This window comes from Halomonas sp. LC1 (genome assembly GCF_030247125.1).
In the GTDB taxonomy this organism is placed as follows: Bacteria; Pseudomonadota; Gammaproteobacteria; order Pseudomonadales; family Halomonadaceae; genus Vreelandella.
The window spans coordinates 452810-508719 of sequence record NZ_JASSPG010000001.1 but is presented as its reverse complement, the minus strand read 5'-3'; the positions used below and the strand labels follow the sequence as shown (position 1 = coordinate 508719).

The following is a 55910-nucleotide window of genomic DNA, read 5'->3' as shown; positions in this document are numbered from 1 at the left end:
GCGCTTGAGCAGGCGCTGTTAAGAATCGACCGTGTATTAGTGAAAGCGACCTTTTGGCAGCAACATGCCACTACGGTACTGAACGAACGGCAAATTAAGGTGCTGAACCGTTTGTTGGATACCGCAGGCGAAGAGTTTGCACAGGGTATTAATGCCCGCAAGTACCAGTCGCTTGCCAAGGTAAGTAAAGCCACCGCCACGCGGGATTTGGCAGAACTGGTGGAGAAAGGCTGTCTTTCTAAGCTACCTGGCGGCGGGCGCAGCACACGTTACTCCGTGGAGGTGGGGTAGGGTTACCTGTTGAGAACGATAGGTTCCAAGGCGTTAGTCAGAAACTCTATCGCAGTTGTCGTGGTACAACGGCGCATCGGTGCCTAGCGCTAGGTGCTCGGTGGCGCTGTTGTAGTAGAAGTGGCCATGCTCAACGTTGGCAAGGTGATAATCCCCGCAAACCCCATAACCCTTGTTGACGCGTTTTAAATGCGAGATGTCGGCCTGTGTCTGGCTACCGAGGCGTTCCGATATGCTTGTGGCGATGTGCGCATCACGCTGGGCCTCGGAGTAGGCTTGGCCGCCGAATATCAGGCCCGCCACGATGAAAATGGCGACAACGGGAATCCATAGGTTATGCATAGCGTGCCCAGTGAGTAGGTATGGTGTGCATGATGCCAGTAGGCAAAGTAGTTAGCAGGATAATAACGGGCAGCTGGTTTAGCTGCACTGATGGGTGTGGGCTGCGTGCGTTGCTGTTGAATGCCTCTTGCAGATTGAATAAGCTGCCTGCCGCTAAAAAGCCCTATTCAACCCTCCGCATCATCCCGAATCGCTATAAAAATGGCGCTTACGTGCCGCCCACGGCTCCGGGGTAACTTTATGGATGAACGCAAATGACGCTTGAGCATTTGGTGGCGAATTATGGCAGCTTCGGCTTATTCGTGGGGGCGAGCCTGGAGGGCGAGGGCATCGCGATGCTGGGCGGCATCATGTCTCATCAGCACCTGATCGGCGTTTGGCCTGCTATCATCGCCCTGGCATTGGGTTCTTTCGTGGCGGATCAAGTGTTCTTCCTGCTTGGGCATGGGGGGCGCAATAGCGCTATCGTTCGTTCGGTGCAGGGTAGCGCAGCGGGTGGGCGTGTAGTGACCACGTTCAACGCCCACCCGGACGTTTTCGCGTTCTCCTTACGCTTCCTTTATGGGCTACGCATGGCCGGTGCGGTGACGATTGGCACAACCGATTATCCTTGGCCACGATTTATCCTGCTCAATGCTATTTCGGCGTTGCTCTGGTCGGCCGCCTGGGTCACGCTCGGTTATCTGTTTGGTCAGGCCCTTGCGCCCCTTTTTGAGCGACTAAGCGGCCTTTCCCATTTTGTTTGGGCGGGTGTTGCCGCTACCCTTTGCATCGCGGTAGTGGCCGTGATGGCTACCAGGCGGAGACGAGCTCAGCGCTTAACGATGCGCGATTGAGCTTGATGCCTCCGGCAGAAGCGGCATTACCTTTACGTTTGTGCTTCAGCACGCGCTAGGCAGGTGAGCAACACTAGAGTCAGCGCTGCCATTCCACCTGTATAGACGATCAGCTTCCAAGCTGTGCTGCCATGTCGTTGAAGTCTTGCAGCACGCCACGCAGGGCGCAGCCTGGAATGCTCCAGCGCGTTGCGAAACGTTCGGCAAAGCGCGCCGTGACGATCATAACCAGGGCCACCGTCGCAAAGGCAACGCTTAGAAGGCTACTCACGCTCAGAGGGAGGCTCAGCGTGCTTGCCTTCTACTGGACTTTGCTAACCCTCACCTGCATGCACGTTTCTACGATATCTTGATGAGATTCTTTTATTTGCGTTGGGATAACTCATGAAAATCGACCTCTACCAAGTAGATGCTTTCGCCTCAAAACCCTTTGAGGGCAACCCTGCCGCCGTGTGCCCGCTAGAGGCGTGGTTGGATGATGCGCTTCTGCAGGCCATTGCAGCGGAGAATAACCTGTCCGAAACCGCTTTTTTCGTACCCACGGAAGCGGGCTACCACTTGCGATGGTTTACGCCTTCGGTGGAGGTGGATCTGTGCGGCCACGCCACCTTAGCGGCGGCCTGGGTGGTGTTCCATGCCTTGGGCGTGGTGGCCGAGGCGGTGGCCTTTGAAACCAGAAGCGGTGTACTGACCGTTCGCCGCGAAGGCGATGCGCTGGTGATGGACTTCCCCGCGAAAACGCTCGCACCGCTAGACATGCACGCGGAAGTCGCTGCTGCCCTGGGCGGTATCGAAATCGAGGAGCTGCTGATCTCGGATGACATTGTGGTGGTAGTCGAGGAGGCGAGTGTGATTGAGCGCCTTGTGCCAGATATGCAGCGGCTTAAACAGTTACCAGGGCGAGGTGTGGCCGTTACCGCGAAAGGCGATGACGTGGATTTTGTGTCTCGCTGGTTTGGCCCCAAGGTCGGCGTGGAAGAAGACCCCGTCACCGGCTCGGCGCATACGTCGCTTGCACCTTACTGGGCCGCGCGTTTGGGTAAGCAAGCACTTACTGCCCGCCAGGGTGGCGCACGCCAAGGCGCGCTGAGCTGCGTGGTAGAAGGCGAGCGCGTGATGATTAAAGGCCGCGTTGCGCCTTATCTAATGGGGCAAATCACGCTTCCTGAAAATGCTTCCTTAAGGTAGCACCCCCGCACTCTATAGCGCGCTCCCTCTAAGGCCGCTCTTTGAAGTGACGCAGTGAGGGTAGAGCATGAAGGGAGAGAAACGACACTGCCCTTGGCGTAAAAGAGTCCGCCCGCTCCAGTTATCGTGTGCTTTACTGTCTGCAATGCTTATTCACGGAGGAAGCACCCATGGCCATTGGCGGTTTAATAGGATTACTGGACGACGTTGCCGCATTGGCGAAGTTGACCGCAGCATCACTGGACGATGTGAGCGCTGCCGCTGGTCGTGCGACGGCGAAGGCGGCTGGGGTGGTGGTGGATGATGCGGCGGTGACGCCGCAATATTTGCACGGGGTAGTGGCAGAGCGTGAGCTGGCGATTGTAAAGCAGATCGCGCTGGGTTCTATCCGCAACAAGCTGATGTTTATCTTACCGGCGGCGCTGCTGCTGAACCATTTTCTGCCCGGGCTACTGCCGATCATCCTGATGATAGGCGGCACCTACTTGGCGTTTGAGGGCGCGGAGAAGGTGTGGCATAAGCTCTCTGGCCAGCATGACGATGACAAGCCCGCAGTCGAAAAAGGGCCGGAAGCCGAGAAGAAAATTGTGAGTGGTGCCATCCGCACCGATCTAATTCTGTCTGCTGAAATTATGGTGATTGCGCTGGCGACGGTGTCTCATCAGGTGTTCTGGTCACAGCTAGCCAGCTTGGTCGTGGTCGCGTTTGTGATCACTGTTTTGGTGTATGGCGTGGTGGCGCTGCTGGTCAGGATGGACGATGTGGGCCTGAAACTCGCCCAGCGGGATCATTCGGGCGTACAAGCCCTGGGCCGTGGCTTGGTCACGGCTATGCCCAAGGTTCTGGCGACCATCTCGGTGGTGGGCACCATCGCCATGCTTTGGGTGGGTGGGCATATCTTGATGGTGAATCTGGGAGCCGAGGGAACGGGCTGGTTCAGCGCGCCCTATGAGTGGGTACATCATATTGAGCTAGGCATTCGCGAGGCCACCGGGGCCTTGGGCGGCACGCTGAGCTGGAGTTTCAATACGCTGTGTTCAGCGGTGATTGGCTTCTTGGTCGGCTCGGTGGTGATGGGGGTGTTGCGCTTCGTTCCTGCTAAGCGGGCGCATTCTAAATAGCGGCGCGGTACCATACCCGCTTACTAACGCCAGCCCCAAGAGGCTGGCGTTTCACTACCTGCTGAGGCTTTTGCCATGACACGCGTCGCTATCTTCGTGGATACCCAGAACGTCTATTACACCGTGCGCGAGGCCTACGGCAAACACTTCGATTATCGCCGTTTCTGGGCCAAGGCAACGGCCAACCGGGAGGTGGTGGCCGCCCGCTGCTATGCCATCGATAAGGGCGACGCCAAGCAGCGTGAGTTCCAGAATATCCTCCGCTCGATTGGTTTCGAGGTCCGGCTCAAGCCCTTCATCCAGCGTGCGGATGGCTCCGCCAAAGGCGACTGGGACGTGGGCATCACCCTCGATGCCATCGAATACGCCGAGAAAGCGGATGTGGTAGTGCTGGTCTCCGGCGATGGCGACTTCGATCTGTTAGCCCAGAAAATTCGCGAGGTGCACGGCAAACGCGTCGAGGTGTACGGCGTACCTCAGCTCACCGCTGCTTCGCTCATCAACGCCGCGAGCGAGTTCATTCCTATCGAGCGTGATCTGCTGCTGGGGTAAATGAGCAGCGAAAGAGGTTTGAGCCGAATATAAAGGCTATTCAGCTCAACAAGTGAGCCGAATAGCGAGGCCTTACGCCTCTTCGATGCCATCCACCAAGAAGACGCGGTAATCAGCACCCTGGAAGCGGTGCTTGCGGGCTTCTTGGTAGGCGGGGCTTTGGTACCAGGCGCGGGCGGCGGCCATGTCGGGGAAGCGTAGAATCACGGCACCCTCCATCGCGCTGCCTTCCAGCACTTCAAAATCGCCGTAAAACGCCAGCGGTTGCGGGTCGTGGCCTTCGCGGGCGGCTTTGGCTTTTTCGCTGTAGCGCTGCATTTCTTCGCTGTCGTGGGTGTGTTCACGGGTCAGAACGATATAAGCGGGCATTCCTTTCTCCTACGCAATATGAAAAGTCGCTAAAGCATACCACCACCTAACGGCGCTGCCCCATGAAGCGTGGCTATGGGATCAATCGATTTGGGTGGGGTTGTCGGCTTCGATCATGGCGTTGTCTTCTACCACGCGTTCGAGCTGTCGGTGCTCCAGGGCGGCAAGGGCGATGCGGTAGCAGTCGTCGATATGGCTGTTGCCCATGTACTTCATGGCGGTAAAGCTGATGCCGCCTGCCACGGCGCTGCCGATGAGCGGCACGAATTTGGAGGCACCTTTCGCCGCCACCCGCACGCCCATTTTACTTAGTAGCGAGATGATCAGGTTCTGGGTGATGTATTTGCCCGCCATTTTGCTGCCGGTGTTGGAGATGGCGGTCATCACGAACAGCTTGCTGTCGGTATCCAGGCCGTCGATTTGCTCCGGCGTCAGCCCAAACTGGCTGTTAATTTTGGGGATGATGCGCATCAAAATCGCGACGTCCGAGCCGATATCCAGCCCCGGCACCGGGATGATGGCGGTGCCCGCAGAAAGGCCGGCGCTTTTGGTCACCATCGTTTGGCACGCTTTTTTGATAGCGTCGAGTTCTTCCTTTGTTTCAATCATGTGTAGCTCCTATTGACGATGGCACCTCATCACCCTAGCCGAGGCTTGGCTGAAAGGCGAGCGACAACCACACTAACGGTGTGGCAGGTGCCAGGCCATAGAAAAGGGCGGCTGTTAGCCGCCCAGGAGGGAAGAGTCGAAGGGCTTTAGAAGCGTTAGAACGTTTGCCAATCCAGCTCGAGCGCTTCGGCTTCCCGCTTTGCTTTGCGCGCGGGAGTTGTCGCCGGCGCGTAGCTGGCCGGTGGGGCTAGAGGCTCCTGACGAGCTGGCGCGTAGGTTGCCACAGTGAACTGGGAGGTAATCTCGGCGAGCTGTTTGGCTTGGTCTTCCAGCGAGGCGGCGGCGGTGCTGGACTCTTCCACCAGCGCGGCGTTTTGCTGAGTGACGGAGTCGATTTGCGAGATGGCGATATTCACCTGATCGATCCCCCGGCTCTGCTCTTCCGAGGCTTGGGTAATTTCTGCCATCAGCGCGGATACCTTACTGACGTTATCGGCCAGTTCGCGAATGGTCGTGCCGCTTTTCTGGGCTTGGCCCGAGCACTCAACGGTTTTAGTGCGGCTTATTTCCAGCATCGAGCGGATTTGGCTCGCCGACTGGGAGCTGCGGCTGGCGAGCTGGCGCACTTCATTGGCGACTACGGCGAAGCCTCGGCCTTGTTCACCTGCTCGTGCCGCTTCTACCGAGGCGTTGAGTGCCAGCAAATTGGTTTGGAAGGCAATGCCGTCAATGATGCCGACGATCTCGCCCATTTTCGTGGCGTTCTCTTCCAGCTCGCGCATCATCGCCAGCATCTGCTCACTCTCCTCGGCGGAGGTGTGGGCGGTTTTGGCCGCGCTTGAGGTGATTTTGTTGGCCTCGGCGGCGTTGTCGGCGTTCATTTTGACCGTGGCGGTCAGCTCATCCAGGCTGGCAGCGGTTTCTTGCAGGGCGGAAGCCTGCTCTTCCGTACGCGATGATAAATCCTGCGTGCCGATGGAAATTTCATTCGTGCCGGTAAATAAGTTGTCGCTGTTTAATTTTAAACTTTGCACGATACTGGTGAGTTGCGACTGCATCTCATGTAACCCGGACAGCAGCACGCCGATTTCATTACGGCCTAAACGCTGAATGTCTTGTGTTAAGTCGCCACTGGCAATCGCTGTTAAATGTGTGACGGTATGATTGATGGGGTTAATGATGGCTTTCACGATGACGAGGCGAGCCAATACCACCATGAGTAAAGCAAAGCTCATGATAAATAGGGTGGCCAATAACGTGAGTTGGCTGTTCTTTTTATCTTCGGTCAATATGTCTTTCGTTCTTGCTTCCGTTAATTGCACGAAGTTACGCACCGTGCCTTGAAACTCTCTTCTTAATTCTATGACCGGTAGCCAAGCGTCTTGTGCAGCTCCTAGAGTGGCCGCTTGAAGTACGCGGTTGAGTGTGTCGGTATAACGTTGATAGATCTGATTGATCTCGGCGGCAAGCGCTTCCCGCTCGCTCTCGGGCGGTGAGGCGATGGTATTGAACTCGACTAAGCGCTGCTCGGCGGAGGATAAATACGTCTCTGCTTCTAGCTTCCAGCGGTTCAATTCACTCGTTGTTTCATTCTCTTGCCATGCTTTGAGGTATTCCCGAGTGCTGGCATTGGCTTGGGTCAGGTTCGCTTCGGAGCGGTTGATGGCGTTCATCTGACGCACTCCCACGTCTGCGATTTCATGCAGGGAGCGGGTGCCATTTTTATTGATGACGATGCTCAACGCAGAGAGCAGTAGCATGAATAACACCAGCGTGCCCATGGCGATAGTCAGCGTTTTTTTGATCGAAAGATTATGGATGAGACGGCTCATGTGGCGTATTCCCTTAGCTTTTCATGTGGTCTTGAGAGGAAGTAAGCGTTTTTATTGTTAATGACGGGGCGATTGTAATCACGAAAACAGAGCGTGTGTGGGTTGGATTGTGAAACAATGTCAACACCACGATAAAAAGCTGATATGGATCAATTTTCAGATAGACGTGAAAGCGCTATGGATATTTCTTTTAATATTTTTAATAGTTGTTAAATTGATTGTTTGATGTGTATCGATGTGTATTGAAGGTTGAAAGATAGCGACTTCATTTATACGCGTTTACTAATAAGTAAGTATAACTACTGAGAGTGACTCATAGCGAGGTGAAAAGAGGAGTGCGTGTGAATTGCTCACTAAAGCGAGGCGGGATGTAGAGGGGTAGACGAGAAAGAGGACCGCACGTGGCGGCATGAATAGCGGGCAACTCAGGGTTTTTGGGTAGCCCGCTGGCATTAGCGCTTAGCGGCGGCGTCACGGCAACCATGCTCATGGCAGGTGGGGTGGTGCTCGTAGAGCGTTTGGATGATTTGGCAATCGGCGGCCTTGCCGCCTCGGCACTGGTGAACCACGTGGCGCAGCTCGTCCGCGAGCGCTTGCAGTTTGGCAATACGCGCTTCCAGATGGGTTAAATGGCGGCTGGCGATGTCATCGGCGGCGCTGCAGTCGGTGTCAGGGTGGTCAGACAGCGTCAACAGCTCCTGAATGCTGTGTAGGTCTAACCCTAGGTGGCGGCCATGGCGTATAAAGCTGATGCGCTCGACGGCCGCCTGATCGTAGTAACGATAGCCCTGCTCACCGCGTGATGGGGGCGGCAGCAAGCCAAGCTTCTCATAGTGGCGGATGCTCTCCGGTGAACAGCCGGTGCGGGTAGCCACTTCTCCAATGCGATAGGCGTGTGTCATCGGCTTGACCCTGTAACGATTACAGGGTTTAGGCTAATCCTTATTCCCACCGTGGACAAGCAGGTGACGAGATGACGCTGATAACCGAGCTGCTACACATTGCTTTGACGGCAGCCCCCTGGTTGTTGCTGGGGCTGGTGATTGCCGGGCTGATCAAAGCCTGGCTACCCGAAACATTGCTGCAGCGCTGGATGGGTGGGCGTGGCCTGGGCAGCATTGTGCGGGCGGCGGTGATTGGGATGCCGCTGCCGCTGTGCTCCTGCGGGGCGATTCCCACCGCCATTGCCCTGCACAGGGGCGGTGCGGGACGCGGGCCGACCACGTCGTTTTTGATCAGCACCCCAGGCGTGGGCGTGGACTCGATTCTGCTCACCAGCGTGCTGCTTGGGCCGCTCATGGCGGTGGTGCGCGTTGTTGGGGCGCTGGTGACGGCCATTGTGACGGGCTTGCTAGTGGGCTTTACCCGCGACTCAGAGGCCGTTGCACCTGTCGCCAAGAGCGGCTGCTGCTCGTCGCATGGCTGCCATGACCACCACGCCGAAACCGGCGAACCTAGCGGTTTGAAAGCGGGGCTGCGTTATGCGTTTAGCGATCTGTTGGATGATATCAGCGCGTGGATGTTTGCCGGGCTGCTGCTGGCGGGCGTGCTGGTCACGCTGGTACCGCCGGATACCCTGGCACGGTTTTCGGGTGGCCTGTTGGCGCTGATGTTGATGGCGGTGGTGGGCATACCGCTCTACATCTGTGCGGCCGCCGCCACGCCGGTGGCGGCAGGGCTACTGTTAGCCGGTATCTCGCCAGGAATGGCGCTGGTGTTCCTGTTGGCGGGGCCGATTACCAGCCTCGCCACGCTGGCCATTTTGCGCCGCGAGCTGGGTAATGCGGCGCTCGCCGTGTACCTCGCCAGCGTGCTGATCGTTACCGTGCTGGTGGGGTGGTCGTTTGATACGGCCGTCAGGATGGCCGGCTGGAACCCGGTGGAGCAGGCGAGCCAAGTACAAGAGCTGCTGCCCCACTGGTTGGAGTGGCTGGCCTTGGCGGTGCTGGCGCTGGTGGCTATCCGACCGCTGCGCCGCCGTTTACTGGGCTTTTAACCGGGAGTGAGCCGCTGTTCGTGGCTTAGCGGGTGTCTTTGTAAATACGCCCGCCTTTCATGATCATCCGCAGATTCTGTTCGGGGTCGTGCAGAAAATCGAGGCTACGGCTAGGGTCACCATCCACCAGCAGTAAGTCGGCCCAGGCACCGGGTTCGATCTTGCCGAGCGTGCCGGGGTAGGGGTTGCGCGGGCCGGAGAGGGCTAGCAGCTCGCCGTTACGCCCAGTGGCCATGGCGAGCACCGTGAGCGGGTCGTAGAAGCGGGTGAGTTTGGCCAGTTGGCGCAGCTGGTTAGGCGTGTTTTGTGGGCTGAACAGAATGTCGGTGCCCCAGGCCGTGTGGATGTCGAAGCGCTGGGCGAGTTCGTAGGCGCGCACGGTGCCTTCGGCCACTTGCCGCTGTGATTCGCGACGGGCGGCGTCGGGGTACACGTTGGCGTCTTCGTCCTGCAAGAACGGCTGTAGGCTCCACCACGCCCCTTCGCCTGCCATCATGCGGGCGGTCTCTTCATCGGCGAGCTGGCCGTGTTCGATGGATTTGACGCCTGCCCGCAGTGAGCGCTGTATGCCTTTTGGGGTGTACACATGCACCATGACGTAGGTGCCCCAGTCGTCGGCAGCCTCTACGGCGGCGCGCAGTTCGCGTTCGGTAAACTGGGTGCTGTCGAGTGGATCGTATAGCGAGGCCACGCCGCCACCGGCCATCAGCTTGATTTGTGAGGCGCCGAGCATGAGCTGCTCACGGGTGCGTCGCAGGACTTCATCCTCCCCATCGGCAATCGCCGCGACCCCTTGGCGCTCCTGCTCGCTGAGCGGGGAATTCGAGCCCCGTGGAATCTCATGGCGCATACGGAAATCGCCGTGCCCGGAGGTTTGGGAAATCATCGCCCCGGCGGGGAAAATACGCGGCCCATCGACGATGCCTTCGTTAATGGCGCGCTGTAGCGCAAACGACGGCCCGCCCACGTCTCGCACCGACGTCACGCCGCGCATGAGCGTGCGCTTGGCTTCCTGGGCCGCCACCAGATGGATGTAGCCCACATCAGCCGTCATGGCGGTGGTTTGGGTAATCGCTGCCAGCGTGGTGTGCCAGTGGGCGTCGATGAGTCCGGGCATGAGGACGCGGCCACCGCAGTCGATCACCTGCGCCCCGTCGGCTGCGGCATCGGCGGGCAGCAACGCTTGAATGCGCCCCTCGTCGATACGTACCGACACACCGCTCTGCACCGCACTGCCGCTGCCATCAAACAGTTGTAGGTTGGTCAGCAGCAGCGGGCCGCTGGCGTGACGCGGCTGCGCACTCACCACGGTGGGCACGTTGAGCCCGGCAAACATCGCCATGACCGCTGCCGTGCCACCCAGCATTTGGCGGCGCGTGAGGTCGGCCATCACTCGCTCGTGAAACTGCTGCAGCATAGGTGAACCACAGCAGCAGGCGCCAGGCCCATGAGAGGCGTGCCCATGAGGCAGCGGCGTGTGTAGATACGGGGCGTGAAACGTCTTGGCAGCGGGCATCAGCGTTCTCTCATCGGCGAGGGGCGATCACGCTTAATAAACTATAGTGAGTGCCCTTAAGCAAGCTTAAGCTAGGCACGCAGTGAGCAGGAGAAAGCGGAGAGGGTAAGCGGATGGCAGGCCACCCGCTGTGGTTTTACGCGTCGTTGGGCGTGACGCGCCAAATGGCGTTGGTGAGATCGTCGGCAATGATCAGCGCGCCGTCGGGGTCGATGGAGACACCTACCGGGCGGCCCCGGGCGCGACCATCATCGGTGAGAAAGCCCGAAACAAAATCGATGGGGTCGCCGCTGGGCTGTCCGTCGCTGAACGGTACGAAGACCACTTTGTAGCCCACCGGGTCGGCGCGGTTCCAACTGCCGTGTTCGCCGATAAACACACCTTCAGCGAATTCATCGCCCATTTCGGGGATAGAAAAGGCGAGACCTAGCGGTGCCACATGCGAACCCAGGCTGTAATCGGGGGCAATCGCCGACTCTACTTTTTCAGGGTTCTGTGGGCGAACGCGGGGGTCGATATTCTGGCCCCAATAGCTATACGGCCAGCCGTAAAAGCCGCCTTCCTGAACCGTCGTGAGGTAGTCGGGTACGAGGTCGGGGCCTAACTCGTCACGCTCGTTGACGACCGTCCAAAGCTGGTCGGTGCCGGGTTGAATCGTCATCGCCGTGGGATTGCGAAGACCCGTGGCATAGGGGCGGTGCATGCCGGTATCAGGGTCGATCTGCCAGATTTCCGCGCGATTGACCTCCGCTTCCATCCCTCGCTCGGTGATGTTGCTGTTGGAGCCAATGCCCACATACAGAAACTCCCCATCGGCACTGGCGGTCATCGCTTTGGTCCAGTGGTGGTTGATCTCGGCGGGGAGTTGGGTAAGCACCTCGGGTGGCCCGCTGGCTTGGGTTTGTCCCTCTTCGTACTCAAAACGCACCAGGGCATCTTGATTGGCGACATACAGGGCGTCATCGATCAGCGCGAGCCCGTAGGGAGCGTTGAGGTTTTCCGCAAAGGTGGTTTGCTCTTCATAGCGGCCGTCGCCATCGGCATCGCGCAACAGTGTCAGCCGGTTACCGCTCTGCACCGAGGTGGTCCCCTGGGATTTGATCAGCCCGGCAATGACATCCTTTGGCTTGAGAGAGGGGGCATTACCACCGCTGCCTTCCGCCACCAAGATATCGCCATTGGGCAGTACCAGGGTTTGGCGGGGGATTTGTAGATCGGTGGCAATCGCGGTGATCGTGTAGCCCTCGGGCACGCTGGGCAGGGCATCGCCCCATTCGGCGGGCTCGGGCACGCTCATGTTGGGCAGCAGGCCGCGAGAAGGCTCGGGCAGCGTCGGGTTAGGCCCGTAGCGGGTGACCTCTTGGGCGCTGGCGCTACCCGCTGCCAGCAGCAAAAAGAGGGGCGCGGCGTAATAATGCGGGCGACGTAGAGCGCGCTTCATGGCTTACCTCCGTGGCCAAAACGGGAAAACCCCACCCAAACGGCGGTGCCTGCAAAAATGGTGACCACCAGGGAGAGCGCAAAACCAATCGGCATCATGCCCCAGGCGTCCCGCGCGTGGATAAGGGCGTTCACAAAGCCGAGTATCCACGTGAGCAGCAGGAGCGCTGGATAGATCAGTAGCATGAGTCTGCGAGGCTTGGCGCGAAAGAAGCTGATCAGTGAGCTGATCAGCGCTAGCCCGGCAAATACTAGCCCGCCAGCGTTGAGCCAGGAGGCAAAAGTCGCCCACTGAATTTGATAGCTATTGGCGTAAGCGTAGTCGCTGAGCGTGGCGCCTAAAAAAAGCGGTAGGCACCCCACTAAAAACACCGAGTGAAAGAGGGGCAGCCCACGTTGGTAGGTATGCGTATGGGTGGCTGTCACGGCATGCTCCTTATGCTGATCTAGCGAATGGCCATGCTTGGCGAATGCGATGAAATGCGAGGCGTTCGGCCAAGCAACGACCTCCTGTGTTGCGTAACCAGTGTAGGTCAGTAGCCGAGTTTTACCCAAAGCGAAGCAAGCGGCGCTTAGCGTTCTCACGGGCCGTGGGCATACTGCGCGGGCAGCCGTTCGGCTAAAAAATCCATAAACAGCCGGGTACGCTGGGAAAGCGTGGCTTGGCGGTAGTAAACCGCGTTAATCGGCTGCGTGACGAGTTCGGTGTGGTCGGGCAGCACGTCGACCAGGGTGCCGTGCTGCCGGGGCGCGCGGGTCATGAAGTCCGCCAAACACACGATCCCTTCCCCCTTCAGAGCAAGTTCTAGCAGCGTGCTGCCGCTGGAGGCGGCCAGGGTGGGCGTGATATGTAAGCGCTTACCATCCGCGCAGGTCAGCGGCCAGTGGTTCAAGTGGTCGAGCTGGCTAAAACCGAGCAGGCTATGGCGGCAAAGCTCTTCTACCTGTTGAGGCGTGCCGTGACGGGCCAGATAGGCGGGGCTGGCCAGTACCCGCAGCGCGCTGTGGCCAAGGGGACGGGCGTGAAGCGAGGAGTCCTCCAGTGTGCCAATGCGAATGGCCAAGTCGACTCGCTGCTCCAGCAAATCCACGAAGCGGTCGTGGGTATCCAGCTCTAGGGTAATGCCAGGGTAGCGGGCGCGAAATTCACCGATCACGGGCACGACCACATGCTGCATGAAGCTGGGCGCAGCGTTGACTCGCAGCCTGCCTTGAGGCTGGTCATGACGATCAAGAAGGGCCTCTTCGGCCTCTTCCACGGCGGCGAGGATGCGTCGGCAGTGGGCGAGAAAGGTGTCCCCTTCTTCGGTCAGTTCCAAACGTCGGGTCGTGCGGCGCAGCAGCGTCGTGCCGAGCTTCTGCTCCAGGCGGTTCAGCGCGCGGCTGACGCCTGACACGGTGATACCCAACCGTTCGGCGGCAGCGGTAATCGAGCCGCCATCCACTACCGTGACAAACGCCTGCTGCTCTTCCAGGGTGCTTTTCATCGTTCGTAAGCGCCTCGATGATGAATCTATTATTGATTTTAGCGCAAAAGTCTCTTGCCGGACGTTTGGTTTTTCTCTGCGCCTTTGCGCTGCACAATACTCGCCAATCAATGCCCTGCTTACCTTGTGTTAGCGGGGTGGTCACGATACCTAGTGAGGTCGAAACAATGAAGATACTGTTGATCAATGGCGGTAAAGCGTTTGCCCACTCTGGTGGAGAACTCAACAATACCCTGCATGCCGTGGCGGTGGATACGCTGAAAGAGCTGGGCCACGAGGTGCGCGAAACGGTCATCGAGCAGGGCTACGAGGTGGCTGCGGAAGTCGAAAATTACCTGTGGGCAGACAGCATCGTGTATCAAATGCCCGGCTGGTGGATGGGCACGCCCTGGACCGTCAAGCGCTACATCGATGAAGTCTTCACCGAAGGTCACGGGTCGCTCTACGCCAGCGATGGCCGCTCTCGCCAGGACCCGTCCAAACAGTACGGTAGCGGCGGCCTGCTGCAAGGCCGCCACTACATGCTGTCGCTGACCTGGAACGCGCCGATTGAAGCGTTCGACGAGCCAGGTAACTTCTTCGAAGGCCGTGGCGTGGATGGCGTGTATTTCCCGTTCCACAAGTCTCAGGAGTTCATTGGTCTCAAGGCCCAGCCGACCTTCATTGCCAACGACGTGATCAAGGCGCCAGACGTAGAGCGTGACAAAGCCGCGTATCGCGCCCACCTGCGCCGTGTGTTTGGTTAAGCCGCTGCGCTGCTAAAGCATTCCACACGCATCAAAACAGACGCCCACCGACAACGGTGGGCGTTTTTTTGTGCCACGTGTAGCGCTCTCTGCTCAGGCTTTGCGCGGTGAATGAGCCGGTAAGCGCAGGCAGAAGGAGGCGCCCCCTGCGGCTAGGTTCGTCACCTGAATATCCCCGCCCTGGAGGGTCATGATTCGCCGGGCAATCGCCAGCCCCAGCCCGGCGTGCCCGGTACTGCCAGACACATCGCCGCGATAGAAAGGCTCGAAAATATGCGGTAGGTCCTTGGGAGGGATGCCGGGGCCGTTGTCTTGTACATGCACCTCGGGCTGGCCGTCGGTGTGGCCTACGATGACCTTGATGTTGCCTCCCGCTGGGCTGTAGGCAATGGCGTTGCTGATCAGGTTATCCAGTACCCGTTCAGTCATGGCGAGGTCGGCATACGTGGTGGGTAACGCGGGGTCGCCGCTGAGGGTGAGCGTGAGCGCGCGCTCTTGGGCTGCTTGGCTGTGCTTTTGCACCACATCGTTGACCAATTCGGCCAGAGGGAAGGGCTCGGGCATCGGCGGTTAGCTCGCGCTCTTTGGTTTTTTCAAGCGAGGCGGACGCCATAGCATCCACTCGCCGAAACAGCGCTTTTACCCGGGCGGAAAGCTCCGCCACGCTGAACGGCTTCGTGAGGTAGTCATCCGCTCCCATTTCCAACCCCAGCACTCTGTCCAGCTCGGTGCTTTTGGCGGTCAGCATCAAGACGGGCACATAGCCGGGGGAGGAGCGGATGTCGCGACAGACCGATAGCCCATCCAAGCCGGGCAGCATTAGATCGAGAATCACCAGGTCGATACCGCCTTCGCGAAAACGCATGAGCCCTGTATCTCCCCGGTCATAAAGAACAGGCGTCATACCCAGCTCGGCCACGTGCATACGAACCAGCTCGCCGATACCTGGGTTGTCCTCGATGATCAGAACGTTTCGCGTCATAGCTTCCTGGCTCTCGAAAGGGGCGTTACTCTTTCATGCTGTCGGTGGTGTCCATGTGATCGTTCTCCATGCTCATGTCGTCATCCATGGCCATACTGTTTTCAGACATGCCTTCATCCATCATGACGTGCTCTTCCATATCGCTGTTCATGGAGTCACCCATTGAGTCGTCCATGGAGTGGCCCATGTCATCGGATTGCATATTGTCTTGCATCATGCCGCCATCGTTTTTCATCTCTTCTGCATGGCTGACCGTTGCCATCAGGCTGAATAGGCATAATGCTGCCAGAGTGGTGAGCTTGTTCATGTGCGTAACTCTCCGAGAGAAGGCCTGCCGGGTTGGTAGGCTCACTGTTAGTCTCGGCGCTACGCGTCACGGGAACATCACGGGGTGTTAAAGAGTTTATCTCGCAAGGTTAACGAATGTATAACGCAGCGCTGCGAATACCGATAGATACCGCGACTGTTCATAAAACGGTTCATAAAATCGACTTATAAAAAACTGTGCATAAGGAACCTCCGTGACCACGAACCGCCGTGAACTCGTCTCGCTGGTTGAGCAAGGAATGATCTCACCTGAGCAGGTGCCACAGGCCATTGGCATTGTAGGCCTGCATCCTACGCCCCGCGCCTGGGCGGCACTGCTCGATAGGCTAATGCTGTGGCTCGGTGCCTTAGCACTGGCCTTTGCGGTGCTGTTTTTCGTGGCGTACCACTGGGTGGCGATAGGGCACTGGCTGCGCTTTGGCTTGGTGCAGGCGGTGTTATTGGTAGCGGTGGGCGTGGCGGTTTGGCGACCTGCGAATGTTTGGGTTAGCCGGGTAGCGCTCACGGCTGCCTTTGTGCTGCTGGGCGTTCTGCTGGCGCTTGTTGGGCAGGTGTATCAAACCGGTGCAGACTCGTGGCAGCTCTTTTTCGCTTGGGCCCTCTTGGGGCTGCCGTGGGTATGGGCGGCGCGTTTTAGCCCGCTCTGGCTGGTATGGCTGGGCGTGGGGAATCTGGCGATTTGGCTGCATGCCAGCGTATGGGGCTGGGGCGTGAATGGCCGCTTTCTCGCCGGGGAGTCGGGCTTATGGGGGCTTTGGGTAGCCAACGTGGCGGCGCAAGCGGTGTGGGAGTGGGGCGCACAACGGCGAGCGTGGCCAGGGCGCTGGGCAATACGCGTGCTGGCGCTGGGCAGTGGCCTACCGATCACACTGCTGATGATGAGCTGGGTGGCTGGGTTCACCTTTGGCGTCACGCCAAGCGCGTTGCTTTACCCCGTTTGGTTGGCTGCGCTGTATGGCGTTTACCGGTGGTGGCGGTTGGATCTGTTGATGCTGGCCGGTGGCTGCGTATCGGTTATCGCCGTGCTGACGCTTTGTATGGCTCGGATGGTGATGTGGGAGGAAGGCGATCCAGGCGGACTGCTGATCGTTGCCGTGACGGTATTTGCCCTGGGAGCGGCAGCCGTAGCGTGGCTAAAACGCCTACAGCGTGAGGCTATCCAATGAGCCAACAATATTCACCGTTGAAGCAAGCACTCGCGCAAGCGGGAGTGGTTCTGAATGAGCGGGCCACTGCCACGCATTCTATGCCCTGGTTCGTGCGCGGCGTTCAAGCGCTTTCCGGCTGGCTGGCCGCGCTGTTTTTGTTGGGGTTTATCGCCACCGGCGTGGTGTGGGTACTAGAAAGCCCGCTTGCTGCCTTACTGGTCGGCGGATTGATGGTACTAGGCGCGTATGCGCTGCTGCGACGCTCATCCGATAGCGATGTCATGGAACATATGGCGCTGGCGTGTAGCTTGGTGGGGCAGCTGTTGATCGCGTGGCCGCTAGCGGATGCGCTTAGCTTTTCTGTGGGCTTGGGCTGGGCACTGGTGATCATGCAAATGGCCTTTGCATGGGGGATGCCAAGTCGCCTTCACCGCTTTGTGGCCGTCGTGTTGGCGTGCCTTGCTTTGGAGTTTTCGCTTGCCGCCAGTGGGTTGACGCAGGTGGCGAGTGGCTTTGTGGTATTAGCGCTGGTGGGGCTGTGGTTGAACGAGTTTCGCTGGCCGGAGCGCCTGAGTGACATGCATGCCTGGGGCATGGGCCTGTTAGTGGGCGTGCTTATGCTGCAAGGCGTTGCCCATGCAGGGCAGGCGCTGTGGCTAGGCAACTTTACGGAGCTGGACGCCCTTTCCCCGATGCTCAGCCGAAGCATCAGCACGGCATTGGCAGGCGTAGCGCTGTTATGGGTAGCACATACGGCGCTGAGCCGCCACTCGCCTTCAAGCAGTGTGATGTGGGCGGTGTATAGCGCTGCCTTGCTGGTGGCGGTGCTCTCTTATTTTGCGCCTGGGCTGAGTAGCGGCATCGCGGTGCTACTACTGGGCGTTGCGATTAGCCATCGGGTGTTAATGGCCAGCGGTATACTCCTGCTGCTGGCGGCGGTCAGCGCCTACTACTACTGGTTAGATATCTCGCTACTTCACAAGGCAGCGTTGCTGTGTGTGCTGGGCTTCGCGCTGTTAGCGCTGCGTTGGGGGTTGCAGCGCTGGCGCTTAGCGACAACAAAAAGAGGTGAACACCATGGCCGCTAGCGTTAGGCGTTTTCGATGGGTGGTCCTGCTGACCACGCTGGCGATGTTGGTCGTGGTCAACAGCGCCATTTGGCAGAAGGAGCGTCATATCGCGCAAGGGGAGGTGGTTTACCTGGAACTGGCCCCGGTCGATCCCCGTTCCCTAATGCAGGGCGACTATATGGCGCTCAACTTTGCCCTGGCGAACCGCCTGCAAAGCGAGCTGTATCAGCGCGGTGAGACCCCTTCAGCCTCAATGAATGGTGACGTGGTCGTCCGTGTCGATAGCGCTCGAGTGGCTTACTTCCAGCGAATAGACGATGGCACACCGCTAGAAGCGGATGAGCGGCGCTTACAGTTTCGCCTGCGCCATGGGCGGGTGCGTTTTGCCACCAACGCCTTCTTCTTTCAGGAGGGCCATGCCGAGCGCTATGAGACGGCCCATTACGGCGAGTTTCGCGTCAATAAAGAGGGCGAGTTGTTGCTCACCGCGCTGTATGACGACACCTTCCAGCGTTTGGGAGAAGATTGACCGCGCTTCGGGCAGTCCGGGGCCGTTTCAGCTATACCCTTACTACGTGCACCACCGTATTTGACTCGTATTACGTGAACGTCGATGGGAGACTGGTGATGAGTTGGATGCCTGATATCGAGCCGAACTGCCCCTCCGCTGGCCGTTTGGAAGACATCGAAACGCTGATTGTGCCTCGCGCTCGCGACATTGGCGGTTTTGCAGTGCGCCGAGCGTTGCCTGCTCCGAAACGGCAAATGGTGGGGCCGTTCATCTTTTTCGACCAGATGGGCCCGGCCGAATTCCTCCGTGAAGAGGGCATCGACGTGCGGCCGCACCCACACATTGGGTTAGCAACGGTCACCTACCTTTACCAAGGGGAGTTCCAGCACCGCGATAGCTTGGGAACGAACCAGATGATTTATCCTGGCGCGGTGAATTGGATGGTCGCGGGTAATGGCGTCACCCACTCTGAGCGGACCAGCCCCACCACCCGCGAACGCGACCACTCGCTGTTTGGCATTCAAACCTGGGTGGCACTGCCCGAGGCGTATGAGGACAAGCCCGCCAGCTTTGCCCACCACGGTGAAGAGACGCTGCCGCTGCTCAGTGGTGAAGGGAAAAACGTACGCCTGATTCTGGGCACGGCCTGGGGCGAGCGCTCTCCCGTAGAGACCTTCTCCGATATGTTCTACGCCGACGCGGTGCTTGCCCCAGGCGCGAAATTGCCACTGCCGGATCATCACGAAGACCGCGGGCTTTATGTGACCTCCGGCGCAATTCTCGTGGCCGGTGAGACGTTCGAGGCTGGGCGTATGATGGTGTTTCGGCCGGGCGATGCGATGACCGTGGTGGCAGGGGAGCAGGGGGCACGTTTGATGCTGCTGGGAGGGGAAACCCTCAATGGCCCGCGCTATATCTCGTGGAATTTCGTCGCCTCCTCGCGTGAAAAACTGGACGCCGCCAAGCAAGCGTGGATCGAGGGCGACTTCGAACACGGGCGTTTTAAGCTTCCTCCGGACGATGACCGCGAGTTCATTCCCTTTCCTGGTCAGCCATCGCGTTAGCCTTCGTGCTTGCCGGATGGGGGAACGTGGTCTGTACTTTGTCCAACCATCGACATGGATCGCCCACTGATGACAGTGGGCACGCGGCGCAAGCCGTTGGTGGATGGACGTATTGGCTCACTTTCACTAAATAAGGCAAGTATGAAAAATCAAAGCTCATGGCCCGTCTGGTGTGTGCTGGCCGTCACGCTACTTTTTTCCAGCGTGGGGATGGCGCAAACGCAAGGCGATGAGAGCGACGACTCGCGTTGGTTCACCATGGATGCGATCAACACCGGGTTGGATGACGTACCCGACGATGCAAAGCGCATGTCGCCTCGGGAGACCATCCGCAGCTTCTTGAATTTCACCGAAGAGGAAAATTACGCCGATGCGGCGCATTTGTTGAACCTGGCGGATATCGACCCCAGCGAGCAGGCCACGCGGGGGACCGAGTTGGCCAAACAGCTTGCCGAGATCTTGCGCCGTGGCGAGTGGCTGAATGCCTCCAACCTGCCGGGCCGCCAGGATGCCGCCATCGAGGACCCTTCTGGCCAGAATCCACTAGCGGGCCAACCCCGACGCAATATCGAGTTAGCCGCGCTGCAGGTGGAAGGCCAAGCCTACGATGTGCGGCTGGGGCGCTATCGCGTGGGGGAAGAGGACCCCATCTGGCTGATCATGCCAGAGAGCGTGTCATCGATTCCGACACTGTACGAAGAGTACGGCCCTTCCATGCTCGAGAGCTACATTCCTGAACGTTTCAAAGCGTCGTTTGGCGTGCTGAAAATTTGGGAGTGGCTGGCTATCCCCGTTTTTCTGATCACCATTGGCGTCGTCGGCATCGCGACCTATTACTTGATGGGGCTGATCGCCCGTATTCTGCCCTCCGGTATATCGACGATATTCGCCGACCAGATCGGCGTGCCGGTGGCGCTCATCGCGATGTCGCTGGTCACTCAAATGCTGCTCGATTACGTGGTGTCGTTTTCAGCGGTGGCCACCACGACGTTCAGGGTGTTGCTAATTGCGATCATGGCCTGGGGCGCAGGCACCATTGCGCTGAGGCTGGTCGATACCATCATGCTGCGCATGACCCGCCGCTTGGTGGGGGAGATCGACGACACCAAACCCAAAGACAAGCGCCGGCTGCTAACCTCGCTCTACGCCCTGCGTCGAGTGATTATCTTGATCACCGTCGTCTCGGTGTCGGTCTATGTGCTTGGGCAAATCCAGCTGTTTGAATCTCTAGGGCTTTCCATTCTGGCCTCGGCCAGTGTGTTGGCCGTGCTGGTCGGTATCGCGGGTCAGGCGGTGCTGGGCAATATTCTGTCGTCGTTCCAACTCTCACTGGCCAAGCCCATCCGCATTGGCGATTTAGTGATCTTCGAAGGGCAGTGGTGCTATGTGGAGGGGATTTTCTACACCTTCATCCGCCTACGCTCCTGGGATGAGCGGCGGTTGATCGTGCCGGTCACGTACTTCACCTCCAAGCCGTTCGAAAACCTCTCGGTGAAAAGCACCAAGATGTATCGCTTCCTGGAGCTAACCCTGCACCTGAGTGCCGATATCTCCCAGGTACGCGAGAAGTTTTTAGAGTTTGCCAAAGAAGAGGATAGCGTGATAGAGCACCATAAGCTGCTCTGTTACGTCACCGGCCAAACCGCACACGCACAAACGGTCACCTGCTACTTAATGACGTCCGACCCCATGGCAGGCTGGACCGCTGAGATGAACGTGCGTGAAAAGTTAATGGCCTATATCCGCGACGAACACCCGGAATGGTGGCCACGCGATGTGGTGGTGATTAGCCATCATGATATTGCGCGTGGGGAGAGTCAGAGCAAACGCTCCGCATCGAGCGCTAACGAGGGTGTTAGCAGTGGTTCTGAAAAGAGTCCTGGGAATAGCACTGAGAATAACCAAAGTGAGGGTGGCGAAGCGCCTGCAGCCGACTAAAAAACGCTGGCGATAAATGTGATTTAGCAACTTTTTCGCTACAATTGATGTGAATTCATCATCGAGAGGTGCTGCATGCCTGCGCTTGCTCAATCTAGGTCGACGCCTGATCAGGTACTCGCGAAAGCGGTGCTACGTGCTGCTGAGCAATTGGGGTTATCGCAATCAGCGTTAGCTGACGTGCTAGGGGTACACCGCACCACCATTACGCAGCTAAAGAAAAATTTGAAGCTTGACCCAAACTCTAAACAAGGCGAGCTGGCGCTACTGCTGATTCGTTTAGCGCGAGCGCTGTTCGCCTTGACGGGAGGAGATCAAGTATGGATTCAGCACTTTATGCGCACGCCCAACCGTGCCACGGGGGGCGTGCCTGCTGAACAAGTCACACGGCTAGAGGGGCTGTTCGCAGTCCTTAGATTCGTTGATGGGATGCGGGGCAAGGTGTGAGCATTTGGGAACGCTGTGATGGCACAAGCCATATCGTGCCTATTTCCGGCACGCTGTATCGGTTGGTTGAGAGCCAGGAGCAAGTCGCGACCCTAAGCTACGTCGATACGTTAGAAGAGCAGGAAATATTGGAAGCACTGCTCGAAACGGCCAAGCCTCCCTATCCCAAGCAGGAGCGCGACCTTCACTACCTGTTAAAAACGCCTTTTCGATATCCGCCCCTCAAATGGGGGTCACGGTTTGGCCGTGTCCATGAGCCTAGCATCTTCTACGGTGGGCAAACGATACCGACGACTCTCGCTGAGTCTGCCTACTATCGTTGGGTGTTTTGGTACTCAATGGAAGGCACGCCAGCGGCGGACTCCCTACGTTCAGAGCACACGCTATTTTCGGTGGGCTACGCCGTTACGAAGGGAGTAACACTGAACTCAGAAGTTTTTGCCAATCATCAAGCAGTGTTAAGGCATCCCGTGGAGTATGCCCCTTGCCAACAAGTAGGCAGCGCCATGCGAGCCGCAGGAGTAGAAGCGTTCGAATATGCGTCAGCTAGAGACCCTGCTGGCGGCAGCTGTGTAGGTTTGTTCACACCCAGCGCGCTCACCCAACAGCAGCCTGCCGATATGCAGTCGTGGTTTTGTGTTACGACTGCCGATCAAGTCTCTTTCAAGCGCAAAGATGCCGCTGGGGTAACGACCTTTGAACTGAGTGAGTTTCTCTATCGAGGCGGTTTGCCGTTTCCGGCGTAAAGGGTATTGCCCGTCTTGTTTATCCAGGTAAAGCATTAGCTTGGCCAGTGCCATGATCCTGCCTGATAGGCCAAAGGCCTTGCTGACAGGATGGCGGATTGCGGTAAGTTGTCGATGTGTGCCCTTGGCCGTTGCCAGGGCTGCTCCTCATTGGGAGGCAGCCACTCCAAACGGTGGCTGACCGCTGGTTCGTCTATTTCCAATACCAACGGCGCCTCTTCATGAGAGAAATACTTGTTGGCTGTATATAAAACCGCCTCTTCTAAATTCAGGTGTACACAATCGTTTTTGTGGTCATTCCCGCAGCGGGGGACAAAGCCCTGCTGCTGCGTTTGATCCCAGGTAGTGCGACTTACTACTCTGAATAGAGGCATAAACACTCCTAATACGTTAAGTATTCTTTCTTAAATTAGCCTGCTTCTTAGGTTGTGCTATTAAACTGCGCTTCGGCAAGCCGTTTCGCGCCAGCAAAGTCTGCTTTTCCTGACCCTAGACGAGGTATCACTTTCACGGTGAGCCAGTCGCTGGGAATCATTAACGCGGGCGTGCCGTGGCTGCGCAGGGCGGTTTTGAGCGTTTTGGCGTCCAGCGCTGCTTCGCTCAGTAGGACGATGCGCTCGCCTTTGTTTGCATCGGGCAGGCTGACGGCCATCAGCGGTATGTCGGGGTCGTCGATGACCGCTCTGACCGCGGCTTCAACGGCGCTGAGGCTGACCATTTCGCCGCCGATTTTGCCAAAACGGGCGTAGCGGTCGATCAGTGTTAAAAAGCCATCTTCATCGATAAACCCTTTATCGCCGGTAACGTACCAGCGCTGGCCGTCGAAGCTTTTGAGGGCCTGTTCGGTGCGCTGGGGGTCGTTGAGATAGCCCTGCATCACCTGTGGTCCGCTAATCACAATCATGCCTGGCTCGTTGGTGTGTAGCTCCTCGAAGCTCTCAGGATCGACGACCTTAATGCTGGTGCCGGGGAGCGGCATACCCACGGTGCCGGGCTTATTGCCTTTTTGAACCTGCTGGTAGTGAACGCCGACGGCGTCAGGCAGGTTGACCGCCGCCACGGGAGCGGTTTCTGTCGCGCCGTAGCCTTCATAAATCGCCTTATCGAATTTGTGCGCAAACCCTTCACGTACGCTTTCATCCAGTTTCTCGGCACCGGCCACCACAACACGCAGGCTTGCCAACATGGCGGGCTGTACCTTTGGGCTGCGGTTGAACAGGCGCAGCATGCTGGAGGTACCGAACATAATGGTGGCTTTATGCTTGGCCACCGCGTTGGCAACACCTGGGGCATCGGTGGGGTCGGCGTGACTGACCAGCGGCAGCCCTTCGATCAATGGCAGTAGCTGGGTGACGGTAAAACCGAACGCGTGAAAGAGCGGCAGCGAGGCCATGACCACATCGTCGTGCTGGGTATTGAGCACATCGGAGGTCTGTTTGATATTGGCCATCAGGTTGCGGTGGCTCAGCATCACACCCTTGGGCTGCCCTTCGCTGCCGCTGGAGAACAGAATGGCCGCCGTGGCGTCCGCATCCCGGCTATAGCAGAACAGCGCCTGTAACAACCAAGCGGGTAGCAGGCGCACGGCAAGAAACGTACTGACGCGCTCAAACCGGGAGATCCCCGCCTGTAGATCTTCCAAATAGATCACCTGCTTGCCCTCCAGCAGCGAGTCCACCGCCAGTCCCCGTTGGCTCAGCTTTTCCACAAAGCGGCGCGCGGTGACGACGGTGCGAATATCGGCTTGCTGCAGCGCAGAGGCAAGAGCAGCTTGGCTGGCGGTGTAGTTCAAGTTCACCAGCGTTTTACCCGCGAGCAGCGTGGCCATATTGGCCAGTACCCCAGCAGTGCTGGTAGGCAGCAGTAGGCCAAGCGTCGATTCGTTGAGGCTGCGGTGGCGAAAGCGCTTGGCGAGCAGCAGGCTAGCGGTGAGCGCTTGGCCAGCGTTGAGTGGGCGACTCAAAGTGTCGGCCAGCGCCGGGGCGCTTGGGCTGCGTTTGACACTGTTGATCCAGGCCTCAGGCAGCGAAGGCAGCTCCTCCATGGCGTGTTGCCACGAGTGGGTCGCCTGCTCGAAGATACGCCGTTTGAGTACGTCGGCGGGGGTGGCTTTGGGCAGCGGTTTACCAAAGGCGACTACCACCGAGCGGTGCAGCGGCGCATTGCGTAGCTCTTTGAGTTTGCTAGACGAGCGGGAGAATTGGCTGCCCCACAGGCCACGCAGGTAAAACGGCACGATGCGCACGTCTGGGTGGGCGTGTTTGCAGGCGCGCTCGTAGCCTCGGCGCAGCTCGCCCAGCTGGCCGTTGCGGCTAATCGCTCCTTCGGGAAACAGGCAAACCACTTCCCCTGCGTTGAGCTGCTCGGCCACGGCGGCCAGCGCGTTTTCGGCCCCAGCGCCGCGCTCAATGGGAATGCAGCCCAGCGCTTTAAAGAACCAGCGTAGGTACCAGCGCTGGTAGATGTTTTTCAGCATCACGAATCTTACCGGGCGCGGGCTGGCAATTTGCACCATCGCCCAGTCTACCCAGCTAATGTGGTTGCCCAGCAGCAGCACGCCGCCTTGGGCGGGCAGGTTTTCCAGCCCGTGAACGTCTACGCGGTAACGGCGGGTAAGCAGGAAGCTGAGAATGAAGCGCACTAGGCTCTGGGGCAGTTTGAAAATGGTGTAGCCACCGCCCACCATCGCCACGCTAGCGACCAATAGCAGCAGGTAATGGCTATCGACCCCCGCCAGCGCGAACATCGCGGTGAGCACCAAAAAGCCCAGCATCGACAGGTTTTGGATCCAGTTATTGGCGGCCAGCACAGTGCCTAGCTCGTGATCCGCCGCATGAAACTGAATTAATGCGTTGAGCGGCACGATAAATAGCCCGCCCATCATGCCGATGAACACAAAGTTGAGCGCTTGGCTGGTGGGCGTGGTGAGGAGAGGAAGGCACCAAAGCCCGACGGCGACACCGACAGCACCCAGCGGAATTAACCCGGTTTCAATACGGTTGCGGGAGAGCTTGCTGGCTAACAGCGAGCCGAAAGCGATGCCGATACCGCTGGCGGCGAGAATGGCTTGCAGCACCAGCGTGTTCTCGATGCTGAGCGCCTCTTTGGCATAGGCGGGAAAAGCGGCCAGCAGCACTTGCCCCACCGACCAGAACGTCGCTAACCCAATGATGGAGAGCCGCAGCACCGGCTGGCGGGCAAGAATGCGTAGATTCTCTTTTAACGCAGTGCCGCTGCGGTAGCGTGCCCAGGTGAGCGGGGTAGCCGCAGGCTGTGCTTCATCCAGTGGGAGCCGATAGAGGGCGACGACCTGAAGGCCGCTGTTAAGCACCAGTAGCCAGCCCAGCGGAGCGATATGGCGCAGTAGGTCGCTTGGCGTACTGGCGCTGGGGGTGACCCAGTGTTCAAACAGGGCGGTAAACGCCACCGTGCCGGCCAGGATCGCACCAATGGTAACCGCCTGCACTAGCCCGTTGGCTTCGGCTAGCCGGGGTTTACCAAACAGCCCTTTCACTAGGCCGTACTTGGCGGGTGAGTAGAATGCAGACTGAATAGCCAGCAGCAGCGTCATCGCAAAAGCGAGCCAGAACCAGCCTTGATAATAAGCGGCCGTGATCCCCAGCGATACCGCCACCGCAGCCCAGGCGGAGAGCCTTAGCACACGTACTTTGGGCGTGCTGTCGGCAATATGGCCTGCCGGGCTGAAGAGGAGAATAAACGGCAGCAGAATTAGCCCATTCACCAGAGCGGTAAGCACGACCTGGGTCGCGCCATCGTAGCTTTTGAAAATCGTATTCTGAATGACGATTTTGTGCCCGAGATCTACGAAGGCATTGAGAAAGATGGCCATCAAGTAGGGCCAAGCGCCCGCGATGCGCAGCAAAGGTTGCATGGTATGTCGCCTTAGTCGCCGAAAGTTAACGCACTGTCGGCAAACGGGGTGAGTGTTGCAACGCTCACCGTTCAAGTTGAGTTATATAGGCTTTCCGGTATCGTTATACGCTACTTTTAAGCGTCGGAGGCCCTGTGAGCCAAACAAGTGCGCTGGTCGATACGCTGAAGCGCCAACTGCGCGCCCAAGGCTACACGTATGCCGATGTGGCCCGCTGGCTTGGGCTTAGCGAAGCCTCGGTGAAGCGGCTATTCGCCAATAAGCACGTTACCTTAGAGCGCCTAGAGGTGATTTGCGACCAGCTTAACCTGGAATTCGCCGAATTGATCAGCGCCATGCAGGCCGACGAGCAGCGGGTGCAGGAGCTGACCCGAGCGCAAGAGCAGCGTATCGTCGATGACCGCGAGTTGTTTTTGGTCGCGGTGTGCGTGATTAACGGCTACCGATTCGAAGAGATTCACCACCAGTATCGGCTGAGCGAGGCGCAGTGTATTCGCCATCTGATCACGCTTGAGCAGTTAAAGCTGATCGAACTTTTGCCGGGTAATCGTATTCGCCAGCGCGTGGCGGCTAATTTCCGCTGGCGTCCTGGCGGGCCGATTCAGCAGTTTTTCCAGCAGCATATTGCCACCGAGTTTTTCCAGTCGCGCTTTGATAGCGACACCGAAAAGCTCATGGTGTTGAATGGCCTGCTTTCCCAGGCAGGCAGCGCCGAATGGCAGCAAATCATGCAGCGCCTGGCGAACGAGTTTCACTCCCTATGCGAACGGGAAAGCAGCCTGCCCCTTCATCAGCGCTTCGGCACCACCTCGGTGCTGGCGGTTCGCCAGTGGCAATCCACGCTGTTTAAAGACGTGTCCCGCGCTTCCATGCCCAACAAACGCCCCAACGAGACTTCTTTGTGATCCATCGTACCCCTTTTCAGGCCCTGGCCTGTCCGTTAGACGGCGAACCGCTCCAGTTGGAAGGCGGCACTTGGCGGTGTGCCTCAAACCACAGTTTCGATGTGGCGAAACAGGGCTATATCAACCTGCTACCTGTACAGCAGAAACGCTCCACCGACCCTGGTGACAGCAAAGCCATGGTGGCCGCACGCCAGCGCTTTTTGGCGGCGGGTGACTATGCGCCCATTGCAAAGGCGCTTAGCCAGGCGGTGATGCGCCACTGTGAGCAGCCAGACACGTACAGCTGCCTGGATGCAGGCTGTGGCGAGGGTTACTACCTGCGCCAACTGTCCCAATACATGCCCGAGTCGCAGGCGCTGTCACTGATGGGGTTGGATATCTCGAAGTGGGCAGTGCAGTCGGCGGCGAAGCAAGACGATAAGCACGCACCGATCAGCCGTTGGGTAGTGGGCAGTAACGCCCAATTGCCGGTGCAGTCGGCAACGCTGAATAGCGTGCTGTGTATGTTTGGCTTTCCGGTGTATAGCGAGTTTGCACGCGTGCTTAAGCCGGGCGGGCAACTGCTTCAAGTAGAAGCGGGGCCGGAGCACCTGCGCGAGCTACGGGAAATTATTTATCCCACCCTGAAGCCTGCGCGTGAGAGAGCGCCTGATGTGCCGGATGGTTTTAAGCACCTCGCCTCAGAGCAAATCCGCTACTCCATCGCGCTGGAAGGGGCGGAGTCTATCGGCGATTTACTGACCATGACGCCGCATTTGTATCGTGCCAGTGCGGAGGGGCGCGAGCGAGCAGCTAACTTGGAGCAGCTCACGCTGACTATTGATGCTCAACTGATCGTATGGGAGAGGATTTAATACCCAAACGCAGAAAGGCCCGCCGAGGCGGGCCTTTCTGTTCGAACCATTCACCTAATGGGTGAAGGTTCTAGCAAACTTTTCAGTGCTATCTAAAAAGATAGGACTTAGGAGATTTGCTTGATGTTAGAAGCCTGAAGGCCTTTTTTACCCTGGGTAACGTCGAAAGAGACGTTAGCGCCTTCCTGAAGGGTTTTGAAGCCGTCAGACTGAATTTCAGAGAAGTGTGCAAACAGGTCGTCGCCGCCGTCAGAAGGAGCGATGAAACCGAAGCCTTTAGTGTCGTTAAACCATTTAACTGTGCCAGTTGCCATTGTGTAGATCCTTTCGCGCTAATGCGCCGTAATAAAATTCCTGGTATTACCCAGATGAAGTAGCGGGTGAAACAAGGAATACAATATCAGGCTGCCGAAAAAGATCGTACGCTTCTGAAACCATGCTGCTTGCTAACCAACTGACGCTACAGTGTCATGCTTCTGGGGCTAGGTCAAAGCCTTTCGCGTTTATTTTCTGACTGCCCGCAGGCCACGGATTACTTCCAGCCCATTTTCCAAAGGCTGTCATCTTTGAGCGCTTGCCATGGCAGCGTGCTCTCTCGGTGGGAGTGAACCGCTTCGAGCACGACATCCACGACGTTCTCCTCTTCATCGCGGACCAGTTGCGTCACGATGAAGTGCTTCTCCTTATGGCGTGGCGTTACGGCTGTCCATTTGCTGTGGTGTAGCTTGTTAGGGTTGATGTTATTCATCGAGACTCCAGTTAGGTAAGCAGAGCGGCAACGTTGGCGAAGGGGGCCTATGATAGTCGTCATAAAGGGCGTGTTAAGCTATTTCATTGGCGTGAGAGGGCTCACGCGACGCTCCCTCTGTTTCGGTAACCAATAGTGATGTTTCATGCCATGGTTGGTTCCACGGATTTACATCGACAGGACATTCAATGACATATCTCTGGAAGCGCTATCTTCAAGCATCGCTCATCCTCCGCGTCACCGTTGCGCTGGTACTGGGCGTGCTGGTGGGCATCGTGGGCGGTGACGAGGTGGCCGTGTGGCTAGCTCCCTTGGGGGATTTGCTGCTTCGGCTACTGACGTTTCTGATCGTCCCGATCGTGCTGTTCACTCTCATGGTGGGGGTGAACCAATCACGGGAAGGCAGTGCCGGCCGCGTGGGCGGCAAGGTGTTCCTTTACTACTTAGGCTCTTCGGCGCTGGCCATTACGGTGGGGCTGTCCGTTGCCACGCTGTTCAGCCCGGGCAGCGGCATGACGCTCAGCGACAGCGCGAGTTTTTCAGTGCCAGACAACCCAGGCGTGGTCGATGCGCTGCTCAATATCGTGCCGGGCAATATCGTGGCCGCCTTTGCCGAACTCAATATGCTGGGCATCATCTTTACCGCGCTGGTGTTCGGGATTGCGCTGTTGAAAATGCGCCAATCCGAGCAGCAGCACGCGCTTGGCGAGCAGCTTTATCAAGTTATTGAAGGATTAAACGAGGTCACCCTGAAAGTGATGTCGGGGGTGCTGCATTTCGTGCCCATTGGCGTCTTTGCCATCGTTGCTGAAACGGTAAGCCAGCAGGGGATGGAAACGCTTCTTTCGCTGGGTGACATGGTGATGGTGCTGTACATCGCGCTCGGCGCACAGCTGTTGATCTACTGCGCGGTGATGCTGCTGTTTGGCGTGAAATTACGCAGCTTTTTTGGTGAGGCGCGCACGCCGATGGCCACCGCCTTCGCCACGCAAAGCAGCTCCGGTACGCTGCCCATCACGATCAATGCTGCGCAGCGGTTGGGCATCCCGAAAAGCATTTATGGCTTTAGCCTGCCCCTGGGAGCAACGCTCAATATGGACGGTGCCGCGATCCGTATTGCCATTTCAGCGGTGTTTGCCGCCAACGTGATTGGCGCGCCTCTGGACTTGATGAGCATGGTGCAGATCGTGCTGATCGGCACGCTGGTCACGGTAGGCACGGCCGGGGTGCCGGGGGCGGGCATCATCATGATCGCCACCGTGTTTGCCCAAGTAGGCCTGCCCATCGAAACCGTGGCGCTACTCACCGCCATTGATGCCCTGGTAGGCATGGGGGCAACGGCGCTGAATGTCACGGGAGACTTGGTCGGCACGACCGTGATTGCCCGAAGTGAAGGGCATACGCTGGCTGAAGCGCCTGATGAAGAAGGCGGCCACGCGGTGGAGAACGCTTGATTTGCGTTGGAGCGATAGGAGGAAGCCATGATTCACGATCATGAGTACCGCTACCTGGAACGCGCCGTGGCGCTGGCCGAAGAGGCGCTCAATGCCGGTGATGAACCCTTTGGCAGCGTATTAGTCAGCGCCCAGGGCGAGATACTGGCGGAAGACCGCAACCGTATTGCCGGAGGCGACGCCACGCAGCACCCTGAGTTTGCGTTAGCCCGCTGGGCAGCCAATCACCTATCACCGGAAGAGCGTGCAGCCGCCACGGTGTATACCTCGGGTGAGCACTGCCCCATGTGTGCGGCAGCCCACGGCTGGGTAGGGCTGGGGCGGATCGTTTACGTCAGCTCGACCAAGCAGCTAGGGCAGTGGCTGGCCGAGTGGGACGTTGCAACGCCGCCGGTGGCTACGCTACCGATCCACGACGTGGTGCCAGGGCTTGCGGTAGATGGCCCGGTGCCAGGGTTGGACGAGCAAGTACACGCTTTGCATCGACGCCTGCACGGCAAGTAGCTACGCCGTTTCAACCAGAGTTAAACGAAAACGCCGCCTTGCGCAATGCAAGGCGGCGTTTGTTAAACTGATCACGCAATGAGAGAGGCTAGTGCTTCAATATGACGTAAAAGGCGTGAATGATGCCTGGAATGAAGCCAAAGAGCGTCAGCAGGATATTGAGCCAAAAGTGTCCTTTGAAACCGACCTCAAAAAACACCCCTAGCGGGGGAAAGATAACCGCAAAAATCATCTTGATCGGGTCAGTCGCGGTAAACGCCATGTAGCCTCCTTTGCTTACACCGTTAGTATAATGTTGCCCAGCCGCCAGTGTAGAACGATTCCCTACACTTGGCTAATGAGCCGGTTCATCTTACGACCATCATTTTACGGGGTCGTTCCCCGTCGGGCGTCATGACGTTGAACGCTCACGGATAATTCACTGGACTTTTTCATTGGAAAGGATGCCATGACACGCTATCTCCCCCCTTCACTGCTATTGCTCAGCACCGCTTTTGCCGCCCCCGTATGGGCACAAACCGATACAGAAGCCGTGCTGCCCACTGTAGAAGTCAGCGCACCGCGCTTGGCGCGAGAGCTTTACGCCACGCCTGCTGCGGTCTCGACGATAGAGCAAGACGCCATTGCCCAAGGCCAGCAGCGGGTGCGTTTGGATGAGTCGCTCAACCGGGTGCCGGGCGTTTTCCTGCAGAACCGCGATAATTTTGCCCAGGGGCAGCGTATTTCGATTCGCGGCTTTGGTGCCCGTGCGCCGTTTGGGGTGCGAGGCATTACGGTAATGGTGGACGGCATTCCCTACACGCTGCCGGATGGGCAGGCCCAGCTAGATGCGATTGATTTGGATAGCGCTGAGCGCATTGAGGTCATTCGCGGGCCGTCCTCGGTGCTCTACGGCAACGCGGCGGGTGGCGTGATCGACATTACCACCGCCGATGGACGCGACAACCCCGGCACTCGGCTGCGCATGGGCGCCGGTAGCGATGGCTACCAGAAAATGGCGCTGCAAAATGGCGGCGTGCAGGGGGATTGGTCGCACCATATCAGCCTCACTGCGCTGAACGTAGATGGCTACCGGGAGCAGAGTTCCACCGAGAAGTATCTGCTCAATGCCAAGCTGCGCCGTGAGTTGGGCAGCGAACGGGCACTCACTGCCATCATCAACTTGCTGGACAACCCGCGTTCGGAAGACCCCGGCGCGCTCAACGCCCGCGAGGTGGCCGAAGGGCGCGACCAAGCCGCACCGAACTCGCTGGCGCTGGATGCCGGTCAAACCGTCGACCAGCAGTTGATTGGCCTTCAATACGAGGATTTGTCCGCAGGGGAGGGCGAGCTGTACCTGAAAGGCTTTATCGCTCAGCGGGATTTTGAGCAACAGCTACCGTTCGTGGGCAGCAGCCGCCTGGGCTATCAGCGCGATTACATGGGCGCTAGCGCTGAATATCACCACGAGGTAACGCTAGGCAACCTGCCGCTGAATTACATCGTTGGGGTGGATGCCGCTCGCCAGAAAGATGACCGCTTCCGCAACGATGTGAATCCCCAAGGGGCGGTGGGCGAGCCGCTCGCCGATGAAACCCAAACTGCGACCTCCACTGGCGTGTTTGCTCAGGGAGATCTAGCGCTGTCGGAGCCGCTGACGCTGTCGCTGGGCGCGCGGTTTGACCGGGTAGATCTTGATGTCGACGACGATTTTGCTGCCGACGGTGACCAGAGCGGCCAGCGCACCTTCAACGAGTGGAGCGGCTCTGCCGGGCTGAGCTACCGCTATCGCCCGCAGCACCAAGCGTATATCAATACCGGCACGGCCTTCGAGACGCCGACGTTCTCTGAGTTTGCCAACCCCGCTGGCGGTGGCTTCAACCCCAGCGTAGAGCCGCAAAAAGCCTGGAACCGTGAAGTGGGGCTGCGTGGTTACATCGAGCCGCTGGCGCTGGATTACGATGTCGCGCTCTTCTCCGTCCGTGTGCGCGATGAGCTGGTGCCCTACGATGAAGGCGGCCGCACGTTCTACCAGAACGCCGGGGATACCAACCGTGATGGTGTCGAGCTGGCGCTGGGGTGGCAGTTGGCCGACCAGTGGCGTTTGGACAGTGCGCTGACCCTGGCGCGCTACGAGTTCGACGAGTTTGCCACTCCTTCTGAACGCTTCGATGGCAACCGCATTCCCGGCCTGCCGGAACAAACCTGGGTGAACCAGCTAACGTGGGAGAACCTCGACGAGCGCTTTGCCACGCTGGAGACCGAATATGTCGGTGACTTGGTGGCCGATAATGCCAATGAGACGTCGGTGGATAGCTACTGGCTGGTGAACCTGAGGGTGGGAGACGGCTGGCAGCTAAGCCAACAGACTCGGCTAAGCGCTTATGTGGGCCTGCGAAATCTGCTGGATGAAGAGCACTACTCCAATGTGCGCTTGAACGGCACCTTTGGGCGCTTTTATGAACCCGCTCCAGGGCGCAGCGTTTATGGTGGCGTAGAGTTGAGTTTTTAATCAGAAAAAATCGATGTTATCGCTTGGTGTGCCTACGATCTGAGTAACCCTAGGCGGGGGCGCTGTGAATCCCTCCTTGGACGCTACTTTCGCCATCCATGGCGAAAGACCCCCGCTACGGGCTACTCAGATCGTCTCACCTTAAGTGCGTGAATGACCTTAATGACAACGGGCGGCCAATGGCCGCCCGTTTTCTATCTAGCTGACTTCGTAGAGCTAGCAGTTACTCCGGTAACGCGTAGCCAATCACGTAGTCACCCATCTTAGTGCCAAAGGTGCCGTGACCACCGGCTGTCACCACCACGTACTGTCGGCCGTCGGCGCCGGTATAGGTCATCGGCGTGGCCTGACCACCGGCGGGTAAGCGCGCTTTGTAGAGCTCTTCACCCGTGGTGATGTCGTAGCCGCGCAGGTACTGGTCCAGCGTGCCGCTGAGGAATGAGACGCCGCCAGCAGTGGTCAGCGGGCCGCCCAGCGCGGGCACGCCCACGTTCAACCCAATCGGCAGGCCAAAGGGCATGCTGTCGCGGGTGGTACCGTTGCGATGTTTCCACACGACTTCTGCATCCTGCAGGTCGATACCGGCCACATCGCCCCAGGATGGCGCTTGGCAGGGTAAGCCCAACACGGAAAGCAGCGGCCCTAGTTCTACCGCATAGGGCGCGCCTTCGTTGGGCTGTAGGCCCTGCTCGCTGGCGGAGCCTTGGCCCTCTTCGACTTGGTCACGGGGCACCAGCGTAGACACGAACGCAAGGTACTTCGCGCCGGTAAACAGCGCCTGGCGCTCAGGATCGACCGCAACGCCACCCCAATTCATTACCCCCACATTACCCGGGTAAACGATGCTGCCTTCCAAGGAGGGCGGCGTGTACTGGCCTTCGTAGCGCAGCGAGCGGAACTGGATGCGACACATCATCTGATCGAACGGTGACGCGCCCCACATATCCCGCTCGGTGAGCGGCGGTGGCAGCAGGTTCAGCGCCGAACGCGGCTGCGTCTCTGCGGTCCAGTCGCCTTCGATAGCCCCCTGCGGTGCGGGCACTTCTTCGATCGGCACGATGGGCTCGCCGGTTTCCCGGTTGAGCACGTAGAGGCTGCCCTGCTTGGTGGGCTGAATCACGGCGGGCTGGGTGCCGTTTTCAGTTGCTAGGTCGATCAAGACCGGCTGAGCCGGGGTGTCCATATCCCACAGGTCGTGGTGAACGAACTGGTAGACCCAGGCCACTTGGCCGTCGTCCAAATTCAGCGCTACGAGCCCTGCGCTGTAGGTTTCATCGTTTTCAGAGCGGTCAGCGCCGTACTGGTCCGGGGTAGCATTGCCCATGGGCAGATACACGAGCCCCAATTCTTCATCGACGCTGATCGGTGCCCACACGTTAGGAGAGCCACGGGTATAGGTTTCTCCCTCTTCGAGTGGGGCGGTGTCGTCTGGGTTGCCACTGTCCCAGTTCCACACCAGCTCGCCGGTATGCACGTCGAAGGCACGGATCACGCCGGACGGCTCGTCGATGGAGCTGTTGTCGGTGACGTGGCCGCCCAAAATGACCAAGTCTTCCGTCACCGTGGCCGGAGAGGTGGAGTAGTAGCCGCCAGGGGAGAACTCGCCAATGTTATTGGTGAGATCCACTTCGCCGTTGTTGCCAAAGCTTTCGCAGCGCTCGCCGGTATCGGCATTCAGCGCAATCAGGCGGGCGTCGGCAGTGGGCAAGTACAGCCTGCGCGGGCACATTACGTCCGTGGCGCTAATCATCTCAGAAGTGTCACCTTCATCGGATGCCAGCGCCGGGCTGTCGCCGAGGCCGCTGATGAATAGCAGGAAGGCCAGGTCCAGGTCGAACTGGCTGCCGTCATCGAACAGCACGCGAGGAGTGGCCGTGCCGTCTTCCGCAGACGCCGTGCCATCGTTAGTGCTGCTGTCTGTGTTGTCAGCGTCGTCGTTCGAGGCTTCGTAGTTAGACGCATCGTAGTAGGCGAGGCCGCGGCAGGTCATGTGGGCCCAACCGGAGAAGTCGTCTGCGCCCATGGTGCTGATATTGGGGTCAAACTCCCATAGGGTTTCGCCGGTTTCCGGTGACAGCGCCATGGCACGACTATGCGACGTGCAGATATACAGGCTGTCGTTGACTTTCAGTGGCGTGTTCTGGTTGGTAATTTCCGGCGGGGCGTTGGGGCCGGGTTCATCGCCGGTTTGGATGCGCCACACTTCTTCCAATTTACCAACGTTCTCGGGCGTGATTTGGTCGAGTGACGAGTAGTGGGTGCCGGCATTGGTACCGCCGTAGGCAGGCCAGTCGTCGCCCGCGACCTGGGCTGGGTTGACGGCCTCGGTGCTATTGGCGGACTCGATGGTGCCTTCCACCGTGCCTGGGTAGCTAAACTGGCTGGCAATAGCAACGATGATCGCCGCGCCAATACTGGCCATGAGCGCCAAGCTGCCACCCCGCGAGTTGAGCGGTTTGCGCCACCACGGCAGCAGCATGATGATGCCGATGAGACAGGGAATGGCGACCCTAGGTACCAGTTGCCACCAATCCAGCCCGACTTCCCAAAGTGCCCACACCAGAGTGGCGAACAAAATGAGGGCGTACAGCCAAAGTGCCGCCCCTTTGCGCAAGGCCAGCAGCAGCCCGGCCACTACTAAGCCCGCCCCAGCGATCAAGTAGTAGGCGCTACCGCCTAGCATGAGCAGTTGGCCGCCACCTACGGCAAGTGCAATGCCAGCTAACGCCAGCAGCAAACCCAGCACCAAGGCTGGCCATTTGCCGCGAGCACGCGTGTGTTCATCCATGAGGTAAACCCCTCTTAACAACGAGTTGATGCCGCTTAACCGACAAGGTCTGCGGCGGCTCCACAACGTGCCCTAACCCATCGGCAGGGCCGATGGGTTAAAACACACATTGATTAGCTGTGATTTTAATAATCAATTCGCTTTTGGTCTAATACTTTGCTGGCTAATCGATACCAATGCCAAAAGCCGCGCTACTCAACATAGCGCGGCTAGAAGGGAGGGGAAGCGATGATAGGTAGATTTAACCTAGCGTAACCTGCCTGGGGGAGGGCGTATCAGTTCAGCTTAACCAGCATTTTACCGGTGTTGCCCCCCTCAAAGAGCGCCAGGAAGGCATCGGGCGTATTGTCGAGTCCCTCTTTAACGGTCTCTTTGTAGTCCAGCTTGCCATCGGCGACCTGCGGCGCGACCTCGTTCAAAAAGTAGCGGTAGCTGGACCAGTGATCGGCCACGATGAACCCTTGCATTTTGGCCTTACGAACCACGAGCTGCGAGAGGTTATTTGGCCCCGGCGTGGGCGCTTCGGTGTTGTAGCTGTCGATCATGCCGCAGACGGCAATGCGCGCTCCCTCGTTGAGCTGGCTGAGCGCCGCTTCGAGGCAGATACCACCTACGTTCTCAAAATAGACGTCGATGCCGTTGGGGCTGGCGAGCTTGATGGCATCGCTTAACTCTTGCGCGCTGCGGTCACGGTAGCTGACCGGCTCGACGCCGAGGGATTCCAACCAAGCAAGCTTATGGGCAGCGCCCGCGATGCCCACCACGTGGCAGCCTTTCGCTTTTGCTAGCTGTACGGCTAAGGAGCCCACTGCGCCGCTGGCAGCACTGACGAGGACATTATCGCCCGGTTTGCACTCGGCGATCAGGTTGAGGCCTGTCCAGGCGGTCATGCCGGGCATGCCGAGCACCCCTAGGTAGGCTTGGTCGGGCACGTTCGTGTCGGGAAGGGCCGTCACGCTGTCCCCCGGCAACTGTGCGACATCGCGCCAGCCGCCCATATGGCTCACCTTATCGCCTACTTTCAAGCTGGAGTGGTTCGAGGCGATGACTTCACCAATCGCACCGCCCTCCATGGGCTTGCCAAGCTCGAAGGGGGCGACGTAGGTGTGCACGCCGCTCATACGACCACGCATGTAAGGGTCGACCGAGAGCCAGTGGTTGCGAATACGCACTTCGCCCTCTTCTAACTCGGGTAACGCTTGGCTCTCCAGGGAGAATAGCTCGCGCTTGGGTAAGCCGGTCGGGTAGTCGGTGAGGGTATAAAAACGAGATTGCATGGCTGCCTCCTGCATTGAAGTAAACGTAACGTTCCTTGCAGGGTAGAGACCATTAGCACGCTTGCAAGTTCGCCATACGTTCACACCAAAAAAAACGGCCCGAACGGGCCGCTTTGCTCAGCAGGGGTTGCCCTGGGGCAACGCTGATCGTTTAAGGGGTATCACACGCTTGCGGGTGTGTTATCCGTTAATCTACCAGAGTGATCATCACGGGGGCCGTCCCTCGGCGAATCATACCGAGTGCCCGCGCTGCCCGCTTGGAAAGGTCGATGATGCGTCCTTTGACGAACGGACCGCGATCATTGATCAGTACTTCCACTTCTTGCCCAGTATCCGGGCGGGTGACCAGCACTTTGGTACCGAAGGGCAGGCTAGGGTGCGCTGCGGTCAGTGCCTGCTGGTCGAAGGGCTCGCCACTAGCGGTGGTGGCCCCTTGAAAGCGGTCGCTGTAAAAAGAAGCCACCCCTTCTTGTAACTCTGTGGTCGTTACGGCTTGACTGGCAACTGCTTGATTGACAAAGAGCAATAGCAATAAAACAGCAAAAACGCTCGTTCGGATCGTACGTAGATAGTCTCCCATAGGAGTACCTCAGTGGTTCGTAAAGCGGACTCCGCATTCGTTGACGAGGTGCCGATAGGCGTATGGATAGTAGCTTGCCCTCTGGAGGTCGGCAAGCTTTAAGAAGATCGACGCAATTAGCTCCATAATTCTGCTTTTTGTTCAACGGCGCTATGCCCTTGAGATTCAGTGGCTTAAGCAGCGTCAATGAAGTGAATTAATGAAGACGCGTGGGCGATGCACTATTTTTCATCAAACGCTCACTTTAACTCGTTAAGCACCTTATAATTTCCCATCGTTCACGATGCTCTCTATGGCGTCACCCACCCTCGCCAATGAACAAGGATGCACCCATGGCTAAGTCTTCTTCTCTCACACTGTTGATTGTGGCGGTGGGCGGCGTTGCCGTTGGCTACTTTGCCGCGCAAACGTTGCCAAACCTGGCCCCTCCTGCAGAAGCGCCCGACGCAGAAACGACGGCCGAGCAGGACACGACGCCTGCGGCCCTGCAGGGCCTGGAGTACCTCACCTTGGGCGAGCGTGCGCGTGGTGAGATCACCTCCGCGAGCGAGCTCAACGGTAAAGATGGCAGCCGCTTTACCCGTTATGCCATCACGTTGGACGAAGAGGCGCTAGTGGAGGTGTCGTTGAGCGGGGCGCTGCAGGGCACCGTCGCCCTGTATGACGACCAGCTTCAACTGTTGGCCAACGCAGACACGGTACGCCACCGCATCGAAGAGAGCGGCGATTACATCGTGGTGATCAGCGGTGCCGATGCGCATAGCTATGGGCCTTTCAACGTCAACAGCCGCACTATTGAGCTGAGCGATGCCGATACCATGACGGTGGGTACGCCCATCGATAGCTGGCTCGATACCACCGAACGTGAGATCACGCTAACCATCGAAGAAGCAGGCATGTACCAGATCGAAATGCGTGCCGATGAGTTCGATGCGTACCTAGAATTGGAAGGCCCGAACGATTACTACCGCGAAGATGACGACAGCGCGGGTGAGTTGAATGCTCGCATTGCCGATTTTCTTGCCCCCGGTGAGTACACGTTGACTGCCCGCTCTGCCTTTGGTGATGGCAGTGGCCTGTTCACCCTGACGGCCGAGCCCCATGAGCTGCCGGGGAATGGCGAGCTGCGTAACGATGGCACCGTCACCCCCAACGATACGCTGAGCGGCTGGTACAGCGGGCAAGACGTCACGTATGACTTAGAGATCGACCAAGCGGGCATGTACCAAATCGATATGAGCTCCAGCGATGTGGACGCTTACTTGGTACTCGAGGGCCCTAACGGTTATTACCGTGAAGATGATGACAGTGCGGGTGAGTTGAATGCGCGCATTGCCGATTTTCTCGCGCCGGGTACTTACCAACTCACGGCCCGTACCGCCTACGGCACTGACAGCGGGCTGTTCACCCTCGCCATCGAGCCGCGTGATCTGCCGAACGATGTCGAGTTACGCAACGAAGGCGCGCTCACTCCCGATGAAACGCTCAACGGCTGGTACAGCGGCGAGGCTCTGACCTATCAGCTCACGATAGAGGAAAGCTCGCTCGTCACGCTGAGCATGAGCTCTAACGACTTCGATACGTATCTTGAACTGTACGGCGAAGGTGTGTCCTATACTGACGACGACAGCGGCGGTGGTACCAACGCCCGTTTAGAGCAGGCGCTACTGCCCGGCACCTATACCGTGAGCGCACGCGGTTTTAGCGCCAGCGGCAGCGGTATGTTCGAACTAGCGGTGAGCGCAGAACCCACCGAAATGCAGCCGGACACCTAAAGCCACCGCGAAGTATCGGTTCGTTTTCAACAACGCCCCTGCCGCTCTGCAGGGGCGTTGCCGTTCTACGATGATCAGCCCGCCTCATAGGGTGAGTGATTCACAAGGAGGTTAAGATGCTACGCACGTTCAAAACACTAGGAGTGGGTCTATCGCTCGCCGGAGCGCTTCTCTTGGGCGGCTGTTTGGCCGCTGATACATCGCCCTCAGAGCCGTTTGCATTGGCCTCGCTGGCCGTGGAAAAACAGTACGTGGCCCCGGGATGCCAAGGGGAGCAGTGTTCGACGGTGACTATCTCAGCGCTGGCATTTCCCCAGGCGCCTGCGTCAAGCGAGGCCCTACAAACCCGCTTGCTCACCCTAGGCATGGCGATCAGCGACGAGACGGCTGCCCCTGCCGAGAGCTGGGACGCGTACGCCGAGCGCTTCCTGAGTCTGGCTGAAGAGGACAACCAAGCCGCGCCTGGTGACATGACCAGCGAAGCGCTATTGGAAGCCACGGTGTACGCACGTCATCACGACCTGTTGGTCATCGAACTCAATAGCTATGTGTATCATGCCGGCCAAGCGCATGGGCTTCCGTTGACTGAATACATGGTCATCGATGAGCGCGAGCGGCGCATCGTCGAGCCCGAGGACATGCTGGTGGACGGGCAGGAGGCCGCTTTCGATACCCTTTTGGCTGACGCGCATCAGCGCTGGATCACTGAGATGGGCTTTGATGCGCAGTTTGCAGCCCAGTGGCCGCTGAGTAAAAGCCGCAACATTGCGCCGCTGGAGGACCGCTGGGAAGTAACCTACAACGTTTATGACATTGCGCCCTATGCGGCGGGCCAGCCAACCCTCACGCTCCCCCTTGAGGCGCTGAAAGGCGTGGCCAAGCCGCGTTACCTGGGCCAATAAACTAGCTCTGCGATTGCTCCTAATGGCGTAAAACAAATCGCCGGTTATCGACTACGCTGAAAAGCAGCTCGCCGACACGAGACGTGTGGGGGAGCTGCTTTTTTATTGTTCCCACGAAGACCAATAGGCATGGATCGCTTATGACACTCGATACGCAAGCCGCTCGGCAAGTGCAGCTACTGGTGGTCGATACTCAGGGCCGCTTGCTGCTCAAACGCGAGGCATCGCCTCCCCACTGGACGCTACTCGGCAGCGCGCTGGCCCACGATGAAGATTACCCGGCGGCGGCAATCCGTTTGCTCTTCGAGGAGGCCGGGCTTACCTGCCCCTTGGGGCCGCTACTTCGCCAGCGTGCCCACACCGCGAAAGCGGGCCAAACCGGTGAAGAGCGCTTTTTCTTGGTGCGCTGTCCTGATACCCAGCTTGACACCCACGACAACGCCCAGGGCAGGCTGATGCTGGACGATGGCCGTGACGCCACGCCCTGCTACGCGTGGTGGCCACTCTCGGAAATGCAGAGCAGCGAGAGTGACACCTTTTCGCCGTCCTGGTTGCCAGAGCTGCTGGCCAGCGTGCTGTTTAGCGAGATGATGATGCCCACCTCAGCGGCCCGCCTTTAAGCACCCAACGACCACCAGCAGGGCGGCCGTAGGTAGCCGCCAGTCGAATACGCTCATGCCTGCCAGGACGAGTAGCAACGCTGCCAAGATAGGCACGCCATACGCCAAGCTGCCCACGAGGCTGGCGTGACCGAATCGCAGCGCTTTGTCCCACGCCACCATGGCGATGCCGTAAGGCCCCAAGCCTAGCGCGATGCCTGCCACGAGCGCTTCGCCGCGGGGCAGCGCCACGTCACCCTCCAGCCAATCGCTAGCGATACAGGTGAGTGCACAAGCAATCAACAATAAGCGCGGCAGCAGCGGCGTGAGTGAGATAGGGGCCGCTTGACCTAGCCATGAATAGAGTGCCCAGCAGCAGGCCGCCAGCAGCGCCAAGCCATAGCCGGAAGCCGAACCGCCAACTCCCCCGCTGAGCGCTTGGGGCAGCAGTAATATCGCCGCGCCCGAAAAAGCGATCAGCGCGCCGGCCACGCTTGCCCACTGCAACCGTCCCCAGCGGCTCCACTGGCTCAGCAGCACGAACAGCACCGGCCATGTATAGGTAATCAACGCCGCTTCGGCGGCGGGGGCGAGACGCATACCAATGAAATAGCTGCTGACGGCACCTACGATCAGCAGCGGGATACCCAGCCAGACGATCAGCTGCCAGCCCAGCGAACAGGTGGGCATAGAAACACGACGGCTGAGCGGCAGCGTGGCCAGCGCGCCTGCTAGCAGCGTGAGGGCGGTGAGCTGTAAGGGGGCCGTGGCATTGGCGAGTTCGGCCAGCAGCGGTGCCATGCTCCATAACGTCACCGCCAGCAAGGCGGCACACACGCTGTATGTTGAGGATACCGCTACCGGGGAGTGAAGGGGGTGCATGATGCGTCTCCTAAAGCCGTCGATGATTCAAGCCGTCAAGGGACCCCGTCTTGAAAGTGTCCCATGCCGCGCAGCATACTCATCACTTACCCATCAAGATAACGATCTTTTATGATCGATATCATCAACAATGGTGATGTATGCGGGCACCCACGTTTGATTTGACGCTATTGAGGACGCTGGTAGCCATTGCGGACACCGGCAGCGTGACGGCGGCGGCAAAACGGCTGGCCTATACGCAGTCGACGGTGAGCATGCAGCTGCAGCGGTTGGAGGCGCAGCTCGCGGTGAGCCTGCACGAACGGGAAGGGCGGCGGCTGCGCTTTACCGCAGAGGGCGAGCGTTTACTGGCCCATGCACGACGGCTGCTGGCGCTCAATGACGAGGCCTGGAGCGATATGCAGGCCCGCCAGATTACTGGCGATCTTACGCTGGGCATTCCTGAGGATTACGCCTCACTGCTGCCGTCGGTGTTTGCGTACTTTCACCAGCTTTACCCCGCCGTAGGGCTGACGGTTCAGTGCGGCACCAGCGCCCACTTGGTCGAACAAGTGAAAGCCTCGGCGCTGGATTTGGCGCTGGTGACGCGCCAGCGGCACTCCCCCGGGGGCGATGTCATTCGCCGTGAGCCGCTGGTGTGGGCGGTAGGAGTACACCAGCAGCCCTCCTTGAGTGACCCAATTCCACTGGCGCTTTACACCCCAGGCGCGGATGTATTTCGCGAAGTGGCCGAGCAGGCGCTGCAAGCCGCCGGGCGAGATTGGCGAGTGGCCTATACGAGCCAATCCATGGCGGGGCTAGCGCCGATCGTGACGGCGGGCTTGGCAGTGGTCGTCGTGACTCGCAGTATGCTCACGCCTACGCTGCGCCCGCTGGATGAGAGCAGCGGGTTGCCTGCACTGCCGATGATCGAGCTTGCCCTGCACCGCGCCCCGCACCGTCCATCCGAGCCCGCACGGCGGTTGGGTGAATTGATACGCGAACAGCTAGCGGCTGCCAGCGAAGCGTTATAAGGTAAACCGCTGGCTAATCATTATTTTTCTAACGGGTCGACGTTGCACTATGCTGACGGTGACGACATGGCTGGGCAGGGAGTCTTGAATGCACGAGTTAGATCACTATATCTATCCACACCGGGTGCTGCACTGGCTGGTGGCACTGGCGGTGCTGCTCTCGCTGGCGAGCGGCCTGACACTGGGGTTTTTGGGCTATGAACGCACCTTGGCGCTGGTCGGGAATACGCTCACGAACCTGCTCTATACCAGCCATAAAACTTTGGGCGTCACGATACTGCTGCTCATGACGCTGCGCATCATCACGCGAGTGGCGTTCGTGGTGCCGGATCACGATCCGCCTTTGAACGCCTTCGAACGTATGGTCAGTACCAGCGTTCACCACCTGTTGTATGCCGCATTGGTGGCGATGCCGCTGATCGGCTGGGCTGCCACGGCGACAGGCGGTTTCCCCGTCGAGTTTTTCCACTGGCACTTGCCAGGGCTGCTGGGTAAGAACGACGCTCTCTCGCAAACCCTGTTCATGTGGCACGAGCGTTTGGGCTGGGCACTGGTGGTGCTGATCACGCTGCACGTTGCGGGGGCGCTATTCCACTGGCGTATCAAACGCGACAACGTGATGAAACGCATGAGTCTGTTTGACTAAGCGGCGCCGCTTCTCCTCCTATCACGCCGAACCATAGCCGTAAGACCGGTTGGTTTGGCGTGATTTCTCCGCGTACATATGGCAATCGGCCTCTTTGAGCAGTTGCGCGAGCGTGCAGTTGTCGTCGCGGCTCAGGCTCATCCCGATGCTGATACCGACCTGCACCAGCGCGTCGCAGGGCAGCTTGATCGGTGCGCTCACGGCCTGGGTGATGCGGCTGCAGATATCGTCCAGCAGGCTGGGGTCTTGGATGTGCTCCAGCAGTAAGATGAACTCATCTCCACCAAAGCGCGCGCAGTGGTCGCCTTCCCGCGCCACGTGCGCTAGCCGCTTGGCCACTTGCTGAAGCACGAAATCTCCCGCTTCGTGGCCGAATTGATCATTGATCGGTTTGAAGCGATCGAGATCGCACATGATCAGCGCCAGCGGCTCGTGTTGGTCGTGGCTGCGGGCCAGGGCCGCTTCGGCGTAGCGCACCAAGCCGTGCCGATTCAGTAGCCCCGTGAGCATGTCGTGGTTGGCAAGCTGCTCTAGCGCATGAGTGCGGGCAGCGACTTTGGCTTCCAAGGCGGCTTCCTGCTTCTTAAGCATGGCGACGGTGTTGGCCTGGGCGCGCTCTTTTTGCCATTTCAGTTTGTTGAACCTGGCTGCCAAGGCAAAGGAGAGCAGCAGCATCTCGATGGCCGAGCCGATCTGAATGCCATGCAGCGTGACGAAGTTCGCAGGCAGTATGCTCATGTTGCGCAGCGCGAACACGGCCGCGCCGAGTAAAAAAATCGACCACGCGACCACGAACAGGCGAGCGCTCGGCACGCGTCGCCAACTGCAGTAAATTCCACATACTAACAGCAGCAGCGACGCGCTGAACCCAACCACATCCATCAAGCGTAGCGCGTATTGTATGGGTAGCAGCAGGGCGGCGAGCAGTGCGACCCAGTAGATCATTCGGCAGCCTGACAGCATACGGTGCCAGCGGGGGCTATAGCGCCACGTGTTGAGAAAACTCTGAGCGAACAGCGTGGCCATGGCCGAGGCAAACGTGAAACCAATGGCCACGAGCCGCGCGGTGTGCTCGCCGAGAGCGCTCCAGAAGATCAGGGTTCCCAGGCCATTGAAGGTCAAGATCGCCAGAGTAAAACCAAAGCTAAACAGCGCGTAGTAGAGAAAGACGCGCTCCTTGAGACCCAAAAAGAGCAGAAAGTTATACACACCCAGCGCCAGCAGCATGCCGAAGTACGTGGCTAGCCAAAAGTTGTGGCGATCGTTTTGGGTATAGAAACTGTCCGGCGTCATCACGCTGTAATTCAATACCTTACTCCCGGCGGCGGTGACTTGGCTGTACAGCGTGACGGTTTCGCCACCGGCGAGCATCACCGGAAAGACCGCCTGTCGGTGGGCGAGCGCGCGCGCCGAGAGCGGTAGCGCACTGCCGCTTTGCTGCACCTCGCTAAACTGCGCTCTCAGGGTGTAAAGCGTGACGACATCCAAAAAAGGATATTCGAACGTTACCAGCCAGGTGGCCGGGCGGGGCGAGGCGTTGTGCAAGCGAGCGGTCAGCCACGTGTCGCCTTGGGTATAGCCGAGGTGTAAGTCGTCATCGCTCGTGACGGATTGAAAGTCCTTCGTGTGGTCCAGCACGTCACGTAGCGTTAGCGGTGTCTCGGTGTGCCAGTAGCGAGTGACGTCGTTGAGCGAGTAGCGGGCGTGTTCAGGAGAGATCGACAGCGTATTCGCGGCGCTTGCCTGAAGGCACCCACTGAACGAGAGGACAACGAGACAGAGCAGTAAGCGCTTTAACCAACCGTGAGCATCCATAGCGTTCGCTTTTGTGATGTTTTTACTCCGCTCAGGAAACCCTGATCGCTAACGAAAGGGCGAAAGAACGACGCCTTCGTGGTGCGGGTAGGATGGCGTGGGTCATCCAAAACCACTTTGAGTGTAGCCGTGATTCCCTCCCAGCAGATGAGAATGATGCTAAAGCGTGAGACGGTTCAGACTTTCAGTGAGTCGCTGAATCAACTGCCCGCTATGTCGCCAAAAGTGCCAGTAGAGCGGTACGGTTAACCCGTGCCCCGGCGCGATACTCACCAGTTGGCCTGATTGCAACTGTTCGGCAGCTTGGCGCTGCGGAATCATGCCGTACCCAATGCCCGCCATGGCCAAGCGCACGAAGCCCTCTGACGAAGGGCACAAATGGTAGGGAAAGTGCCCCTGGTAGCCGCACTGGGCCAAAAACTGATGCTGTAGTTGATCGTGGGGGCCAAAGACGATAGCGGGAGCTTTTTGAAAAGCCTCTGCGCTAGGGCCTTCTGGAAAAAAGCGTGCGACGTAGCTGGGCGATGCCAGTGGCTGATAAAGCATGTCTCCCACGTGCAGGCAGCGCGCACCGGCGATCGGTTGGGGCGTGGCGCATAAGCAGGCGGCAACATCGCCATCTCGCAGGCGTTTTAAGCCCACGTCCTGGTCCTCGATAACCAGGTCGAGCAGCACCTCCTCCGATTGGCAGATATCCGCCACAGCGTCGGCCCACCAGGTGACGACGCTATCGGCATTCACGGCGATGCGGAGCCGAGGGGCGGCTCTTTCCAGGGTCGGTAGGGCGTCGTGTAAATCGCGCTCCAATAGCTGCACCTGCTGGTAGTGGGCGAGTAATCGCTGGCCCGCAGGGGTGGGGGCAAGAGTGGGATGGCGTATCAGCACCGGCTGGCCCAGGCGAACTTCTAGCGCTTTCACTCGTTGCGAAACGGCCGATTGCGACAATCCCATCACGTCGCCTGCCCGCTCGAAGCCGCCGCACTCCACCACGGTGGCCAGGGCATGCAGTAATTTGTAATCCACCATGGCGTTCTCTCTGTTGTTGGCTAGGGCAGTTAACCAACCCCACATTGGTGAGTAAAGACGTGCACGTCACGTTGCGTAAATGAAAATCAGTCTCTTTGTTTGACTTGCCGGGGAAGTGCGTCACAATTCGCCGCTTATGTGTAAAGGGGATGCAGCATGGAATTATTGCGGGTGGTTTTTTGTCACTACCGCTGGCCGTTTCTAGGCGCACTGGTGCTGAGCCTAGTGAGTGCTGGGCTAGGGGTGGGGGTGATTGCGTTCATCAACCAGCGGCTGATCGAAGCGGGCAGTGCCCTCTCCGCATTGCCCCAGTTTTTAGGGCTATTGGCGCTGCTGCTGGCGGTCACGCTGGGCACGCAGCTAGCGCTTACCTTGCTGGGCCACTACTTCGTCTTCGATCTGCGCTCCCGGCTGGTGAAGCGGATTCTGGATACCGATATCGAACGGTTAGAGCAGCTTGGTAACGCGACGCTATTGGCAAGTCTCTCCAGCGATGTGCGCAATATCACCATCGGCTTCGTGCGCCTGCCGGAGCTGGTGCAAGGCGTAGTGCTGACGCTGGCCTCGGTGGCGTACCTTGCGTGGCTCTCGCCGCAGATGGTGGTGATCACCGTGCTGTGGATGGCCTTCACCATGGGCGTTGGCTGGGTGCTGGTATCGAAAGTGTATCGCCACTTCCATCAGGTGCGCGAAAGCGAGGATCGACTGTACAAGGATTATCAATCGGCGATCGAGGGCCGCAAAGAGCTGGCGCTTAACCGTGACCGTGCGCGGCGCTTTTTTGATGAATCCTACACGAAGAACGCAAAAGCGTACCGCCACCATATTATTCGCGCAGATACCTACCACCTCAGCGCCAATAACTGGTCCAATATCATGATGCTGGGCGCTATTGGCGTGGTGTTCTTCATGGCCAACGTGCTGGGCTGGGCAAGCTCGGCGGTGGCAGCCACCTTTGCTCTAACCCTGCTGTTTTTACGCACGCCCTTGATTCAGGCCGTGGGCGCATGGCCCACGTTAATCAGCGCCCAAGTGGCGTTCGATAAACTGGCAAGCCTGGAGCTAGCGGAGTACCAGCCGGGCTTTGATGTGGAGGATCGCTTCCACGACTGGCAGCGCTTAACGCTCACTAACGTGGTGTATCGCTACACGCCGTCCTCCGGGGGCGAAGGCTTCCAGGTGGGACCGCTCAATCTCACGCTGGCGCGTGGCGAGCAGGTGTTTCTGATTGGCGGTAACGGCAGTGGTAAATCGACGCTGGCGCGTCTGCTGTCAGGATTGTACCGCCCGCAAAGTGGCCAAATTAGTGTGGATGGAAAGGAGCTTAGCCCGCAAGAGTGGGCTGCGTTTCGGGCGCGCTTTGCCAGCGTCTTTACCGATTTTCACCAGTTCGACCAAGCCATGGGGCCGGGCGGCAAAGCGGCTGACTCCGCGCTGGTCGCGACCTGGCTTGAGCGGCTGCAGATGCAGCATAAGCTTGAGTGGCAAGATGACCGGGTGGTGAATACTCAGCTCTCGCAAGGGCAGCGCAAGCGCTTGGCACTGCTGCTGGCGATTGCCGAAGAGCGGGATATTTTGCTGCTGGATGAGTGGGCAGCGGACCAGGACCCGCAGTTCAGGCGGCTGTTTTACCGCGAACTGTTACCCCACTTGAAAGCAATGGGCAAAACCGTGTTTGCCATTAGCCACGACGACAGCTACTTCGTCCATGCGGATCGTTTACTGGAGATGTCCAAGGGGCAGCTGAGTGAGCTGACGGGAGAGCAGCGGGCACAGGCCAGTGAGGACGCGGTGGCGCAGATCAGCTCGTAATGAGCGGCTTACCCTTTGCGCCGCGCCTGGCGGTCGCACCCTTCTAGCGGGCAATTACCGCATACGTCAAACTCATCGAGCAGGTAGCGCAGGCAGCAGAGCTTGCGCACCCGCTTGACCTCTTCACTGCCGCTGGGCTGATACGTACGCACTGGCTCGAATAGCGGGTTGCGCTGCCCGTTGAGGGTGCGCGATTCCAGCAGCGCGCGCGTGGCGGCCAGGGCTTCTTGGTTAACCAAAGGATGCGCGGCTAGGGCGTTAACGTAGTAATCCACGTAGCCACCTGCGTTGCTCCAAAATACCCGTGGTGCGGCTCCAGAAATGGCCGAGAGACGCTCGATGAGCGGTGCCCAGTGCTGCTCGATGAGCGTGGTAAAGCGCTCGGTGGTGTCCTGCGTTGTAAAGCGCTCGCCTTCATGGGGCAGCCAAAGCCCTTGAGCGCAGCCTTCTTCATTTTGGATCACATAGAGATCGTCGAGCCCGACGGGTAGGTCGCGGTTCAGCAGCAGATGAGCCGTCAGCGTGGGAACCGTAACGGTGCTGAAGTGCCACTTCGACCAGAGCGAGGCAATGGCTCGCTTATCTCCGCCGGGGTAGCAGCTGGCGTAGCACGCCATATCCTCTTCGAGCAGCGCAGCGTTGCGCCAACGAGATGCCTTGATAGCCCCATGCGGCACCGCACCACCGATCAATGGCGGCGTAAAGTGCTCAAGCGGCCCCTGATAGCAATCAGCAAGAGACAGTGGCAGGGCGGTGTCGGGCTGGCGCAAGGCGAGAGGCATAACCGAACTCCAAGACGTGATAAGCGCACGTGGGTAGAGCGCCAGCATAAGCGATAATGCTTATCAGTTGAAGAGTTAATTGAGAACGACTCGTCTTCCAGCCGTGGCCATTATTGCGCCACGGCTATGCGGTGCCCGCCGTTTGGATGCTGCATGACCTGCATGGGTAGCCCGTAAATGGCTTCCAACGTGTCGTTTTGCATCAGAGCATCGGGCTTGCCGTGGGCCAGCAGGCGGCCGCTGTGAAGCGCCATGAGCTCATCGCAGTAGCGCGAGGCCATGTTGATGTCGTGAAGCACGATGATCACGCCCAGATTCAGCTCGTCGCAGAGCTTACGAATCAGCGCCAATACCTCCATTTGGTGGGCGATATCCAGCGCTGCGAGCGGCTCATCCAGCAGTAAAAAACGGCTGCCTTGGGCGATCAGCATGGCGAGCCACACCCGTTGGCGTTCACCGCCTGAAAGCGTATCTACCAAGCGGTCGGCGAAGGCTTCCGTGTGGGTGAGGGCAATCGCCCGCTCAATCGCCTCTTTGTCTGTTTGATTATGGCGACCTAGTAGACCGTGCCAGGGGTAACGCCCAAACGCCACCAGCTCGCGTCCGGTGAGATTTTCGGCACTGGGTAGATGCTGGGGCAGGTAGGCAACTTGACGGGCAAACTCACGATGCCCCCACGCCTGCAAAGGGCGTTCATCAAAATGAATATCGCCTTCACTGACGGGCTGCTGCTGCGCCAGCAGCTTGATCAGCGTCGATTTGCCAGAGCCGTTATGGCCAATCAGGCCATACACCTTGCCTTCTTCAAAAGTATGGTAAATCGGTTGAAGAAGGGGCTTGCCGTTGATGGCGAAAGTGGCACCCTGAACGTTAAACATGCGTCACTCCTGGCCAAGCGGACGTCGCGCGAATGAAAAGTGCATTGTATCGCTAATAGTTATCATTTAGAAATTTTTCCGTGACCGGCCGCTTATTTTTGTCATCAACGGCAAGCGTTGGTGCACGATATGCCCGACGACCAGCAGGAGCAGTAACCAAGAGAGCGGGCTGTGCAGCAGGTCGGCAGGGAGCATAAGCGCTGGGAGGTTGTTTTCTGCACCAGGAATCACCTCAATACCATAGACCTTGAGTGGCCAGCCGCCGGCGTAGTTTCTGATTAATCCAAGACTGGAAATCAGCATCAACAGCACATAAACAAGCCATGCACGGCGCTAGCCAGCCGGCCACGTAACGTGCGCAGCTGCCGAGGCCGCTGACCACGCTGGTTAAACCACCAGACTAATCGCGCTAAGGTGATGACCAATAGCAGTAGGCCAATCGCTCCGTGTGGCGCTAACCGTGACAGCATTAACGTCACGCTCGTTTCGCCAAACACACGCCACATGACCACGACAAAAAACTGAGTAAGCACTAATAGCGCAGTGAGCCAGTGCAGTAGACGACTGACGACACCGTAATGATGGGGAGTGTCGCGCCATGCAGTGGGCAACAGTGTAGAGGAGAGAGCTGCTTTCATAACGAGACTTAGCGGTAATGGGCGGAGCCAAGATTGTAGTGTGAATACTTATCATTTAGAATCTCGCCCTTTGATTTATTTTCTGTTTCCTCGATTGCCAAGGTCACGCCAATGACAATGCCTGCCCGTGCCTCCGCTGTCCTCGTTGACGGGATATTGTCATGCATCTGATGGGCCGCCGTTCTCCCGCTCATATCTGCTTACTGCTGAGCTTGCCGTTGATGGTGCTGCTGGGGCTGAGCCTTCAGCAGCAGGGTGGTATCGCGCAGAGCGTTCAGGCGCTGCTGTTTCCCACGCTCGATAACGTCGATGAGCTGCTGCTGCACTTTGCTTGGTGGCCGCGTTTTACCATTGCGCTATTAGCCGGTGGCGGTCTAGCGCTGGCTGGGGTGCTAATGCAGCAGGTGCTCCGCAACCCGCTGGCATCGCCCACCACCTTGGGCGTGGCGTCGGGCGCCAACTTGGCGTTGATGGCGGCTACGCTATTGGCCCCCGGCGTGCTTACGATAGGCAGTGAGTGGATTGCATTGCTGGGTGGCGCTGCCGCTATGGGGCTGGTGTTTGCACTTTCGTGGCGGCGTGGGTTGGCGCCCATTGCGGTGGTGCTGGCGGGGTTGGTGGTCAATCTTTATCTGGGGGCGCTCTCGACGGCCCTGCTGTTGTTCAATCACGAAACCCTGGCGGGTCTGCTGATTTGGGGAGCTGGCTCCCTGGCGCAAAATGGTTGGGATGGCGTGGCGTCGCTGGCTCCCAGGCTAGCCATTTGCGGCTTGGCGGCGTGGCTGCTGCTGCGTCCTTTGGCCGTTTTGGAGTTAGACGACGCCAGCGCCAAAAGCCTGGGGATTTCGCTGAAGCATTTGCGCTTTGCCGGTTTAGGGCTGGCGGTCTTCATCACCGGCAGCGTGGTGAGTGTGGTGGGTATCATCGGCTTCATTGGTTTAGCGGCTCCCAATATCGTGCGTATGGCGGGGGCACGCACGCTGCGTGCGCGCTTGCTCTGGTCGACGTTATTAGGCGCCGTACTGTTGGCCACCACGGACCTCTTACTGCAGCGCTTTTCCGGCATGATGGCGACGCTGATTCCCACCGGGGCCGTGACGGGCGCCTTAGGCGCACCGCTGCTGATGTGGTTAATTCCGCGCCTTAAACTGCAGGGCGACCGACCTCCCCAGACAACCGGCGTGGTGATCACGCGCCACGCCGCGCCCCATCGGTTAGCGATAGGGCTACTGCTAGCGCTGGTGGCAGCTATGGTGGTGGGCCATTTGGTGGGGCAAGGGGCCAACGGCTGGAGCATCATCGCCCCGACGAACTGGGGAGTGATCGAGTGGCGCTTTCCGCGCGTAATGGCGGCAGCGGCCAGCGGTTTGATGCTGGCAATAGCGGGCACTATTCTGCAGCGCCTTTCGGCTAATCCCATGGCGAGCCCTGAAGTGCTGGGTATCAGTGGTGGCTGCGCCATCGCGCTGATTTTAGGTATTTATCTGCTCCCCGCTCCCAGCAATGCCATGCTGGTGGCGATAGGAACGCTGGGGGCGTTGGCGACGCTGCTTGTGCTGGTAGCGCTCAACCGTAAGAGTGGCTTTGTGCCTGAGCGTTTACTGCTCAGCGGCGTAGCGATTAGCGCGCTGTTCGATGCGGTGCGCAGCGTGCTGCTGGCGGGCGGTGACCCGCGCGGCCAGCAGGTTATTGCGTGGCTGGCAGGCTCTACTTATTACGTGGATGTAGGCAGCGCGCTGCTCGTAGGCAGTATTGCGGCGGGGCTTGCGTTGGTATCGCTGCCGTTCACCCGCTGGCTAGACATCATGCCGCTGGGTACCGCCACAGCGCGTTCGCTGGGCATTGGCCTGAACCGTGCGCGCCTAGCACTACTGCTGCTGGTCGCTGTGCTCACCGCCTGCGCCACGCTAGTGGTGGGGCCGCTCTCCTTCATTGGCTTATTGGCACCGCACATGGCCCGGCTAATGGGCTTCTCCCGCGCCCGCCAGCACTTAGTAGGCGCTGCCTTGATCGGTATGCTGTTGATGGTGTTGGCCGACTGGGTGGGCCGTCAAATCATGTTCCCGTATGAGATTCCCGCAGGCTTGGTGGCCTCGCTGATTGGCGGCGCCTACTTCATGTGGGGGCTACGACGGCTATAAGCTGTGCTAATGCGCCATTAGCAAGATGATTTTTGGTTATGTGAGCCTTCCCTTACCCTGTCGCCATCTTCACTCCAGCAGAAGGCGAACGGCAATGTGGGAAAGCTACTTAACGGGTTTGGTAGTTTGCGGCGGTATCATCATGGCGATTGGGGCGCAGAACGCCTACGTGCTGGGGCTGGCCGTTCGCCGCGAGTACCACTGGTGGTCGGCGGGGCTGTGTATAAGCGCGGATATCATCCTGCTCACGGCGGGTATGTTTGGTGCCAGCGCGTTTTTGCTCACCATGCCCAATGCCATGGAAGCCATGCGCTGGGTAGGCGTGCTATTTTTGAGCTGGCTAGCGGCACAAGCGCTATGGCGCGCTGCCAGCGGCCGCGAAGGCTTGAAAGCCAACAGCGCCAAAGCGCGTAGCCTGCGCGGCGTGTTACTGGCGACGCTGGCGGTGACGGTGCTCAACCCGCAAGTCTACCTCGATACGCTGCTGTTAATTCCCGCCATTGGTGCCCAGCAGGAGAGCGCCGGTGTGTTCGTCGCCGGGGCGTCAACGGCGTCAATTCTCTGGTTCAGCTTGCTGGCCTGGGGCGGCGCGGCGCTGTCGCCCTGGCTCTCCCGCCCTGCGGCATGGCGCACCATCGACGGGCTGATTGGCCTGATGATGGCCGCCATCGCGGTGCACCTCGCACTCGGCTCGGCGCTGTTGTAGGGGTTGATTGACGCGTTACGCCTGATCGAAGTAGCGCTTGATGATACCCAGCACCTGCTCAATATCGCTGTCGCTGATATCACGATGCACTACCATCCGTGTGGCGTAGAGCAGCTCTATCAGCACGCCATGTTCCTTGAGCCAAGCGGCCAGCGGCGCGATATGCGCTTTGTCGATCTGAACAAACACCATATTGGTGGCCTGTGAGGTCACCTCAATGGCGGGAAAGACGGCCAAGCCTTCCGCCAAGTGGGCCGCACGGCGGTGATCGTGTGCCAAATCCGCTACATGGTGATCCAGCGCGTGCTGGCAGGCGGCGGCAATAATACCTGCCTGGCGCATTCCGCCTCCCACTACTTTACGCCAGCGCCGGGCGCGGTCGATCAATGCCTGAGAGCCCACTAGTGCCGAGCCCATCGGCGTGCCTAACCCTTTCGAAAAGCATAGCGATACGCTGTCGAAGGGCTGGCAGAGCTGCGTGAGTGAGGTATCCGTCGCGACGGCGGCATTGAAGAGCCGGGCACCGTCTAGGTGGGTGGCCAGACCATGTTCTCGAGCCAGCGCGGTGGCCTGCTGCACGTACTCGGCAGGCAGTACCTTGCCGCCTATGGTGTTCTCCAACGCGAGCAGCCGGGTGCGGGCAAAGTGAAAATCGTCGGCTTTGACGGCGGCAGCGACTTTTTCGAGTGGCAGGCTGCCGTCTGTGGCGTTCTCGATCGGCTGCGGTTGAATGCTGCCCAACACGGCGGCACCGCCCCCTTCATAGCGATAGGTGTGGGCGCTCTGGCCAACGATGTACTCATCACCCCGCTCGCAGTGGGCCATCAAAGCCACCAGGTTGCTCTGGGTGCCGCTGGGGAATAGCAGCGCGGCTTCTTTGCCCGCACGCTCGGCCAGCGTGGCTTGAAAGGCATTCACCGTCGGGTCGTCGCCCCACACATCGTCGCCCAGCGGCGCCGACATCATGGCGTCTCGCATGGCGGCGGTAGGGCGTGTCACCGTATCGCTACGTAAATCAATCGTCATCGAACGACTCCTGGTTGGGGAGTGGGACAGGGCATGATGCCGATAACCCACTATGGTTAATGGGCACGACACCCAACGTTTATCTGCCCGGTCTGACCGTATGGCAATCCAGCATAGGCAATAAGATGGATCTTAAAAGTGGTTATCCGTTCTGGACGGTAAAAAATGGCTTGTTAGCGCCGTTTCCCCAGCTTACTCAAGATCTCAATGTAGACACAGTGATCATTGGTGGAGGTATCACCGGTGCTTTGATCGCCGATGAGCTTAGCCGCCACGGCCATCACGTAGCGGTGCTCGAACGGCGGGACGTTGGCTGGGGAAGCTCTGCCGCCAGTACGGCGCTGCTGCAGTATGAAATAGACACCCATATGGTGCATTTGGCCGAGCAGTACGGTGAGGCCAATGCCGTGATGGCTTATCGAGGCTGTGCCGAGGCGATTGTGTCCCTGGAGCGCTTGGCTGCCGAGTTGGGCAACGTCGCGTTCAGCCGCCAGGAGAGCCTCTACTTTGCGAGTCAGGAGGCGGATGTCGCTGCCTTGAGCGCTGAACTTACGATGCGCAAGCGCTTTGGCTTCGATGTCGCTTGGCTGGACAAGCGCACGATCGAGGCGGACTACGGCTTTTCTGCGCCAGGGGCGATTCTCTCCTCGCTGGCCGCCCGTGCCGACCCTTACCGTATGGCGTATCACCTATTGGAAAACGTCGTCCGACGCGGCAGCCAGGTGTTTGATCGCACCCAGGTGGAGCAGCTAACGCCGGACGGCGAAGGAGTGAGCGTCGTGTTGCGCAATGGGGCGACGCTACGCAGCCAACAAGTCGTCATCGCCGCCGGTTACGAAAGCCAAACGTGGTTGCCGGAGCCCGTGGCGGCCAATCGCAGCAGCTATGCGTTCGTGACCGACCCCTTACCCCGCGAGGTAATGGGCAAGCTGGGACACACGCTGGTGTGGGAGTCTGCGCGGCCGTATCTTTATCTGCGTTCTACTCAGGAGGGGCGACTATTGATCGGCGGAGAGGATGACGATGAAGACATCGCCGAGCGCCGCGACGCCCGGGTGATGGAAAAAGCGCGAACGCTGGCGGCCAAGGTAGAGGCGCTCTGGCCGGACCTTGAGATCAATCCGACGTTTTGCTGGGGCGGCACGTTCGCGGAAACCGACGACGGCTTGCCCTATTTCGGACCTCATGAGGCGCTGGGGCTAAGGGTTCATTTCGCCA

General features: G+C 58.9%; 56 protein-coding genes (2 of these 56 running past the window's edge). 28 read left to right on the top strand and 28 right to left on the bottom strand.

Annotation, left to right across the window (positions count from 1 at the left end; genetic code table 11):
- On the top strand, positions 1-291 hold the 3' portion of the coding sequence (locus QIT27_RS02395; RefSeq protein WP_285262788.1) for a Fic family protein. Its footprint begins 102 nt before the window's first position; 291 of the gene's 393 nt are visible here — the last part of the coding sequence; the start codon falls outside the window, past its left edge; the stop codon is at positions 289-291.
- A gap of 33 nt (positions 292-324) precedes the next feature.
- Here the strand turns inward: QIT27_RS02395 and QIT27_RS02390 are convergent, their stop codons facing one another.
- Positions 325-633: a hypothetical protein gene (locus QIT27_RS02390; protein WP_285262787.1), complete on the bottom strand. Its 309-nt coding sequence runs from the start codon at positions 631-633 to the stop codon at positions 325-327.
- A gap of 254 nt (positions 634-887) precedes the next feature.
- Between QIT27_RS02390 and QIT27_RS02385 the strand changes: the two genes are divergently transcribed.
- From QIT27_RS02385 to QIT27_RS02365, 4 genes are all read left to right on the top strand, one after another.
- Complete coding sequence (locus QIT27_RS02385) at positions 888-1469, top strand: DedA family protein (protein WP_285262786.1); 582 nt, start codon at positions 888-890, stop codon at positions 1467-1469.
- A gap of 384 nt (positions 1470-1853) precedes the next feature.
- Positions 1854-2657, top strand: coding sequence for a PhzF family phenazine biosynthesis protein (locus QIT27_RS02375; protein ID WP_285262785.1), 804 nt, complete (start codon positions 1854-1856; stop codon positions 2655-2657).
- A gap of 170 nt (positions 2658-2827) precedes the next feature.
- Positions 2828-3778 (top strand): DUF808 domain-containing protein, encoded by a 951-nt coding sequence (locus tag QIT27_RS02370; protein WP_285262784.1) that lies wholly within the window; start codon positions 2828-2830, stop codon positions 3776-3778.
- A 75-nt stretch (positions 3779-3853) separates the two neighbouring features.
- The gene (locus QIT27_RS02365; RefSeq protein ID WP_285262783.1) at positions 3854-4330 is read left to right on the top strand and encodes a LabA-like NYN domain-containing protein; all 477 of its coding nucleotides are present in this window, start codon (positions 3854-3856) and stop codon (positions 4328-4330) included.
- A gap of 72 nt (positions 4331-4402) precedes the next feature.
- On the opposite strand, the gene QIT27_RS02360 is transcribed toward QIT27_RS02365, so the two are convergent.
- The 4 genes from QIT27_RS02360 to QIT27_RS02345 all read right to left on the bottom strand — a co-directional run bounded on the left by QIT27_RS02360 (position 4403) and on the right by QIT27_RS02345 (position 8042).
- Positions 4403-4699: a DUF1330 domain-containing protein gene (locus QIT27_RS02360; RefSeq protein ID WP_159341286.1), complete on the bottom strand. Its 297-nt coding sequence runs from the start codon at positions 4697-4699 to the stop codon at positions 4403-4405.
- Positions 4700-4780: 81 nt separating this feature from the next.
- A complete protein-coding gene (locus tag QIT27_RS02355; protein WP_285262782.1) occupies positions 4781-5308 on the bottom strand; it encodes a MutS family DNA mismatch repair protein in 528 nt (175 codons plus the stop codon).
- A 155-nt stretch (positions 5309-5463) separates the two neighbouring features.
- Positions 5464-7140, bottom strand: coding sequence for a methyl-accepting chemotaxis protein (locus tag QIT27_RS02350; protein WP_285262781.1), 1677 nt, complete (start codon positions 7138-7140; stop codon positions 5464-5466).
- Positions 7141-7592: 452 nt separating this feature from the next.
- Positions 7593-8042 (bottom strand): MerR family transcriptional regulator, encoded by a 450-nt coding sequence (locus QIT27_RS02345; protein WP_253016710.1) that lies wholly within the window; start codon positions 8040-8042, stop codon positions 7593-7595.
- 71 nt (positions 8043-8113) lie between these two features.
- Between QIT27_RS02345 and QIT27_RS02340 the strand changes: the two genes are divergently transcribed.
- On the top strand, positions 8114-9136 hold the full coding sequence (locus QIT27_RS02340; RefSeq protein WP_285262780.1) for an SO_0444 family Cu/Zn efflux transporter: 1023 nt from the start codon (positions 8114-8116) through the stop codon (positions 9134-9136).
- Positions 9137-9161: 25 nt separating this feature from the next.
- On the opposite strand, the gene QIT27_RS02335 is transcribed toward QIT27_RS02340, so the two are convergent.
- From QIT27_RS02335 to QIT27_RS02320, 4 genes are all read right to left on the bottom strand, one after another.
- On the bottom strand, positions 9162-10526 hold the full coding sequence (locus QIT27_RS02335; RefSeq protein ID WP_285262779.1) for a metal-dependent hydrolase family protein: 1365 nt from the start codon (positions 10524-10526) through the stop codon (positions 9162-9164).
- Positions 10527-10788: 262 nt separating this feature from the next.
- A complete protein-coding gene (locus QIT27_RS02330; RefSeq protein ID WP_285262778.1) occupies positions 10789-12093 on the bottom strand; it encodes a PQQ-dependent sugar dehydrogenase in 1305 nt (434 codons plus the stop codon).
- Positions 12090-12518 (bottom strand): DUF2231 domain-containing protein, encoded by a 429-nt coding sequence (locus tag QIT27_RS02325; RefSeq protein WP_285262777.1) that lies wholly within the window; start codon positions 12516-12518, stop codon positions 12090-12092. Before QIT27_RS02325 ends, QIT27_RS02330 begins: the two co-directional genes overlap by 4 nt.
- A gap of 155 nt (positions 12519-12673) precedes the next feature.
- Positions 12674-13579: a LysR family transcriptional regulator gene (locus QIT27_RS02320; protein ID WP_159341294.1), complete on the bottom strand. Its 906-nt coding sequence runs from the start codon at positions 13577-13579 to the stop codon at positions 12674-12676.
- A 167-nt stretch (positions 13580-13746) separates the two neighbouring features.
- Between QIT27_RS02320 and QIT27_RS02315 the strand changes: the two genes are divergently transcribed.
- On the top strand, positions 13747-14325 hold the full coding sequence (locus tag QIT27_RS02315) for an NAD(P)H-dependent oxidoreductase (RefSeq protein WP_285262776.1): 579 nt from the start codon (positions 13747-13749) through the stop codon (positions 14323-14325).
- 93 nt (positions 14326-14418) lie between these two features.
- On the opposite strand, the gene QIT27_RS02310 is transcribed toward QIT27_RS02315, so the two are convergent.
- Genes QIT27_RS02310 through QIT27_RS02300 form a run of 3 tightly spaced genes read right to left on the bottom strand, consistent with a single transcriptional unit; the run spans position 14419 to position 15614 of the window.
- The gene (locus tag QIT27_RS02310) at positions 14419-14754 is read right to left on the bottom strand and encodes a sensor histidine kinase (protein WP_285262775.1); all 336 of its coding nucleotides are present in this window, start codon (positions 14752-14754) and stop codon (positions 14419-14421) included.
- A complete protein-coding gene (locus QIT27_RS02305; RefSeq protein WP_285262774.1) occupies positions 14747-15307 on the bottom strand; it encodes a response regulator transcription factor in 561 nt (186 codons plus the stop codon). The genes QIT27_RS02310 and QIT27_RS02305 overlap by 8 nt, the downstream gene beginning before the upstream one ends.
- Positions 15308-15332: 25 nt before the next feature.
- Positions 15333-15614, bottom strand: coding sequence for a hypothetical protein (locus tag QIT27_RS02300; protein ID WP_285262773.1), 282 nt, complete (start codon positions 15612-15614; stop codon positions 15333-15335).
- Between the two features lie 214 nt (positions 15615-15828).
- Between QIT27_RS02300 and QIT27_RS02295 the strand changes: the two genes are divergently transcribed.
- The 7 genes from QIT27_RS02295 to QIT27_RS02265 all read left to right on the top strand — a co-directional run bounded on the left by QIT27_RS02295 (position 15829) and on the right by QIT27_RS02265 (position 22558).
- Positions 15829-16800, top strand: a complete 972-nt coding sequence (locus tag QIT27_RS02295) for a DUF2157 domain-containing protein (RefSeq protein WP_285262772.1) — start codon at positions 15829-15831, stop codon at positions 16798-16800.
- Entirely contained in the window at positions 16797-17870 is a 1074-nt protein-coding gene (locus QIT27_RS02290) for a DUF4401 domain-containing protein (protein WP_285262771.1), read from the top strand. The genes QIT27_RS02295 and QIT27_RS02290 overlap by 4 nt, the downstream gene beginning before the upstream one ends.
- Positions 17860-18381, top strand: a complete 522-nt coding sequence (locus QIT27_RS02285; RefSeq protein ID WP_285262770.1) for a GDYXXLXY domain-containing protein — start codon at positions 17860-17862, stop codon at positions 18379-18381. The genes QIT27_RS02290 and QIT27_RS02285 overlap by 11 nt, the downstream gene beginning before the upstream one ends.
- A gap of 98 nt (positions 18382-18479) precedes the next feature.
- On the top strand, positions 18480-19427 hold the full coding sequence (locus QIT27_RS02280) for a pirin family protein (RefSeq protein ID WP_159341302.1): 948 nt from the start codon (positions 18480-18482) through the stop codon (positions 19425-19427).
- Positions 19428-19568: 141 nt separating this feature from the next.
- Positions 19569-21365 (top strand): mechanosensitive ion channel family protein, encoded by a 1797-nt coding sequence (locus tag QIT27_RS02275; RefSeq protein ID WP_285262769.1) that lies wholly within the window; start codon positions 19569-19571, stop codon positions 21363-21365.
- A 75-nt stretch (positions 21366-21440) separates the two neighbouring features.
- Complete coding sequence (locus tag QIT27_RS02270; RefSeq protein WP_159341304.1) at positions 21441-21812, top strand: MbcA/ParS/Xre antitoxin family protein; 372 nt, start codon at positions 21441-21443, stop codon at positions 21810-21812.
- A complete protein-coding gene (locus QIT27_RS02265) occupies positions 21809-22558 on the top strand; it encodes an RES family NAD+ phosphorylase (protein WP_285262768.1) in 750 nt (249 codons plus the stop codon). Before QIT27_RS02270 ends, QIT27_RS02265 begins: the two co-directional genes overlap by 4 nt.
- Before the next feature lie 35 nt (positions 22559-22593).
- Here the strand turns inward: QIT27_RS02265 and QIT27_RS02260 are convergent, their stop codons facing one another.
- Together QIT27_RS02260 and QIT27_RS02255 are read right to left on the bottom strand one after the other, a co-directional pair.
- Positions 22594-22932 (bottom strand): DUF952 domain-containing protein, encoded by a 339-nt coding sequence (locus QIT27_RS02260; protein ID WP_159341306.1) that lies wholly within the window; start codon positions 22930-22932, stop codon positions 22594-22596.
- 47 nt (positions 22933-22979) lie between these two features.
- Positions 22980-26450, bottom strand: coding sequence for an acyl-[ACP]--phospholipid O-acyltransferase (locus QIT27_RS02255; protein WP_285262767.1), 3471 nt, complete (start codon positions 26448-26450; stop codon positions 22980-22982).
- Between the two features lie 134 nt (positions 26451-26584).
- On the opposite strand from QIT27_RS02255, the gene QIT27_RS02250 reads away from it, so the two are divergent.
- Positions 26585-27355, top strand: a complete 771-nt coding sequence (locus QIT27_RS02250) for a helix-turn-helix domain-containing protein (RefSeq protein ID WP_159341308.1) — start codon at positions 26585-26587, stop codon at positions 27353-27355.
- Positions 27355-28209, top strand: a complete 855-nt coding sequence (locus QIT27_RS02245) for a putative RNA methyltransferase (protein WP_285262837.1) — start codon at positions 27355-27357, stop codon at positions 28207-28209. The genes QIT27_RS02250 and QIT27_RS02245 overlap by 1 nt, the downstream gene beginning before the upstream one ends.
- A 107-nt stretch (positions 28210-28316) precedes the next feature.
- Here the strand turns inward: QIT27_RS02245 and QIT27_RS02240 are convergent, their stop codons facing one another.
- The gene (locus QIT27_RS02240) at positions 28317-28523 is read right to left on the bottom strand and encodes a cold-shock protein (protein WP_009095703.1); all 207 of its coding nucleotides are present in this window, start codon (positions 28521-28523) and stop codon (positions 28317-28319) included.
- Between the two features lie 218 nt (positions 28524-28741).
- Positions 28742-28957 (bottom strand): TIGR02450 family Trp-rich protein, encoded by a 216-nt coding sequence (locus QIT27_RS02235; protein ID WP_285262766.1) that lies wholly within the window; start codon positions 28955-28957, stop codon positions 28742-28744.
- A gap of 188 nt (positions 28958-29145) precedes the next feature.
- Between QIT27_RS02235 and QIT27_RS02230 the strand changes: the two genes are divergently transcribed.
- Together QIT27_RS02230 and QIT27_RS02225 are read left to right on the top strand one after the other, a co-directional pair.
- Positions 29146-30411 carry a dicarboxylate/amino acid:cation symporter gene (locus QIT27_RS02230; protein ID WP_159341310.1) on the top strand — a complete coding sequence of 422 codons (1266 nt, stop codon included), beginning with the start codon at positions 29146-29148 and terminating at the stop codon, positions 30409-30411.
- A gap of 27 nt (positions 30412-30438) precedes the next feature.
- Positions 30439-30915, top strand: coding sequence for a nucleoside deaminase (locus QIT27_RS02225; RefSeq protein WP_285262765.1), 477 nt, complete (start codon positions 30439-30441; stop codon positions 30913-30915).
- An 88-nt stretch (positions 30916-31003) separates the two neighbouring features.
- On the opposite strand, the gene QIT27_RS02220 is transcribed toward QIT27_RS02225, so the two are convergent.
- The gene (locus QIT27_RS02220) at positions 31004-31177 is read right to left on the bottom strand and encodes a YqaE/Pmp3 family membrane protein (RefSeq protein WP_044629799.1); all 174 of its coding nucleotides are present in this window, start codon (positions 31175-31177) and stop codon (positions 31004-31006) included.
- 186 nt (positions 31178-31363) lie between these two features.
- Here QIT27_RS02220 and QIT27_RS02215 point away from each other — a divergent pair, with 186 nt between their 5' ends.
- Complete coding sequence (locus QIT27_RS02215; RefSeq protein ID WP_285262764.1) at positions 31364-33406, top strand: TonB-dependent receptor family protein; 2043 nt, start codon at positions 31364-31366, stop codon at positions 33404-33406.
- A 223-nt stretch (positions 33407-33629) separates the two neighbouring features.
- On the opposite strand, the gene QIT27_RS02210 is transcribed toward QIT27_RS02215, so the two are convergent.
- The 3 genes from QIT27_RS02210 to QIT27_RS02200 all read right to left on the bottom strand — a co-directional run bounded on the left by QIT27_RS02210 (position 33630) and on the right by QIT27_RS02200 (position 38051).
- Positions 33630-36194 carry a glucose/quinate/shikimate family membrane-bound PQQ-dependent dehydrogenase gene (locus QIT27_RS02210; protein ID WP_285262763.1) on the bottom strand — a complete coding sequence of 855 codons (2565 nt, stop codon included), beginning with the start codon at positions 36192-36194 and terminating at the stop codon, positions 33630-33632.
- A gap of 275 nt (positions 36195-36469) precedes the next feature.
- Entirely contained in the window at positions 36470-37471 is a 1002-nt protein-coding gene (locus QIT27_RS02205; protein ID WP_285262762.1) for an NADP-dependent oxidoreductase, read from the bottom strand.
- 187 nt (positions 37472-37658) lie between these two features.
- Positions 37659-38051 carry a septal ring lytic transglycosylase RlpA family protein gene (locus QIT27_RS02200; protein ID WP_253016757.1) on the bottom strand — a complete coding sequence of 131 codons (393 nt, stop codon included), beginning with the start codon at positions 38049-38051 and terminating at the stop codon, positions 37659-37661.
- Positions 38052-38383: 332 nt separating this feature from the next.
- On the opposite strand from QIT27_RS02200, the gene QIT27_RS02195 reads away from it, so the two are divergent.
- The 3 genes from QIT27_RS02195 (at position 38384) to QIT27_RS02185 (ending at position 41348) form a co-directional block, all read left to right on the top strand.
- Complete coding sequence (locus QIT27_RS02195; protein ID WP_285262761.1) at positions 38384-39826, top strand: hypothetical protein; 1443 nt, start codon at positions 38384-38386, stop codon at positions 39824-39826.
- Positions 39827-39942: 116 nt separating this feature from the next.
- Positions 39943-40728 carry an RsiV family protein gene (locus tag QIT27_RS02190; RefSeq protein ID WP_285262760.1) on the top strand — a complete coding sequence of 262 codons (786 nt, stop codon included), beginning with the start codon at positions 39943-39945 and terminating at the stop codon, positions 40726-40728.
- A 140-nt stretch (positions 40729-40868) separates the two neighbouring features.
- Complete coding sequence (locus QIT27_RS02185) at positions 40869-41348, top strand: NUDIX domain-containing protein (RefSeq protein WP_159341317.1); 480 nt, start codon at positions 40869-40871, stop codon at positions 41346-41348.
- On the opposite strand, the gene QIT27_RS02180 is transcribed toward QIT27_RS02185, so the two are convergent.
- Entirely contained in the window at positions 41331-42209 is an 879-nt protein-coding gene (locus QIT27_RS02180; RefSeq protein ID WP_285262759.1) for a DMT family transporter, read from the bottom strand. The genes QIT27_RS02185 and QIT27_RS02180 overlap by 18 nt on opposite strands.
- A 140-nt stretch (positions 42210-42349) precedes the next feature.
- On the opposite strand from QIT27_RS02180, the gene QIT27_RS02175 reads away from it, so the two are divergent.
- Together QIT27_RS02175 and QIT27_RS02170 are read left to right on the top strand one after the other, a co-directional pair.
- Positions 42350-43222, top strand: coding sequence for a LysR substrate-binding domain-containing protein (locus tag QIT27_RS02175; protein WP_159341319.1), 873 nt, complete (start codon positions 42350-42352; stop codon positions 43220-43222).
- An 88-nt stretch (positions 43223-43310) separates the two neighbouring features.
- On the top strand, positions 43311-43868 hold the full coding sequence (locus tag QIT27_RS02170; protein WP_253016767.1) for a cytochrome b: 558 nt from the start codon (positions 43311-43313) through the stop codon (positions 43866-43868).
- A gap of 21 nt (positions 43869-43889) precedes the next feature.
- Here the strand turns inward: QIT27_RS02170 and QIT27_RS02165 are convergent, their stop codons facing one another.
- Entirely contained in the window at positions 43890-45683 is a 1794-nt protein-coding gene (locus QIT27_RS02165) for a diguanylate cyclase (RefSeq protein WP_285262758.1), read from the bottom strand.
- 159 nt (positions 45684-45842) lie between these two features.
- Positions 45843-46709, bottom strand: a complete 867-nt coding sequence (locus tag QIT27_RS02160) for a LysR family transcriptional regulator ArgP (RefSeq protein ID WP_285262757.1) — start codon at positions 46707-46709, stop codon at positions 45843-45845.
- A 156-nt stretch (positions 46710-46865) separates the two neighbouring features.
- Here QIT27_RS02160 and QIT27_RS02155 point away from each other — a divergent pair, with 156 nt between their 5' ends.
- On the top strand, positions 46866-48521 hold the full coding sequence (locus QIT27_RS02155; RefSeq protein ID WP_285262756.1) for a multidrug ABC transporter permease/ATP-binding protein: 1656 nt from the start codon (positions 46866-46868) through the stop codon (positions 48519-48521).
- A gap of 8 nt (positions 48522-48529) precedes the next feature.
- Here QIT27_RS02155 and fhuF read toward each other — a convergent pair whose 3' ends face one another.
- The 4 genes from fhuF to QIT27_RS02135 all read right to left on the bottom strand — a co-directional run bounded on the left by fhuF (position 48530) and on the right by QIT27_RS02135 (position 50819).
- On the bottom strand, positions 48530-49303 hold the full coding sequence (gene fhuF, locus QIT27_RS02150) for a siderophore-iron reductase FhuF (protein ID WP_285262755.1): 774 nt from the start codon (positions 49301-49303) through the stop codon (positions 48530-48532).
- A 110-nt stretch (positions 49304-49413) separates the two neighbouring features.
- On the bottom strand, positions 49414-50181 hold the full coding sequence (locus QIT27_RS02145; protein WP_285262754.1) for an ATP-binding cassette domain-containing protein: 768 nt from the start codon (positions 50179-50181) through the stop codon (positions 49414-49416).
- Between the two features lie 66 nt (positions 50182-50247).
- On the bottom strand, positions 50248-50484 hold the full coding sequence (locus QIT27_RS02140) for a hypothetical protein (protein WP_285262753.1): 237 nt from the start codon (positions 50482-50484) through the stop codon (positions 50248-50250).
- Positions 50484-50819 (bottom strand): cytochrome b, encoded by a 336-nt coding sequence (locus tag QIT27_RS02135; protein ID WP_285262752.1) that lies wholly within the window; start codon positions 50817-50819, stop codon positions 50484-50486. Before QIT27_RS02135 ends, QIT27_RS02140 begins: the two co-directional genes overlap by 1 nt.
- A gap of 170 nt (positions 50820-50989) precedes the next feature.
- On the opposite strand from QIT27_RS02135, the gene fhuB reads away from it, so the two are divergent.
- A complete protein-coding gene (fhuB, locus tag QIT27_RS02130) occupies positions 50990-52960 on the top strand; it encodes a Fe(3+)-hydroxamate ABC transporter permease FhuB (protein WP_371825124.1) in 1971 nt (656 codons plus the stop codon).
- Between the two features lie 94 nt (positions 52961-53054).
- Entirely contained in the window at positions 53055-53666 is a 612-nt protein-coding gene (locus QIT27_RS02125; protein ID WP_159341328.1) for a LysE/ArgO family amino acid transporter, read from the top strand.
- 15 nt (positions 53667-53681) lie between these two features.
- Here the strand turns inward: QIT27_RS02125 and ltaE are convergent, their stop codons facing one another.
- Positions 53682-54692 (bottom strand): low-specificity L-threonine aldolase, encoded by a 1011-nt coding sequence (gene ltaE, locus QIT27_RS02120; protein WP_285262750.1) that lies wholly within the window; start codon positions 54690-54692, stop codon positions 53682-53684.
- A gap of 125 nt (positions 54693-54817) precedes the next feature.
- Between ltaE and QIT27_RS02115 the strand changes: the two genes are divergently transcribed.
- Positions 54818-55910 carry the 5' portion of an NAD(P)/FAD-dependent oxidoreductase gene (locus QIT27_RS02115; protein WP_285262749.1) on the top strand. 113 nt of this gene lie beyond the right edge of the window, so 1093 of the gene's 1206 nt are visible here — the first part of the coding sequence; the start codon lies at positions 54818-54820; the stop codon falls past the right edge of the window.

Coding starts and splice junctions, on each gene's coding strand:
- QIT27_RS02390 (WP_285262787.1), bottom strand. CDS start 633: ATGCATAACCTATGGATTCCCGTTGTCGCCATTTTCATCGTGGCGGGC.
- QIT27_RS02385 (WP_285262786.1), top strand. CDS start 888: ATGACGCTTGAGCATTTGGTGGCGAATTATGGCAGCTTCGGCTTATTC.
- QIT27_RS02375 (WP_285262785.1), top strand. CDS start 1,854: ATGAAAATCGACCTCTACCAAGTAGATGCTTTCGCCTCAAAACCCTTT.
- QIT27_RS02370 (WP_285262784.1), top strand. CDS start 2,828: ATGGCCATTGGCGGTTTAATAGGATTACTGGACGACGTTGCCGCATTG.
- QIT27_RS02365 (WP_285262783.1), top strand. CDS start 3,854: ATGACACGCGTCGCTATCTTCGTGGATACCCAGAACGTCTATTACACC.
- QIT27_RS02360 (WP_159341286.1), bottom strand. CDS start 4,699: ATGCCCGCTTATATCGTTCTGACCCGTGAACACACCCACGACAGCGAA.
- QIT27_RS02355 (WP_285262782.1), bottom strand. CDS start 5,308: ATGATTGAAACAAAGGAAGAACTCGACGCTATCAAAAAAGCGTGCCAA.
- QIT27_RS02350 (WP_285262781.1), bottom strand. CDS start 7,140: ATGAGCCGTCTCATCCATAATCTTTCGATCAAAAAAACGCTGACTATC.
- QIT27_RS02345 (WP_253016710.1), bottom strand. CDS start 8,042: ATGACACACGCCTATCGCATTGGAGAAGTGGCTACCCGCACCGGCTGT.
- QIT27_RS02340 (WP_285262780.1), top strand. CDS start 8,114: ATGACGCTGATAACCGAGCTGCTACACATTGCTTTGACGGCAGCCCCC.
- QIT27_RS02335 (WP_285262779.1), bottom strand. CDS start 10,526: ATGGCCGACCTCACGCGCCGCCAAATGCTGGGTGGCACGGCAGCGGTC.
- QIT27_RS02330 (WP_285262778.1), bottom strand. CDS start 12,093: ATGAAGCGCGCTCTACGTCGCCCGCATTATTACGCCGCGCCCCTCTTT.
- QIT27_RS02320 (WP_159341294.1), bottom strand. CDS start 13,579: ATGAAAAGCACCCTGGAAGAGCAGCAGGCGTTTGTCACGGTAGTGGAT.
- QIT27_RS02315 (WP_285262776.1), top strand. CDS start 13,747: ATGAAGATACTGTTGATCAATGGCGGTAAAGCGTTTGCCCACTCTGGT.
- QIT27_RS02310 (WP_285262775.1), bottom strand. CDS start 14,754: ATGACTGAACGGGTACTGGATAACCTGATCAGCAACGCCATTGCCTAC.
- QIT27_RS02305 (WP_285262774.1), bottom strand. CDS start 15,307: ATGACGCGAAACGTTCTGATCATCGAGGACAACCCAGGTATCGGCGAG.
- QIT27_RS02300 (WP_285262773.1), bottom strand. CDS start 15,614: ATGAACAAGCTCACCACTCTGGCAGCATTATGCCTATTCAGCCTGATG.
- QIT27_RS02290 (WP_285262771.1), top strand. CDS start 16,797: ATGAGCCAACAATATTCACCGTTGAAGCAAGCACTCGCGCAAGCGGGA.
- QIT27_RS02285 (WP_285262770.1), top strand. CDS start 17,860: ATGGCCGCTAGCGTTAGGCGTTTTCGATGGGTGGTCCTGCTGACCACG.
- QIT27_RS02280 (WP_159341302.1), top strand. CDS start 18,480: ATGAGTTGGATGCCTGATATCGAGCCGAACTGCCCCTCCGCTGGCCGT.
- QIT27_RS02275 (WP_285262769.1), top strand. CDS start 19,569: ATGAAAAATCAAAGCTCATGGCCCGTCTGGTGTGTGCTGGCCGTCACG.
- QIT27_RS02270 (WP_159341304.1), top strand. CDS start 21,441: ATGCCTGCGCTTGCTCAATCTAGGTCGACGCCTGATCAGGTACTCGCG.
- QIT27_RS02260 (WP_159341306.1), bottom strand. CDS start 22,932: ATGCCTCTATTCAGAGTAGTAAGTCGCACTACCTGGGATCAAACGCAG.
- QIT27_RS02255 (WP_285262767.1), bottom strand. CDS start 26,450: ATGCAACCTTTGCTGCGCATCGCGGGCGCTTGGCCCTACTTGATGGCC.
- QIT27_RS02240 (WP_009095703.1), bottom strand. CDS start 28,523: ATGGCAACTGGCACAGTTAAATGGTTTAACGACACTAAAGGCTTCGGT.
- QIT27_RS02235 (WP_285262766.1), bottom strand. CDS start 28,957: ATGAATAACATCAACCCTAACAAGCTACACCACAGCAAATGGACAGCC.
- QIT27_RS02230 (WP_159341310.1), top strand. CDS start 29,146: ATGACATATCTCTGGAAGCGCTATCTTCAAGCATCGCTCATCCTCCGC.
- QIT27_RS02225 (WP_285262765.1), top strand. CDS start 30,439: ATGATTCACGATCATGAGTACCGCTACCTGGAACGCGCCGTGGCGCTG.
- QIT27_RS02220 (WP_044629799.1), bottom strand. CDS start 31,177: ATGGCGTTTACCGCGACTGACCCGATCAAGATGATTTTTGCGGTTATC.
- QIT27_RS02215 (WP_285262764.1), top strand. CDS start 31,364: ATGACACGCTATCTCCCCCCTTCACTGCTATTGCTCAGCACCGCTTTT.
- QIT27_RS02210 (WP_285262763.1), bottom strand. CDS start 36,194: ATGGATGAACACACGCGTGCTCGCGGCAAATGGCCAGCCTTGGTGCTG.
- QIT27_RS02205 (WP_285262762.1), bottom strand. CDS start 37,471: ATGCAATCTCGTTTTTATACCCTCACCGACTACCCGACCGGCTTACCC.
- QIT27_RS02200 (WP_253016757.1), bottom strand. CDS start 38,051: ATGGGAGACTATCTACGTACGATCCGAACGAGCGTTTTTGCTGTTTTA.
- QIT27_RS02195 (WP_285262761.1), top strand. CDS start 38,384: ATGGCTAAGTCTTCTTCTCTCACACTGTTGATTGTGGCGGTGGGCGGC.
- QIT27_RS02190 (WP_285262760.1), top strand. CDS start 39,943: ATGCTACGCACGTTCAAAACACTAGGAGTGGGTCTATCGCTCGCCGGA.
- QIT27_RS02185 (WP_159341317.1), top strand. CDS start 40,869: ATGACACTCGATACGCAAGCCGCTCGGCAAGTGCAGCTACTGGTGGTC.
- QIT27_RS02180 (WP_285262759.1), bottom strand. CDS start 42,209: ATGCACCCCCTTCACTCCCCGGTAGCGGTATCCTCAACATACAGCGTG.
- QIT27_RS02175 (WP_159341319.1), top strand. CDS start 42,350: ATGCGGGCACCCACGTTTGATTTGACGCTATTGAGGACGCTGGTAGCC.
- QIT27_RS02170 (WP_253016767.1), top strand. CDS start 43,311: ATGCACGAGTTAGATCACTATATCTATCCACACCGGGTGCTGCACTGG.
- QIT27_RS02165 (WP_285262758.1), bottom strand. CDS start 45,683: ATGGATGCTCACGGTTGGTTAAAGCGCTTACTGCTCTGTCTCGTTGTC.
- QIT27_RS02160 (WP_285262757.1), bottom strand. CDS start 46,709: ATGGTGGATTACAAATTACTGCATGCCCTGGCCACCGTGGTGGAGTGC.
- QIT27_RS02155 (WP_285262756.1), top strand. CDS start 46,866: ATGGAATTATTGCGGGTGGTTTTTTGTCACTACCGCTGGCCGTTTCTA.
- fhuF (WP_285262755.1), bottom strand. CDS start 49,303: ATGCCTCTCGCCTTGCGCCAGCCCGACACCGCCCTGCCACTGTCTCTT.
- QIT27_RS02145 (WP_285262754.1), bottom strand. CDS start 50,181: ATGTTTAACGTTCAGGGTGCCACTTTCGCCATCAACGGCAAGCCCCTT.
- QIT27_RS02140 (WP_285262753.1), bottom strand. CDS start 50,484: ATGCTGATTTCCAGTCTTGGATTAATCAGAAACTACGCCGGCGGCTGG.
- QIT27_RS02135 (WP_285262752.1), bottom strand. CDS start 50,819: ATGAAAGCAGCTCTCTCCTCTACACTGTTGCCCACTGCATGGCGCGAC.
- fhuB (WP_371825124.1), top strand. CDS start 50,990: ATGGGCCGCCGTTCTCCCGCTCATATCTGCTTACTGCTGAGCTTGCCG.
- QIT27_RS02125 (WP_159341328.1), top strand. CDS start 53,055: ATGTGGGAAAGCTACTTAACGGGTTTGGTAGTTTGCGGCGGTATCATC.
- ltaE (WP_285262750.1), bottom strand. CDS start 54,692: ATGACGATTGATTTACGTAGCGATACGGTGACACGCCCTACCGCCGCC.